Below are 57,671 nucleotides of genomic sequence, written 5' to 3'. Positions count from 1 at the left end.
TCGACGTCGTCGCGGGTGCTGTAGAGGTGGAAGGCGAGGCGGACCCGGCCGGCGCGCGTGCTGGCGGCGATCCCGGCCGCGAGCAGCGGTTCCGGCGGCACGTCCAGGGACACGATGGCGGACCCGGCGGGCGGCAGGCCCAGTCCGGCGCGCAGCGCGTCGGCGAGCCCGGTGGTGTGGGCGTGCACGGCGGCGCGGTCGAGCGAGGCGAACCAGGGCAGCGCGGCGGCGGCGCCGACGTGGGCGTGCCAGACCGGGGACAGGTCGAGGCGGCGGGCGTCGGCGGCCAGGCGCAGCGGCAGGTCGTAGACGGTGGTCCACGGGTCGTCGCCCGCGTACCAGTTGGCGACCAGCGGCGCGGTCCTGGCCAGCGCGGCCTCGGAGCAGGCGAGCCAGGCGGTGCCGCGCGGGCTGAGCAGCCACTTGTAGCCGGTGCCGACCACCCAGTCGGCCCAGTCCAGCTCCAGCGGCAGCCACCCGGCGGCCTGGGTGGCGTCGAGCAGGACCGGGACGCCGGTGGCGCGCAGCGCGGCGAGGTCGGCGAGGCGGCCGTCGGCGGACTGGGCGACGCTGACGGCGACCAGGTCGTGGTCGGCGGCGCGGTCGGCGAGCTCGTCGAGCGGGACCTCGGTGACGGTGTGGCCGCGCGCGGCGAACGGGAAGGTGAGGCTGGTGAAGTCGCCCTTCGCGACCAGGACGCGGGCGCCCTCGGGCAGGCTCGCGGCGACCAGCGCGACGAGCTGGGAGACGGTGGCGCCGATGGCGACGCGGTCGGCGGGCGCCCCGACGATCCGGCCGAAGGCGGCGCGCGCGACGGCGACGGGCTCGTCGAACACCGGCGGCGCGTCGGCGCCGCGCGCCCACCGGGCCACGGCGTCGGCGACCGCGCGGGCGGTGGTGGTCGACGGGACGCCGACGCTGGCGGTGTTGAGGTAGCCGGGTGGGACGTCGAAGGTCTCGCCGAACGCGGTCCGCATGGGGCCATCAGACCCCACGCCCCGCCGGTCGTCCACCCCGCGAACGGCCGGGCGGCGCCCCGCGCGGTCCGGCGCACCGCTGCCGTCCCGCGCCACGTCCGCACGGCTCAGCGCGCCCCTGCCAGCCCGCGCCACCCCCGCACGGCCCAGCGGGGACGCCCGTCCCCGCGCCACCGCCGCCCGGCCAGGCGCGCCCCGGCCCGGCTCAGCGCAGGGTCACCACGTTCCCGGTGACGAGCTTGGCCTCGTCCGAGCACAGGAACGCGACGACGTCGGCGACCTCGTGCGGCTCGGCGACCCTGGTGGAGGCGCGGACGGCGTCGTTGACCCAGCCGGTGTCGGTGGCGGGCGGCTTGACGCAGTTGGCGGTGACGCCGTGCGGGGCCAGCTCGGCGGCGGCGGCCATCGTGTAGTTGTCCAGGGCCGCCTTGGCCGCGCCGTAGGTGACCTCGCTGGGGAACCCGCCCGGCCCGCCGGAGGTGAGGCCGACGATCCGGCCCCAGTCCGCGCCGCGCGCCAGGTGCCTGCGGGCAAACTCGGCGATCAGCAGCGCGCTGGCTCGGGCGTCCACGGCGAACTGGGCGTCGAAGGTCTCGGCGGAGACGGGGGCCGTCGTGCGGCCGAACTGGTCCAGCCCGGCGGCCAGGAACGTGTCCTGCACCCACGAGGAGGCGTTGTTGACCAGCACGTCGACCGGGCCCAGCTCGCGCTCGGCGGTGTCGAACAGGCGGGCGGGGGCCTGCGGGTCGGCGAGGTCGGCCTCGACGGCGAGCACCCGGCCGCCCGCCGCCTCGATCGCGCGGACCACGGCGGTGGCGTCGGCCCCCCGGTCGGCGGCGTACCGGTCGGGGAGGCTGGGGTCGGGGAGCGGGGTGAACCTGAAGTAGGCGGCGAGGACCTGGACGCCCCGCGCGGCGAGCGCGGTGGCGACGGCGGCCCCGATGCCCTGGTTGGCCCCGGTGACGATCGCGGTGTGCGGCACGGCGTCGATCATTCGGTCGCGGGGACGGCGGTGTCGACCGGTTTTTGCGTACCCTCTCCCGGTGCTCAGCGAGGAGATCGAGATCAGGACGGGTTCCGACGAGGTCGTGTTCGACCTGACCGCGCACTGCGAGCGGTTCCTGGCGAAGACGTCCGGGGACGGGCTGCTGCACGTGTGGGTCCCGCACGCCACGGCCGGGCTCGCGGTGCTGGAGACGGGCGCGGGCAGCGACACCGACCTGCTGGCGGCGCTGCGCGACCTGCTGCCCGCCGACGGCCGGTGGCGGCACCGGCACGGCACGCCGGGGCACGGCCGCGACCACGTGCTGCCCGCGCTGGTCCCGCCGCACGCGACGGTCCCGGTGCTCGGCGGGGTGATGGCGCTGGGCACCTGGCAGTCGGTGTGCCTGGTGGACACGAACGTGGACAACCCGGTGCGCAAGGTGCGGTTCAGCTTTTTGGCCGGGTGAACCTCAGACACGACCGAGTGAGGCGCTGGGCACCCTCCGTCGTGGACGGAAGTGAGCTGCGGCACGTCCAACCTCGATCGCTTTTCCATCACCTGAGCGGATTCCGACTGGTGGAGGCGGTACCGTGCGAGCCGTGACTTACCCAGGTGACGGGCAGTCCGGCTGGGGTGGCCAGGCAGGTCAGCCCCACCAGGGCGGGTGGGGGCAGGACGGCGCCAGCGGCTCCACCCCGCAGCCGGGACACCCCCAGCAGCCGTATCAGGATCACTCCTTCGGGGCTCCCCAGCCGGGTTACGGGGACCAGCAGGCCTACCCCCAACCGGGGTACGGCGACCAGCAGGGCTACCCGCAGCCCGGCTACGGCGACCAGCAGGGCTTCCCCCAGCAGGGCTTCGGCTCGTACGGCGGGCTCGGCGTGTTCTCCGGCGGCGAGGAGCCGCCGAAGCGGAACCGGGGCAAGGTCTGGCTCGCGGTGGGCGCGGTGGCCCTCCTGCTCGTGGGCGGCGGAGCCACGGCGTACGTGCTCACCAGCGGCTCCGAGGACGACAAGACCACCGTGGCCGCGCCCAGCAGCGAAACCCCGCCCAGCAGCTCGGCCGCGTCCTCGCCCGCGCCGACCTCGCCCAGCGCGGAGGCCGCGAGCTGCACGGCGGTGACCTCCGGCTGGAACTGCCTGCCGGTCACCGACCTGGCCTACAGCTACGACGTGCCGAAGTCGTGGGCCCCGCAGAAGGGCAGCTCGCCGGTCACGAACCTGGACGCGCGGCTGACCGGGCTGTCCATGTTCGGCGTCTACACCTGCGAGGGCAACTCCTACAACCGGGGCAACGCGGGCGGCACGCTGATCTCGAACACCGACCTGGCGGGCGTCGCGAAGGACGTGGCCGACAAGGTCGCCCGGTACTTCTACAGCAGCGCCCCGGAGCTCGACGTGAAGCTCACCGACCCGAAGGAGGTGACCGTCCCGAACGTCGGCGGCGGGCAGCCCATCCCGGCGGTGCAGGTCGACGCGACCGTCACGGCGGGCGGCGGCAACGCCTGCATCGCGTCCAAGGGCATGGTGCGCGTGCTCGCGGCCAGGGGCGAGCGGGCCACGCACGTGTTCATGGCCAACGGCGACCTCGCGGGCGGCCCGGCCACCGCCCCCGCCTCCCCCACCGAGGGCGACCTCCAGGCGATGATCGACTCGGTGCGCCCGCTGGCGGTGGGCGGGTGAGCTACTCGGGCCTCGGCTACTACCAGCAGCAACCGCCCCCCAAGCCCAAGCGCACGGGGCTGTGGATCGCCCTGTCCGTGCTCGGCGTGCTGGTCGTGGCGGGCGGCGTGGTGACGGCCGTGCTGATCGGCTCCGGCTCGGACGCCTCGGCGGGCGGGCCCGCGACGGCGACCTCGACGTCGGCGCAGCCGGAGTGGACGTCCGTGCGCGGCTCGGGGCTGACCTACCAGGTGCCGCCCTCCTGGGAGGAGAGCGGCGACGGCCTCGCGGGCAGCACCCGGCTGACCGGGGTGTGGGTGTCCCGGCCGTTCGAGTGCCAGGACAAGCAGATGGTGCAGGCGATCGTGTCGTCCGCGCAGGTCAACGCGGCGACGCTGACCGTGCTCAGCCAGCTCGGCAAGACCGTGGCGAACAACGGGTACACCGTGGACGGCACCCCGCCGAGCGTGGGCGAGCCGGTGGTGACCGAGGTGGACGGCCGGACGAAGGTGGTGCTGTCGGTCGAGCCGAGGGGCGTGAGCGCCTGCTACGCGCCGAAGGCGGAGATCACCCTGGTGGCTGCGGAGCTGCCGGGCGGGAAGCACGGCGTGCTGGTGCTGAACGTCGCGCAGGGCGGGCCGCACGTGGCCCAGGGGCCCAGCGAAGCGGAGGCGGACCGGATCGTGGGGAGCGTGCGCGTCTCGTGAAGACCCTCGTGCTGTGGGACATCGACCTGACCCTGATCGACGCCTCCGGGCTCGGTCACGCCTGGTACGGGACCGCGCTGCGGACGGTGTCCGGCCTGGAGCTGGTGCACCGGCCCTCGTACGCGGGGCGCACCGAGCGGGCGATCAGCAGGCAGCTGCTGCTCGCGCACGACCTGGAGGCCACCGACGAGCTGATCTCCCGGCTGCACGCCGAGCTGATCGCGGTGGCGCGCCTGGAGCACGGGCTGCTGGCCGAGCGCGGCCGGGCGCTGCCGGGGGCAGGCGCGGTGCTGGAGGCGCTGGCCGGTGAGCCCGGCGTGGTGCAGTCGCTGGTGACCGGGAACCTGGTGGAGATCGCCCGGTACAAGCTGGCGGCGTTCGAGCTGGAGCGGCACCTGGACTTCGCGATCGGCGGGTTCGGCGAGCTGTCCGACGACCGGCCCGACCTGGTGCGCGAGGCGGTGCGGCTGGCGACGGCCAAGCACGGCGTGGCGCCGGAGTCGGTGGTGGTCGTCGGGGACACCCCGCACGACGTGGACGCGGCGCTGCACCACGGGTACCGGGCGGTCGCGGTGGCGACCGGGCGCAGCGACGTGGCGGAGCTGGAGGCGTCCGGGGCGCACGCGGTGCTGGTGGACCTGTCGGACACCGCCGACGTGGTGGACGTGCTGCTCGGCAGGCGCTGAGGTCTCCCCTGGACGACGAGAGGGCCGGTGCTCGGGTGAGCACCGGCCCTCTTCGCGTCCGCGGAGGGGTCAGCCGCGCGCGACGGCCAGCACGTGCTGCACGGCCTCGTCGACCGGCACCTCGACGCGCTCGCCGGAGCGGCGGTCCTTGACCTCGACCAGGCCGTTCGCCAGGCCCCGGCCGACCACGAGGATCGTGGGCACGCCCACCAGCTCGGCGTCGGCGAACTTCACGCCGGGGCTGGCCTTGCGGTCGTCCAGCAGCACGCTCAGACCCGCCGAGGACAGCTCGCCCGCGAGCTTCTCGCCGCCCTCCAGGAGGGTGGCGTCCTTGCCCGCGACGACCACGTGCACGTCGGCGGGGGCGACGTTGCGCGGCCAGATGAGGCCCCGGTCGTCGTGGCTCTGCTCGGCGATCGCGGCGACCAGGCGGGACACGCCGATGCCGTAGGAGCCCATGGTGATGCGCACGGGCTTGCCGTCCGGGCCGAGGGCGTCGAGCGAGAACGCGTCGGCGTACTTGCGGCCGAGCTGGAAGATGTGGCCGATCTCGATGCCGCGCGCGGCCACCAGGAGGCCCTTGCCGTCGGGCGACGGGTCGCCCTCGCGGACCTCGGCGACGTCGATCGTGCCGTCCGGGGTGAAGTCGCGACCGCAGATCAGGTCGACCACGTGGTGCTCGTGCTGGTCGGCGCCGGTCACCCAGGCGGTGCCCTCGACGACGCGCGGGTCGACCAGGTAGCGGACCTCGTTCGCGAGCAGCGCGCCGGGACCGATGTAGCCCTTGACCAGGAAGGGGTGGGCCTTGAAGTCGGCCTCGTCCAGCATGGCGACCTCGGCGGGCTCGACGGCCGCCTCCAGGCGCTTGAGGTCGACCTCGCGGTCGCCGGGGAGGCCGATCGCCAGCAGCTCCCAGTCGGAGCCGGGGACGCGGGTCTTGACCAGCACGTTCTTCAGCGTGTCGGCGGCGGTGAACTCGCGGCCGAGACCCGCGTTGTTGAAGAACTCGACCAGGGTGTCGATGGTCGGGGTCGCGGGGGTGCTGTGCACCTGCGCCTCGGGACGGCCCTCGATCGGCTGAACCGGGGGGGCGGGGGTGGTGACGGCCTCGACGTTGGCCGCGTAGTCGGACTCGGTGCTGCGGACGAAGGTGTCCTCGCCGGTCGGGGCGACCGCCAGGAACTCCTCGGAGGCCGAGCCGCCCATCGCGCCGGAGGTCGCGGACACGATGACGTAGTCCATGCCGAGCCGGTCGAAGATCTTGATGTAGGCGGCGCGGTGGCGCTGGTACGCCTCGGCCAGGCCCTCGTCGGTGAGGTCGAAGGAGTACGAGTCCTTCATGACGAACTCGCGACCGCGCAGGATGCCCGCGCGGGGGCGCGCCTCGTCGCGGTACTTGGTCTGGATCTGGTAGAGCGCGACCGGGTAGTCCTTGTACGAGCTGTACTCGCCCTTCACGGTGAGCGCGAACAGCTCCTCGTGGGTCGGGCCGAGCAGGTAGTCGGCGCCCTTGCGGTCCTTCAGGCGGAAGATGTTGGGGCCGTACTCGGTCCACCGGTTGGTGGCCTCGTAGGGCTCCTTCGGCAGCAGCGCGGGGAACTGGATCTCCTGCGCGCCGATCGCGTCCATCTCCTCGCGGACGACCCGCTCGATGTTGCGCAGCACCCTCAGGCCCAGCGGCAGCCACGAGTAGCCGCCCGGCGCGACGCGCCGCACGTAGCCCGCGCGGACCAGCAGCTTGTGGCTCGGGACTTCGGCGTCGGCCGGGTCCTCGCGCAGCGTGCGCAGGAACAGCGACGACATCCTCGTGATCACGGTTGGGACTCCTCGTGGGGCTGGTGGTCCTGAAAAGCCTAGTGAACGGGGTGGCGGGGGTTCCAGCCGGTTACCCCGGCGCGGGGTGGTCGGGGGGTGGCGGCGGTTGCTGTTGGTTACCCGAACGGGTGGTCCTGGCGGTTGGTGGGCGGTGGGGGTTCGGCGGGGGGCCGGAATTGTCGGGGGGCGTGGTTAGCGTGCCGGGCGTGGGGTTGAGCTACGGGATGACGACGGTGGACACGACCGATCCTCGGGGGTTGGCGGGGTTCTGGGCCGCCGCGCTGGAGACGGACGCGGTGCAGGAGCACGGGGAGGACGGGGATCTGGTGATGCTGTCCACCGAGGGCGGGGTGCGGTTGGGGTTCCAGCGGGTGGCCGAGCCGACTCCGGGGAAGAACCGGGTGCACCTGGACTTCGGGGCGGTGGATCTTTCGGCGGAGGTCGAGCGGTTGACCGGGTTGGGGGCGGTGCTGGTGGCGGAGCGCTCGATGCCGGGGGTGGAGTGGGTGGTGCTGGCGGATCCGGCGGGGAACCAGTTCTGCGTGACGGGGCGGGGGTGAGTCGGGGGATGTGAGCGGTGGGGTGGGAGGCCGGGCCGGGGTCGGACGGTCCAAGAGGCGGGCCGGGGTCGGGCGGTCCGGGGCGAGTCAGAGGTGGACGGTCGGGGGCGAGTCGGGGGTGGTGTTGGCGACGGGATGGCGGGAGGTGGTTGGCCGGTAGGTGGTGGCCGGTCGCGGCGGTGGTTGTCGGCGGTGGTCGCTGATCGGTGCTCGGCGGTCGGTGCTCGGAGGTCGGCGGCGGCGGTCGATGACGGCTGTCAGCGTTCGGGGGCCGAGCGGCGTTGCGGCTGAGACGTGGCCGGGGTGTCGTCGGAACGGGGTCGTGGTGCCTTCAGGACACGGTCAGGGCACGGTCGGGGTGTCGCTGGCTCGTGCCCGGAGCGGGGAGTGGTCGGGGTAACTGCGGGAGTGGCGGGTTCGGGTGGTTCCGGTGGGTAGGCTCGCCGGTCGTGCTCGTGCTGCTGCCTCCGTCGGAGACCAAGGCGACCGGTGGATCCGGTGCTCCCCTCGACCTGGACGCGCTGTCCCACCGGGAGCTGAACCCGGTGCGCGACAAGCTCGTCACCGCGCTGGTCGACCTGGCCGCCGACGTGCCCGCGTCGCTGGCGGCGCTCGGCCTGTCCGAGCGGCAGGCCGGGGAGGTCGAGCGGAACGCCGAGTTGCGCGCGTCGGCCACGACGCCCGCGCTGCGGCGGTACACCGGCGTGCTCTACGACGCGCTGGACGTGCCGTCGCTGACGAAGGCCGAGCGCGACCGCGCGTACGCCAGGATCGGCGTGGTGTCGGCACTGTTCGGCCTGGTCGGGGGTGGTGACGCGATCCCGGCGTACCGCCTGTCCGGCGGCAGCGCGCTGCCCGCGACCGGTCCGCTCGGCGCGCTGTGGCGCCCCGCGCTGGGCCCGGTGCTGGCGGAGGCCGACGAGTTCGTCGTGGACCTCCGCTCGGGCCCGTACGCGTCCCTCGCGAAGGCGCCCGCCGCGGTGGTGGTGCGGGTGGTGAGCGAGGACGGCTCGGGGCGGCGCAAGGCGGTGAGCCACTTCAACAAGGCGCACAAGGGGCTGCTCGCGCGCGCCCTGGTCCGCTCGCGCGCCGAACCGTCGACGGTGGCCGGGCTGGTGAAGGTCGCGGCTGGCGCCGGGCTGGTGCTGGAGGAGACCGGGGCGAAGACCCTGGACCTGGTGATCACCGGCAACCCGGCGGACAAGCCTGCGGCCTGACAGCGAAACCTCCGGCGCCCAGACGCCCCGGAACCCACCCTCAGGCACCCCGAAACCCAGGAGCCCAGGAGCCCCAGAACTCAGGGGCCAGCAGCAGACCCGACCCAGGTGAATCTGACAGGCGCACGACAGGCCACGCCGCCGGGCCGGGGCTTTATCGCGCTGGGTCTCGCCAGGCCAGGAGGCTGGTCTCGCCGGGCCGGGAGGCTGGTCTCACCTGGTTGGGAGGCGGGTCTCACCTGGTTGGTCCGAGCGAGCGGAGCCAAGTCGGGGCGTCGGCCCTGCCGGGCCTTTCCGCGAGGCCGCGTTCTCCAGCACGGTGCTCCCCCACCGCTATTCCGGGGTCCGCAGCCCACGTCCGGTGGTGTCCAGCCTGCTCCGCGTGGTGTTCGGTGGGTTCCGGCGGTGTTCGGCGGTGTTCGGCGGGCAGGTCGCGCACCGACCCCGTTCGGTCGCCGCCGCTCGGGTGAACGGAGTTGCACGCTTCACGTGGAATGCCCGGATTCTGGGAACGGCGGGGGTGTCCGGGCCGACATCCGTCAGGGAAGAAGTCGATCCGGGGGGTGTGCGTTGACCGGTGCTGATCCGGTGTGGCCGAGCACGAGTCTGCTGGGGAGGGTGCGCGAACCCGCGCGGGGCGACCTGCTCGCGCTGGGGACGCGGGTGCCGTACGGGCCGGACAAGGAGGTGATCGTCCAGGACGCGCGCGACACGCACGTGCTGCTGCTGCTCAGCGGCATGGTGAAGGTGCAGGCCGTGGACGAGGACGGTGAGCACGCGCTGCTGGACATCCGGATCGCGGGCGACGTCGTCGGCGAGATGGCGGCGTTGAGCGGGAAGCCCCGGTCGGCCACGGTGCGCACCTGCGGGGAGGTCGTGGCTCGCGCCATCACCCGCGCCGACTTCCAGGCGCTGCTGCTGCGCCGTCCCGAGGTGGCGATGGAGCTGGTGCTGGTGGTGGGCGAGCGGTTGCGCTGGTCGATCGACCGCCGCCGCGACTTCCTGTCCTGCCCGGCGCCCGTGCGGGTGGCCCGCGTGCTCGTGGAGCTGGTGCAGACCTACGGCAGGCAGGACAAGGACGCGTGGCGGCTGGGCATCCCGCTGACCAAGGTCGAGCTGGCCTCGATCGCGGGCATGAAACCGCGCACGGCGGAGAAGGCGTTCAGCGACCTGCGGCACGCGGGCGTGGTCGTCAGCAACCTGCGCCGCGACGTCCTGGTTCCCGATCTGCGGGCGCTGCGCCGCTACGCCGGATCCTGAGAAACCGCGCGTTCGGGTGGAATCCCGCGCTTCGGCGAAACGAACCGGCCGTGCGGCGCGACCTGCACGCCGGGGGATGACAACGGTTGCAGCGAGTTGCGGATACGACGCATTAGGGGTGGATGGTGCTGATGTCATGGTCACCGAGCACGACCCAGCCGGAGCAACCGGTGTGGCCGCACGACAGCTTGCTGTCGCGGCTGCGCGACCAGGCGCGCGACGAGCTGCTGGCGATGGGCACGGTGGTGCGGTACGCGCCGAACCGCGACGTCATCGTCCAGGACGCCCGCGACACGCACGCGCTGCTGCTGCTCGACGGCGTGGTGAAGGTGCAGACCACCGACGAGACCGGCGACACGGCGCTGCTGGCGATCAAGGCGGCCGGTGACTTCGTCGGCGAGATGGCGGCGCTGGACCGGAAGCCGAGGTCGGCGAGCGTGATCACGTGCGGCGAGGTGACCGCGCGGATGATCAGCAGCAGCGAGCTGATGGGCTTCCTGCACCGCCGCAACGAGGTCTTCGTCGAGATGATCGGCATGGTGAACGAGCGGCTGCGGTGGGCGATCGAGCGCAGGCGGGACTTCCTGGCTCGGGCGGCGGACGAGCGGTTGGCGAAGGTGCTGGCGGAGCTGGTGCGCACGCACGGCCGCGAGGAGCCGGGCGGGTGGACGCTCGGGTTCCCGCTGACCAAGGTGGAGCTCGCGTCGATCGCGGGCATGAAACCGCGCACGGCGGAGAAGGCGTTCAGCGACCTGCGCAAGGCCGGGGTCGTGGTGAGCCACCTGCGCCGGGACGTGCTGGTGCCGGACCTGGACGCGCTGCGCGCCTACGCCCAGCGCCCACCGCGCTGAGCATCCGCCCCGCTGAGCGCCCACCCAGCTGAGCGCCCACCCCGCTGAGCACCCGCCGCGCCCGACGCCCGATGGCCTGAAGTGGAGGCGCGCGGGACGGGGAGTGGCGGATCGAGGGTTGGAGCGGGACAGGGCTGGAGCGGGGACGCGGCGCGGGCACACCGGTGCGGGAGCGGGTGCGGGAGCGGGTGCGGGTGCGGGAGCGCTGGTCAGGGGCTGCGCGGGCTCCGGTGGCGAGGGACGGTCGGAAAAGCGGTTGCCCCGCCGGGTGCGGGCGGGGCATGGTGGGCGCGCACAGCGACTCGCGGGCCGGAGAGCCCGGAGCGGATTCGGGGAGGAGGTGCCGACATGGCCACGACACCTGTCCTGGACGCGGCACCGGCCCGTCCGCCCACCCCGGCGCTCCGCAGGGCCTGACGCGATCGCGCGGCCCGCCGCCGGGGTGATCCACCCACTTCCCGCTGGGAGCCCCGCTGTGCGCGAGCACGCGATCACCACGAACGCACTGCACGAACTCAAGATCAACTTCAATCACGGCGGTCGCGTCGACGACGACGCCGTTGACGTGCCCGGTGTCGACGCGCCCGGTGTCGACGCCGACGCCGATGCCGACCGCGACGACACCGACGACACCGACGACACCGACGACGATGACTACGGCGACGCAGGTCACGACGAGGGTGGCTACACCGACGCCGGCCACGGCGAGGACGACGACACCGACGACGACCCGCACAGCCGCTGGTCCGACTACGAGCTGGACGACTACGGCCCCCGCGAGGTCAAGACGCGGGTCAGGGTCGTGCGGGACGACGACGAGAACGTCCGGCGCGGCAGGCTCACCGAGGAGGCCAAGAAGCGCCTCGCCGAGACCAGGCAGCGCACCGGGCCCGAGGACGGCGACCGGTGGTCCACCTGGGGCGACGCCGACCAGGGCCCCGCTCCGCACCCCGCCTGGCTGGTCACCGACCTCGGGGCGGTCGACCGGGAGCTCGGGCTGATCAAGTCCGGCAAGGAGGCGGACGTCTCGCTGCTGGAGCGCGCCACGCCGGAGCGGTCCTGCCTGCTGGCCGCGAAGCGGTACCGGGACAACGACCACCGGCTGTTCCACCGGGACGCGGGCTACCTGGAGGGCCGCAAGGAGCGGCGGACCAGGGAGGCCCGCGCGATGTCCCGGCGCAGCGCGTTCGGGCGGAACCTGATCGCCGAGCGGTGGGCGGTGGCCGAGTTCGCGGCGCTCGGCGCGCTGTGGCAGCGCGGCGTGCCGGTGCCCTACCCGGTGCAGCGCGACGGCACCGAGGTGCTGATGGAGTTCATCGGCGACGGCGTCCAGGCCGCGCCCCGGCTCGCCCAGACCAGGCCCGAGCCGGACGCGCTGGTGGACCTGTGGCGCCAGCTCGTGTCGGCGCTGCTGGGCATGGCCGCCTCCGGGTACGCGCACGGCGACCTGTCGCCGTTCAACCTGGTGGTGCACGAGGACCGGCTCGTGGTGATCGACCTGCCGCAGCTCGTCGACCTGATGGCCAACCCGCGCGGGGCCGAGTTCCTGGCCCGCGACGTGCGGGTGGTGACCGACTGGTTCACCGCGCGCGGTCTGCCGGACGGGATGGCCGACGCGGCGGAGCTGACCGCCGAGCTGCTCCGGGAAGCCGGGCTGGGGTGAGCGCCGGTGGGCGAGGGGGCGCGCGCCCCCTCGCCCACCGGGTACAGCGCACGTGCGGTGAGAACACCGTCCGCCGCACCGCGACCACGCGCGGTGGGAGCGCGATTTCGTTGTGTCACCAATGCTTTCCCCCGTTCGACGCCGCTCGGTGACCGCGCCCGCACCGCGCGCGGCGACGGTGCGCGACGACCGCGTCCACCCGGCGTCACCGCGCGTTCGCGCCGCCGCGAGCACCGGCTGCCGTCCGTGACCGCCGCGCGAGCGCGCCCCGTGACGAACGCGGGGTCAGGGCCGCGCGCGGGCCGTTAGACCCAGGACCCTCCCCCGTCTCGACCGGCCGTTCCGGAGCTGAATCCTCTTGTGCCACAGCGGTTTCCGCGTTCCGCCGACCGGGCGCGCGACCACGCGCGCGAGCGGGCGCGCCACCACCCGGTGGAACCCGGCCACGTCCGGGTGCCGCGCGAGCCGCCCGCTCAGGTCGCGCGGACCGCCGCCGAACCAGTCGACGTCCCCCCTCGGCCCCCGACCCCCTCCCGCCACCAATCCACCCGACGTCCACGCAGGTCACAGCCTCGCGGCCGAAACTAGGCCGAGTGGCCGCGACCCAATGGATGATGATCAGCTAGACTGGTCAACGCACCGCACGAGGGCGCCACCTTTCAGCGCCCCGAGGTCACCATGCAGGACCACCGGTGCTCCACCCAACCGTCGGCGCTACGCAGCGCCGGGCCCGTCCGCGCGATCGCGCCTGCCCACGAGTGCAGAGCAATCCCCGTGACGTGCCGTGTCCCGGAGGTATGTTTTGCCACCCGTGTCCCAGAGCCGTTCCGAGCGCCCGCAGTCCTCTCGCAGGCCCCGCAGGCGCTCCGGCCAGGGCAACCGCCGTCCCCAGCAGGTGGACGCGCCCAACGCTTACACCGTTCCCGACCACGTCGAGAGCACCCTCCCCGAGGGCCCGCTCCCGTCGTTCAGCGAGCTCGGCCTCGCCGACGAGCTGGTCCGCGCGCTCGCCGCAGCCGGGATCAACGAGCCCTTCCCCATCCAGGCCGCCACGCTCCCCGACTCGCTCGCGGGCCGCGACCTGCTCGGCCGGGGCCAGACCGGCTCCGGCAAGACCCTCGCGTTCGGCCTGGCGCTGCTGTCCAGGCTGGCCGGTGGCCGCGCCAAGCCGCTCATGCCGCGCGCGCTGGTGCTGGTCCCGACCCGCGAGCTGGCCATGCAGGTCGAGGAGGCGCTGTCGCCCTTCGCCCGCGCGCTCGGCCTGTGGTGCCGCACCGTCGTGGGCGGCACGTCCTTCCCGCGCCAGATCGACGCGCTGCGCAGGGGCGTCGACCTGCTGATCGCCACGCCGGGTCGGCTCTCCGACCACGTGCGCCAGGGCACCGCGGACCTCTCCGAGGTCATGTTCACCGCCCTGGACGAGGCCGACCAGATGGCCGACATGGGCTTCATGCCGCAGGTGCGGGCCATCCTGGACCTGACCCCCGAGAACGGGCAGCGGCTGCTGTTCTCCGCGACGCTCGACGGCGACGTGGACAAGCTGGTCCGCCAGTACCTGCACGACCCGGTCGTGCACTCGGTCGCGCCGCCCACCGGCAGCGTCACCACGATGGAGCACCACCTGCTGTTCGTGTCCGCCGAGGACAAGCAGTCGGTGGTGACCGAGGTGGCCGCGCGCGAGGGCCGCACGATCATGTTCGTGCGCACCAAGCACCACGTGGACCGGCTGGCCAAGAAGCTGCGGTCGATGGGCGTGCACGCGGGCGCCCTGCACGGCGGCAAGGCGCAGAGCGCGCGCACCCGCGTGCTCGGCCAGTTCCGCGAGGGCACGACCCCGGTCCTGATCGCCACGGACGTCGCCGCGCGCGGCATCCACGTGGACGACGTCAGCCTGGTCGTGCACGTGGACCCGCCCGCCGACCCGAAGGACTACCTGCACCGCGCCGGTCGCACCGCGCGCGCCGGGCAGTCCGGCACGGTCGTCACGCTGGTCACGCACGACCAGCGGCGCGCCGTCCAGGGCCTGACCACCCGCGCGGGCATCCGCCCGGAGTCGACCAAGGTCCGTCCCGGCGACGACGAGCTGATCCGCATCACCGGCGCCCGCGAGCCCAGCGGCGTGCCCGTGGTGGAGCCCGAGGTGCAGCCGCGCGGTCGGCGCGGTGGCGCGGGCGGCGGTGGCGCCCGTCGTGGCGGCAGCGGCGGCTTCTTCCGCGGCGGGCGCGAGGGCGGTGGCCGCGAGGGTGGCGGCCGTGACCGCGACCGCGCGGGCGGCCGTCCCCGCCGCAGCGCGGCCCCGCAGCACTGATGATCGACGGTTGGCGCTGACCTGCGGTTGGCGCTGACGCGGAACGCGAAGAGCCCCGGTCCCCTGGTGGGACCGGGGCTCTTGCTTTGCGGGGGGGAGAGAGAAGGAATGGATGAGGTCAGGCGCGGGGCGGATGGGGGGAGCCGGGGGGCGGGCGGCGCTAGTGAGACAAGGCCAGGGCCAGCGCTGGACCGGGCGGCTGGGCGGCTGGGCGGCTGGGCGGCTGGGCGGCTGGGCGGCTGGGCGAGCTTGACCAGGCGGACCGGGGCGGGGTGAAACGTGCCCGGCAGGCTGGGCAGGGCCGGACAGTCCGGACAGGGCCGGGCTGGGCCGGGGACAGGCAGCCTACTGGCGGCGGCAACGAGCGGCTGGCGGCCAGCAAGCACGGACGGCGGGCTGGGGGCTGGGGGCTGGGGGCTGGGGGCAACGACTAGCGGACGGCGGCCAACAGCCTGCGAGCGGCGGATGGCGGGCAATCGCGGGCAGGCGGCAGGCTGCGGGTGGCCTGAGCTGTCAGCAGCGCAGCTCGGCCCGAAGCCTGCGGTCCCTGGATGGACCGGTGCGCGAGGCACGCGGAGTGGCCTGCGTTCCGGTGTCGCAGCGTGATCCAGGTGCGCGACGTCCGCCGGGAGGTGGTGTCCGAGCGTGACGCCCCCGCCCGGAGCCCGGTGGCCGAGCGTGACGTGACCGGTGGGGTGCGTGGTGGCGGTGCGTGACGTCGTGCCCCGGCTGGGCGCGGGAAGCCCTCGGGTGGGTCGGGCTTCCCGCGCGGCAGGCTCACGCCTGCTCGGGCAGTTCCTCCGCCAGGCCGGCGACCGGGCCGACGACGATGATCGCCGGGGGACGGACGTGGTGCGCCGCAACGGCTTCCGCCAGACCGTCCAAAGTGGACTTGACGATCCGCTGGGCGTCGGTGCTGCCGTTCTCGATGACGGTCACCGGGGTGTCGCCGGGGCGGCCCTCGCGCAGGGCCTCGGCGAACGCTGCGGCGCGCTCCACGCCCATCAGGATCACCACGGTGCCGCGCAGCCTCGCCAGCGCGCCCCAGTCCACCAGCGAGCGCTCGTCGTCCGGCGCGACGTGGCCGGACACCACCACGACCTCGTGCGCCACCCCCCGGTGCGTCACCGGGACGCCCGCGAGGGCGGGCACGCCGAACGCGCTGGTCACGCCCGGCACGACGGTGACCGGCACGCCCGCCTCGGCGCAGGCGATCAGCTCCTCGAAGCCGCGCCCGAACACGTACGGGTCGCCGCCCTTCAGGCGCACCACGAACTTCCCGGCCTTGGCGTTGTCCACCAGCGTCCGGTTGATGAACTCCTGCGCGGCGGCCCGCCCGTACGGGATCTTCGCGGCGTCGACCACCTCCACGTGCGGCGGCAGCTCGTCCAGCAGCCACACCGGGCCGAGCCGGTCCGCGACGACCACGTCGGCCCTGGCCAGCAGGCGCCTGCCGCGCACGGTGATCAGGTCGGGGTCGCCGGGGCCGCCGCCGACCAGGGCCACGCCCGCGGGCTGGTCGTGCTGGTCGGCGAGGGTGCCGTCGCGCAGCGCGGACAGCACGCCGTCGCGCACGCGCGCCGAGCGGTTGTGGTCGCCGCTGGCCAGGACGCCGACGAGCAGGCCGTCGTGGTTGCCGGAGGCGGGGGTGACGGCGGTGCCGAGCGCGCCGACGTCGGCGCGCACGCAGAACACGCGGCGGGCCTCGGCGTCGGCGGTGATCCGGGCGTTCACCTCGGGGTCGGAGGTGCAGGCGAGCACGTACCACGCGCCGTCCAGGTCGCCGTCGGCGTAGCGCCGGGCGTGCCAGGTGACCGCCCCGGAGTCGACCACGCCCTGGACGGTGGGGGTGACCTCGGGCGAGACGAGTTCGACGCGGGCGCCGGACGAGACCAGGCGCGGCAGCCTGCGCTGGGCGACGGACCCGCCGCCCACCACGACCACGCGCTTGCCCGCCAGGTCCAGGCCCACCAGGTAGTGCTGTTCTCCGTGCATGGCGAGAAGCATCCCCGGCCGACGGGCCCTCGCCCAAGACGGGTGTCCCACATCACGGGAAGGAGGTGCCGGCCGGTGAGCGGAGCGCGGGAGGGGGCGCGGCGACAGGGCGCAAGGGCCGCGCGGGGCGGGCGGAAGGGCACCGGGCGCGGCGGGGACAACGGACCGGGACGGGGGCGCCTGCACACACGCGCGCGCGGGAACGACGACGAAGACGGCGGGCACGGGGAACGCGCGGACCGACCGAGGGCTGACCGGTCCGCGCGCCCGCCCGCGCCCAGGTGACCGGAGGACGTCGGTCACCGGGCGTGGGGCGCGCCCGCGAGCGCGCCCCCGGCGGTCATCCGATCTGCGCGCTCAGCACGCTGTAGTAGGCCGCGACCCTGGCGTACACGCCGGGGTAGTTCGGCAGCGCGCACCCGTTGCCCCACGAGGTCGCGCCGATCAGCTTGCCACCGGCGACGAGCGGGCCGCCCGAGTCGCCCTGGCAGGTGTCCTTGCCACCGGCCGGGACGCCCGCGCACACCATCGAGGTGTTGCTGTACTGCGAGTACGCCGTCCTGCAGGTCGCGTCCGAGGTGACCGGGACGGTGACCTTCAGCAGGTAGCGGGACGTGGAGCAGCCGGAGCAGGTGGCGCCCCAGCCGTACGCGACGGCGTTGGTGCCCGCCGCGTACAGGGCCGTGTCGGACGGGGTGGCCAGCGGCAGGTAGGTGCCGGTGACGCTGGTGCCCAGGGTCAGCACGGCCACGTCGTAGCCGCTGGTCGCGGTGCGGTAGCTGGGGTGCGACCAGATGCTGGAGACGGTGGCCACCGTGCCCGCCGTGCTCTGCTTGTCCTCGCGGCCGATCACCACGCGGGTGCTGGACGCCGAGCGGCCGGCGACGCAGTGCGCGGCGGTGACGACCTTGTTGGCCTTCACCAGGGTGCCGCCGCAGAACTGGGAGCCGGAGGACGACGCCAGGTACACCGTCCAGGGGGCCTCGCTGATCGAGGCCCTGGTGCCGCCCACGATGAACGGGGTGACGTCGGAGGCCGAGGACACCGGGGTGGTCATCAGTCCGATCGCGGCGGCAGCCACGCCCAGTCCGATGAACTTCGCCAGGCGACGCAGGGTTTTCGCCATCGGAGTTCCTTTCCGTGCAGGAGTGAGCACTCACTGCAACGCACCCGGTGGCCTCCCGGCAACCTCCTTCAGCGGGACTGAGGGGGCTTCACAATTGACCAGTGACTCCCGTCACACGAACGACATCCGCGTGTACCGGCCCCGTGACAACCGGTCCGGCGTCCTGCGCCACGAGCGCGACCGCCACGCCCTGCTCGGCCAACCGGACCGCGCCCTCCGCGCGCACCGAGGTGCCCGGCCGCAGCAGGTGCCTGACCTGGTCGACGCACTCCGGCGGCCCGACCACCACGGACGCGCGGCGCAGCTCGGCCTCGGCGCGCGGGGTGCGGTCGTCCGCGCCGCCGGGACCGAGGCCGATGAGCGCCAGCCTGCCCCTGGGCAGGATGCGGGCGGCGGCGACGGTGGCCCGCGCGCCCTTGACCTTCTCGGCGGCGATCTCCACCCGACCACCGGCGGACAGCTCGGACGCGCCGCGCAGCGCGGCGGCCTCGGCGACGCTGGGAATCCCGATGGCCAGCTCGACCGGGTTCGGCACCGGGATGACGGCCAGCTCCTCGCCGGGGTAGCCGAGCAGGGGCGTGGTGGTGGAGCCGTGCCAGAAGCCCCAGTCCTCGACCGCGTCGACGATGCCCGGCTCCTCGGTCTTGCGGTCGAGCGTGGCGAACGCCCGCACCGCCCGCAGGTCGAGGCGCCCGTCGGCGGCGAGCTTGGCGAGCGCGCCGGAGACGTCGGTGGAGGTGGCGCCGCTGCTCGCGCCGATGCCGATCACGAGCGTCCTGGGGATCACCCGGACCACGTGGTCGCCCAGCTCGGACTTGGGCACCCGGTCGTCCAGCAGCACCGTCCACGCGGCCTCGTGACCGGCGGGCAGGACGTTGTCCGGCAGCGCGGGCAGCGGGAAGCCGAGCGGGTTGGCGAGCGCGACCGGCTCGCCCGCGCGCATGGCCTCGCCGCACGCCGCCGCGTCGCCCTCGGCGGTGGCGTCGAGCAGTTCGAGCAGCTCGTCCAGCGGGGACGCGGTGGGCGGGGCGGTGGTGACGGCGGTGCGGCCGAGCACGTCGGCGACCCGCTGGGCCAGCGCGTCCGCGCCGCCGAGCAGGGCGAGGGCGAACGCGCCGTCGACGCACACCACGCCGGGGTCGGAGCGCTCGTCGCGCAGCAGCGGGGCCACCAGGCGGATCGTCGTCTCGCTGCCCTCGAAGAACACCGCGCTGCCGAGCACCGGCCACATGCGGCGCAGCGCGGGCGCGGTGGGGCCGTCGGGGACGACGGCGTCCGGGCCGAGGAAGGCCGCGAGCTCCTTGGCCTGCGTCCTGCCGCGCTCGGTCGACGCGAACAAGCCGATCACGCTGCCTCCTTGCCGGGGTGGAGGTGCCATCCTCCCCGGCCGGGTGGGACGGGTGGGGGCGGGGTGCGGTGGGCCCTGGCAGAACGGGGGTGGAGCGGGGTGGGCAGGAACGGGGTGGGCGGGGTGCGGTGGGGCGCTGACAGAGCGGGGGCGGAGTGGGATGGGTAGGGACGAGGCAGGCGAGGCCACAGGGGGCGGGTGAGGGCCGAGGGGGCGCGGCCCCAGGGGCGGGTGACGGACGGGGGCGGGTGCGCGGGCAGGGGGCCACCGGGCGGGGTCGGCAGGAGAGGGCGGGGGTGGCAGGAGAGGGCGGGGGTGGCAGGAGAGGGCGGGGGTGGCAGGAGAGGGCGGGGGTGGCAGGAGAGGGCGGGGTCGGCAGGAGAGGGCGGGGGGTGAGGCGGGCGGGCGCGCGAGGCGGGTGAAACGGGCGGCCAGACCACACAACCCGACCGCGCCCCGACCGCTCCGCTCAGTCGGCCCGCTCGGCCCACAGCACGGTCACCGGGTCCACCGCGCGCAGGTGGTCGTCCGCCAGCCTGGCGGCGGACAGCTGGGTGCCCGACACCGCGTACCCGGCGTCCCGCAGGACGTCGTGGGACGGCAGGACGCCGTCGAGCCGGGTGGTCGCCACGACGACGCGGCGCGCGCCAAGGCCCGCGCAGGTCCGCACCGCGCCCGCTCCCCCGCCGCCGACGAAGATCGCGTCGGGGCGCGGCAGGTCCGGCGGGGCGAGTTCCACGTCGGACTCGACCACGCGCACGTCCACGTGGTGCGCCGAGGCGTTCGCGATGATCCGGACGCACTGCACCGGGTCGCGCTCGACGGCGACCACGGCCGCGCCGAGGCGCGCGCACTCCACGGCCACCGCGCCCGGCCCCGAGGCCACGTCCCACACCAGGGTTCCCGGCCTGGGGCCGAGCTTGGCCAGTGCGAGCGCGCGGACCTCGGCGGTGGCGACCAGGCCGTCGCCCCGGTGCGAGAAGTCGTCGTCGGGGAGCGCCCAGTGCCGGGCGTCCGGGAGCAGCGGCTGCTCGGCCAGGCACAGCACCGGGAGCGGCTCGGGCCAGGAGCGGGCCTGGGCCTGCGCCGGGTCCAGGGTGGACGGGCCGGACGCGCCGGGCACGACCAGGGTGCGCCGCCAGCCCGCGAGTCCCCCGGCGAGCGCCGCCGGGTCCGCGTTCGCGACCAGCACCGAGGAGCGGGCAAGGCACACGTTGCGGGCGTGCGCGAGGCCGTGCTCGGCGGCGTCCACCACCGTGACGGCGGACCAGGTGCGGCCGGTGTCGGTCAGGAAGCGGTGCAGCGCCGGGACGTCCACGGGATCAGCCTGTGCGCTTCGGCTTCTTCCCGCGCGCCGGGGCGGGCTTGCGCGGGGTGGTGCTGGCCTGGACGGAGACGGTCCTCTTGCGCGCCGCCGCGACCGGGGGCTTCTTCCGCGCCTCGGGGGCGCCCTGCTCGGGTGAGCCCGCCTGCCCCGGCAGCGAGTCCACGGCGGGCGCCGGGACGGCGGGCGAGGCCGCGTCGACCGGCTCGGGCTCGGCGGGCTCCGCCAGCGACCGCGCTATGGGCAGCTCCGCGCCGTCCGCGCCGGACTCCTCGCGCGCCCTGGCCCACCGGGAGCGCGCGGTCTCCTGCAGGTCGTGCACGGCCGACCAGGCGGCCTCCGAGCGGGACTCGGCGCCCGTCGCGCGCGTCGACCGCCACTTCGAGGCGCGGGGCTGGCGGACCGGCTCGTCGCCGATCGGCGTGCCCCGGCGCACCGGGGCCTTGAGCGCGTCGCCGACCAGGAACAGCGTGCTGCGGTAGAGCTTGTGCTCCTTGACCGCCGACTCCAGCTCGCCCAGCGTGGTGCGCACGAGCACCGCGTCCGGCAGCGACACCTTGTAGGCGATCACCACCGGCGTCGTGTCGGCGTACCCGCCCGCGCGCAGCTGCTCGGCGACCCGGTCGGCGCGGGCGGCGGGCGCGGACAGGGCGAGCGTGGTGCCGTGGGCGGACAGCTCGCGGACGTGCTCGGCGCTCTCCGGGCTGGCCAGCACGAGCGACTGCGCGACCTCGGAGGTGGTCAGCTCCCGGCCGACCGACGCGGCGGCGGCGGACACCTGGGTCACGCCGGGCACGACCTCGATCTCCAGCCCCAGCCGCAGGCACGCGTCGTGCTGCTCGCGCAGGCCGCCCCACGTGGCGGGGTCGCCCGCGTGCAGCCGGACGACGGACTGGCCGCTCGCGGCGGCCCTGCGGTAGACCTCGACGACCTCGGACTCGGTGACGCGGGAGAAGTCCACCAGCTCCGCGCCGGGGCGGGCGTGCTCGCGCACGCACTCGACCTCGACCACGCTCGGGGCCCACACGACGACGTCGGCCTCGGCCAGTCGCCTGGCCCCTCGGAGGGTGATCAGATCGGCGGCACCGGGGCCGGCACCCACGAAGGCGACCCGACCTGTCATCTGAGAACTCCCCACGACGTGCTCGGTTTGAACGGCCCGACCGTATCGCGCAAGGCGCTCTCCCCATCGAGCGCCCTGATCCCGGCACGGAGCGCGACGGTCGGCGTGGACGCGCGGTGAGCGCGGCCCCGGATGCCGCGCCCCTGGGCCGTCCGGGTGAGGGGTGGTGGTCAGCCCGGTGGGCGCTGCCAGGCCGCGCAGGCGGCGGTGAAGCGGTGCGCCGACTCGGAGATCGCGGCCGGGTGGGTGTGCAGGTAGGACGCGTGGACGTTGCCGAGGACGAAGCCCTCGGCCGCCGGGCGGCCGTCGTGCCCGCGCCAGCGCCACGCCGGGTCGGCGCCGTGCGGGGTGCTCAGCGCGGTGCGGTGGAACTCGTGGCCGGTGACGCGCGCGCCGACCGGCAGCAGCACCGAGTCGACCGGGGCGACCGCGTCCCGGTAGCCCAGCACGAGGCGCGGGGTCATCGCGGCCTCGGAGTCGACCACCCCGCACATCGGGGCGCCGTCGAGGGACTTGGCCAGGTAGAGCAGGCCGCCGCACTCGGCGTGCACGGGCGCGCCCGCGCGGGCCAGCGCGGTGATGGTGGCGCGCAGCGGTTCGTTCGCGGACAGCTCGGCCGCGTGCTGCTCGGGGAAACCGCCGGGCAGCAGCAGACCCGCGGTGTCCGGGGGCAGGGTCTCGTCGCGCAGCGGGTCGAAGACGACGACGTCGGCGCCCGCCGCGCGCAGCAGCTCGGGGTGCTCGGCGTAGCCGAAGGTGAACGCGGGACCGCCCGCGACCGCGATCACCGGTCGGGGGCCGCCGGACACCGTTGCGGCGCTTGAGGTTCCGACGGCCGCCGCGATCTCGGCGGCCGGGTCCCACGCCCGCGCGGCGACCGGGTTGGCGGTGCCCGCCAGCGCGCGGATCGCGGCGAGGTCCACGTGCGCGCCGACCGCGTCGGCCACCGCCTCGACCGCCGCGACCGCCTCGTGGCCGTGCTCGGCGGCGGTGACCAGGCCGAGGTGGCGGGACGGCAGCGCGAACCGCTCGTCCCTGGGCAGCACGCCGAGCACGTCCAGGCCGACGTCCGCGCAGGCGCTCCGCAGCACCTGCTCGTGCCGGGGCGAGCCGACCTGGTTGAGGATCACGCCGCCGAGCCGCACGCCGGGGTCGTAGCCCCGGAAGCCGTGCAGCAGCGCGGCGAGGCTGCGGCTCTGGCCGCGCGCGTCCACGACGAACAGCACGGGCGCGCCGAGCAGCTTGGCGACGTGCGCGGTGGAGCCGACGCCGTCGGTGTCGATCCGCCCGTCGAACAGGCCCATGACGCCCTCGACCACGGCCAGGTCCGCGCCGCGCGCGCCGTGCGCGAACAGCTCGGGCACCCGGTGCTCGCCGACCATGACCGGGTCCAGGTTGCGGCCGGGGCGGCCGGTGGCGAGCGAGTGGTAGCCGGGGTCGATGTAGTCGGGGCCGACCTTGAACGGGGCCACCGCGTCGCCCGCGCGGCGCAGCGCCGCCATGAGCCCGGTGGCCACGGTGGTCTTGCCGCTGCCCGAGGCCGGAGCTGCGACGACCAGCGCGCTCACCACTCGATCCCCCGCTGGCCCTTCTGACCCGCGTCCATCGGGTGCTTGACCTTGGTCATCTCCACGACCAGGTCGGCGGCGTCCACGAGGGCCTGCGGCGCGTCCCGCCCGGTGATGACGACGTGCTGGTGGCCGGGGCGGTTGGCCAGCACCTCCACCACCTCGTCGACGTCGATCCAGCCCCACTTGAGCGGGTAGGTGAACTCGTCCAGCACGTACAGGCCGTGCCGCTGGTCGGCGATGCGGCGGGCGATCTCGCGCCAGCCCTCCAGCGCGGCGGCGGCGTGGTCCTCCTCGGTGCCCGCCTTGCGGGACCAGGACCAGCCCTCGCCCATCTTGTGCCACTGCACCGGGCCGCCCTGTCCGGTGCTCTCGTGCAGCTCGCCGAGCGCGCGGAACGCGGCCTCCTCGCCGACCTTCCACTTGGCGGACTTCACGAACTGGAACACGCCGATGTCCCAGCCCTGGTTCCAGCCGCGCAGGGCGAGGCCGAAGGCGGCGGTGGACTTGCCCTTCATCGGGCCGGTGTGGACGACGAGGAGGGGGCGGTTGCGGCGCTGGCGGGTGGTGAGGCCGTCCGTCGGCACGGAGGTGGGCTGGCCCTGCGGCATGGCGTGGCTCCAGGTGTGGTGGGGAGGGGGACGCCTGCGACGCGCGGGCGCGGGTGGTCACCGCGCGCGACGGCGGCAGCCACAGGCGGAAAGCCTTGGCGGGGAAGGGTTTCAGGCCGCGCGGGCGGCCCGGACGACCCCGGCGACCTGGTCGGCGGACAGCTCCTCCAGGCGCAGGCACGCGCCGTCGAGCGCGGCGGCCACGCGGGCGGCCATGCCGAGGCGGATGTGGCCGCTCTCGCAGTCCACCACCACCGACGCGACGCGGTCGGCGGCCAGCAGCCCGGCCGCGCGCAGGGCGTCGCGGACCGGGTCGCCGCCCGCGCCGGTGGCGGTGGCGCGGCCGTCGGTCAGCAGGACCAGCAGCGGGCGGCGGCGCGGGTCGCGGATCTTCTCGGACTGGAGCACGCGGCGGGCGCGCAGCAGGCCGTCCGCCAGCGGGGTCCGGCCGCCGGTGCGCAGGGCGCGCAGCCGGGCCGCCGCGGCGTCCACGGACGTGGTCGGCGGCAGCGCGGTCTCCGCCTCGGAACCCCGGAAGGTGATGACGCCGACCTTGTCGCGGCGCTGGTAGGCGTCGCGCAGCAGGGAGATCACCGCGCCGGACACGGCGGACATGCGCTGGCGCGCGGCCATCGAGCCGGAGGCGTCCACGACGAACAGCACCAGGTTGCCCTCGGTGCCCTCGCGGACCGCCTTGCGCAGGTCCTCGCCGCGCAGCAGCAGGCCGGGGCCGGTGCGGCCCCTGGTGGACTGGTGCGGCGCGGCGGCGGTGAGGGTGGCCACCAGGTGCAGGCCGGAGCCCTCGGTGGTGGAGGGGCGCACCGCCCGGCCGCTGCGGGAGCGGGCGCGGGAGCGCTTGCCGGACGCGCCCTCGCCGACGCCGGGGACCTGGAGCAGGCGGGTGCGGAACGCCGGGGACGGGGTGTGCGCTCTGGTTCCGCCGGAGCCGCCCGGCTTGCCGTCCTGCGGGGACGGTTCGGGCTGCTCGCCGCCCTGCTCCTGCGGGCCCTGCGGCTGGTCGGGGCCCTGACCGTCGTCGGGACCGCCGTCGCCGCCGCCGTCCGGGCCGTCGTCGTCGGGACCGTCCGGGTCGTCGTCGGGCTCGTCCTGCGCGTGCTCGGCGCCCTGCCGCATGGCGTCGGAGAGCTGCTCCTCCTCCATGCCGGGCTCGTCGAACGGGTCGCGGCGCTTGCGGTGCGGCAGGGCGAGGCGCACGGCGGCCTCCACGTCCTGCTCCGCCACGGCGTCGGCCCCGCGCCAGGCGGCGTGCGCGGTGGCGGCGCGGGCCACGACCAGGTCGGCGCGCATCCCGTCCACCTCGAACGCGGCGCAGATCGCGGCGATCCGGCGCAGCTCGGCGTCCGGCAGGACCACCGACGGCAGCGCGGCGCGGGCCTGCGCGATGCGGTCCGCGAGCGCGGCGTCCTCGGCCTCCCAGGCCTTCGCGAACCCGGCGGGGTCGGCCTCGTAGGCGAGGCGGCGGCGGATCACCTCGGCGCGGGTGGGCACGTCGCGGGCCGCCTTCACCGCCACGGTCAGGCCGAAGCGGTCGAGCAGCTGCGGGCGCAGCTCGCCCTCCTCCGGGTTCATCGTGCCCACCAGCAGGAACGACGCCGGGTGCGACACCGAGACGCCCTCGCGCTCGACGTGGGCCCGGCCCATGGCCGCCGCGTCGAGCAGCAGGTCGACGAGGTGGTCCTGCAGGAGGTTGACCTCGTCGACGTAGAGCACGCCCCGGTGGGCGGCGGCCAGCAGGCCCGGCTGGTAGGCGCGGACGCCCTCGGTGAGGGCGCGCTCCAGGTCGAGCGAGCCGATCAGGCGGTCCTCGGTGGCGCCCACCGGCAGCTCGACCAGGCGGGCCGGGCGGTGCTCGGCGGCCACGTCGGCGGCGTGCGGGCCGTCCGGGCAGTCGGCGTCGACGCCGGGCTCGCAGCCGAAGCGGCAGCCGGGGACGACGGCCAGGTCCGGCAGCAGCGCGGCGAGCGCGCGGACCACCGTCGACTTGGCCGTGCCCTTCTCACCCCGCACCAGGACCCCGCCCACGCCGGGGTGCACGGCGTTCAGGAGCAGGGCCAGGCGGAGGTCGTCGTGGCCTACTACGGCGGAAAAGGGGAAGCGCGCGCCCATGCGGCGGTGTCCTTCCTCGGGTGTCCACGCCCGTGTCCGGTCCAAGCGATCGGGGGTCGAGTTCCTGACTCCCGGTTCCAAGGCCGGTCACAGTGGCGGGACCGCGCCGGATTCGCACCGGCTTCCTCGCGCACCCCTCGCTACAGCCTGGGCATCGTCGCATCCCGCGCGGGCTGGGCCAAGCGCGCGGACTCCGGTGTGGGTGATCTCGCAGCGCGGCCCGTCACCTGGCCGCACCCGTCACCCGGCGCGCGGCCCTCGCACCCGACCGGCCGCTACGCCGTCGGCAGCGGCAGCGGGAAGGTCACGCCGGTCAGCTCCTCGGAGGCCGTCCACAGCCTGCGCGCCAGGTCCGCGTCCTGCGCGGCCTTCGAGCGGCTGACGAGCTTCGGCGCGCCCCTGCCGAGCAGCCCGCCGGGGCCGGAGAACGAGTTGCCGGGGACGTCCGCGAGCGCCGCGTGCAGGGTCGGCAGCGCTCCGCCCTCGTCGCTCTGGCCGACCGCGCGCACGCCCGCGTTGACGATCCGGTCCAGCGGGCCGTTCTCGCCATGGGGGCGGAACAGGTTGGTGGCGGCGAGTCCGGGGTGGGCGGTGGTGGCCAGCACCGGGGAGCCCGCGGCGGTGAGCCTGCGCTGGAGCTCGGCGCTGAACAGCAGGTTCGCCAGCTTGGACTGGCCGTAGGCGGCCATGGCCTTGTAGGGCTTGCGCTCCCAGTTCAGGTCCGCGAAGTCGATCTTCCCGGCCCGGTGCGCGCCCGAGGAGACGGTGACCACGCGCCCGGTGATCCGGGGCAGCAGCAGGTTGGTCAGCGCGAAGTGGCCGAGGTGGTTGGTGCCGAACTGGGACTCGAAGCCGTCGGCGGTGCGGTTCAGCGGCGGGATCATGATGCCCGCGTTGTTGACCAGCAGGTCGACCTCGTCGCCGAAGCCCGAGGCGAACGCCCGGACGGAGGCCAGGTCGGCCAGGTCCAACTCGCGGACCTCGACGCTGCCGGGCATGGTCGAGGCGGCTTCCCGCCCCTTGTCGACGCGGCGCACGGCCAGCACGACTCGCGCCCCCCTGGCCGCGAGGACGCGGGCGGCGACGCGGCCGATGCCGCTGTTGGCCCCGGTGACGACGGCGGTGCGACCGGTCAGGTCGGGGAGGTTCGAGGCGGAAAATGTAGTCACAGACAACAATGTAGCCACCGACAACACTTTCGGCAACAGGCAGCCCGTTAACCTGGTCCCCGTGACCGTTGACGACCGCCCCTACCACCACGGGAAGCTGCGCGAGGCGCTGCTCGACGCCGCCGGGCGCAGCGTGCGGGAGCACGGCGTCGAGCAGCTCTCGCTGCGCGAGCTGGCCAGGGAGGTCGGGGTCAGCCACGCCGCGCCGCGCAGGCACTTCCCCGACCGGCAGGCCCTGCTCGACGCGCTCGCGATCTCCGGGTTCGAGCGGTTGGACGCCGAGCTGCGCACCGCCGTGGCGGGCGCGGGCGCGGACTACCGGGACCGGCTGGTCACCGCCACGCGCGCCTACTTCCGGTTCGCGGTGGACGACCCGGCGCTGCTGGAGCTGATGTACACCGGCAAGCACCGGCCGGGCGCGGACGCGGTCGTCGCCGCCGTCGAGGCGCCGCTGGGGCTGCTGGAGGAGCTGCTCGCCGAGGGGCAGGAGCGGGGCGAGCTGGACGCGGGCGACCCCGAGCGGATCGGGGTGCTGATGTTCGCGACCGTGCACGGGCTCGCCGCCATGGTGAAGGGGCAGATGGTCGCCAGGGAGGTCGCGGGCGTGCTGGTGGACGACGCGGTGACCCGGTTCCTCACCGGTGGCGGCCCTGGGCGGGCGGCGGTCGGCGACGGCGGCGCGCTGTGGACCTGCCCGCGCCCCTGAGGCTCAGCCGCGCTCGCCCAGCACCACCCTGATCTCCAGCGGCGCGCGGAACGAGAGCAGCCCCAGCACCGGTGGCTCCCCCGCGTCCGCGAGGCGCAGGCGCGGGAACCGGCGCGCGGTCTCCCGCAGCACCACCGCGGCCTCCATCCTGGCCAGCGGCGCGCCGAGGCAGAAGTGCGCGCCGTGCCCGAACGCCAGGTGCGCGCCCGCGTTGGGCCGCGCCGGGCACAGCCGCTCCGGGTCGGCGAACACCTCCGGGTCGGACCCGGTCGCGGCGAGCATCAGCAGCAGGTGCGCGCCCTCCGGCAGGTCCACCCCGGACAGCCGCACCGGCCGCGCGGTCACCCGCCGCCAGGTGGTGACCGGCGGGTCGCGGCGCAGCACCTCCTCGACGCAGCGCTCGGCGAACCCCGGCTCGGCCAGCCGCGCCCACAGGTCGCCGCGCGGCAGCAGGGCGTGGAACGCGGACGCGAGCAGCTGCGTCGTGGTCTCCTGCCCGGCCACCAGCAGGAAGAAGCACAGCGCGGTCGCCTCGCGCGGCGGCACGTCCTCCGCGCGCAGCGCCCCGAGCAGCCCGTCGCCGGTGGCGGTGGCGATCCGGGCGGCGATCCAGCGGTGGAACTCGCACGCCTCCCCGGCCAGCTCCGCCTGGCGCGGCGCGGGCACGTCGCCCCAGAACAGCTCCAGCGCCGCCCCGCTCCACGCCTTCAGCGCGGGCACGTCCACGTCGTCCAGCCCGAGCGCGGCCAGCAGCACCTCGGCGGGCAGGTCGCGGGCCAGCGCCGGGTGCAGGTCGACCTCGGGGCCGGTGAGCGCGTCCAACCGGGACGCCGCGCGCGCCACCGCGAACGGCTCCAGCGCGGCCACCCGCGACCGGGTCAGGTGGCGGGCGACCAGGCGGCGCAGCCGGGGGTGCGTGGCGGTGGCGTTGTTGGCCAGGGTCGGCGGGAGGGCGAAGCGGGCGCGGGCCAGGGACCGCAGCACGTCCGGCGGGATCGGGGTGACGGCGGTGAGCGCGTTGTCCGGGCGGTAGGTCCGCTGGTCCGCGAGCACCGCCCGCACGTCCCGGTGCCTGCTGACCAGCCACAACCCGGTGCGGTCGTCGCGGTGGACGGGCGGGCGGTCGCGCAGGTCGGCGCGCCGGGGCGCGAAGAGGTCCACGTTCCGGACCGTAGCGGCGGTGGTGCGAGACTCCTCCCGTGACGGAGCACACCGGGGAGTCGGTATTCGACTGGATCGACGCGCGGGCCGAGGCGAGGGCCAAGGCCGGGCTCACCCGGCGGGTGCGGCCCCGCGCGGCGACCGGCGGGGCGCTCGACCTCGCGGGCAACGACTACCTCGGGCTCGCCAGGGACAAGCGGGTCGTGGGCGCGGCGGCTGCGGCGTCGATGCGCTGGGGCGCGGGCTCGACCGGGTCGCGGCTGGTCACCGGCTCCACCGAGCTGCACACCGAGCTGGAGTACGAGCTGGCGAACTTCTGCGGCGCGCAGGCGGCGCTGGTGTTCTCCTCCGGGTACGCGGCGAACCTGGGCGCGCTGACCGCCCTGTCCGGGCCGGGCACGGCGATCGTGGCCGACCAGAACATCCACGCCTCGCTGATCGACGGCTGCAAGCTCTCGCGCGCGGACGTGGTGGTGGCCGGGCACCGCGACCTGCCGCAGGTGACGCGCGCGCTGTCCACGCGCGGCAAGCGGCGCGGGCTGGTGGTGACCGACTCGGTGTTCTCCGTGGACGGCGACACCGCGCCGCTGGGCGAGCTGGCGGCGGCGTGCCGGGAGCACGACGCGGGGCTGGTGGTGGACGACGCGCACGGGCTGGGCGTGGTCGGCGACGGCGGGCGCGGCGCGGTGCACGCGGCCGGGCTGGCGAAGTCGCCGGACGTGGTGACGACGGTGACGCTGTCGAAGGCGCTGGGCGCGCAGGGCGGCGCGGTGCTCGGGCCGGGGCGGGTGATCCGGCACCTGGTGGACACCGCGCGCACGTTCATCTTCGACACCGGTCTCGCGCCGGGCAGCGCGGCGGCGGCGCTGGCGGCGCTGAAGGCGCTCAAGGAGGAGCCGGGACGGCCGGAGCGGGTGCGCGAGGTCGCGCGTCAGCTGTCGGAGCGGTTGCGGGAGCGGGGGTTCCGGGCGAGCGAGCCGAGCGCGGCGGTGGTGTCGGTGCTCGCGCCGTCGCCGGAGGTCGCGGTGGCGTGGGCGGAGGCGTGCCGGGAGCGCGGCGTGCTGGTCGGCTGCTTCCGGCCGCCGTCGGTGCCGGACCAGGTGTCGCGGCTGCGGTTGACCGCGCGCGCCGACCTGTCCGAGGCGGACGTGGCGCGCGCGGTCGAGGTCATCGCGGAGACCGGCGCATCCGCAGGTGCGGGATCCCGTCCTCGATGAACTCCTCGCCCTCGGGGACGAACCCGAACGAGGCGTAGAAGTCCACGACGTAGGTCTGCCCGTCGAGCACGGCCTCGGCGTCGCCGATCTCGGCCAGCGCCGCGACCATCAGGCGGCGGCTGAAGCCCTTGCCGCGCGCGGCCCGCGCGGTGACGACCCGCCCGACCCGGAACCCGCCGCCGGGCTCCTCCAGCAACCGCAGGTAGGCCTGCGGCTCGCCGTCCTCCTCCAGCCACAGGTGCCGGGTGCCTGGTTCGAGGTCGCGGCCGTCCAGCTCGGGGTACGGGCAGTTCTGCTCGACGACGAAGACGTCGACGCGCAGCTTGAGCAGCGCGTAGAGCTGGGTCGCGGTGAGGTCGGCCGCCCACTGCCTGCGCAGGGTCGCCGGGTGGTGTTGCGTCACCCTGAATTGGTAGCACGGGAGCGGTCGTTCGGGCGGCGAACGGCGATCCCGGTCACGGCGGCGGGACGCGGGGCAGGGCGGGCACGCGCGGCGGGCGCGGGGCGGGGCAGGACGGCGCGGGGGCGACGGGGCACGGCACGCGGCTGGGTCGGGCTGCGCGGGCGCAGCACAGGGCGCGGCGGGGCGGCGCGGGCGCACGGCGGGGGCGGGGGGCGAGGCAGGACGCGGCGGGGCAAGGCAGGGCGGCGCAGGCACAGCGGGGCGGGGCAAGGCAGGGCGGCGCGGCATGGACACAGCGCGACGCCGGGCGCAGCGGCGCCCACCGGCCGCGACGGCTCCCCCGCGCCGCCGCGGCCGGTGGGGTCACAGGCGGTCGCGGTAGTGGCTCAGGCGGGTGTAGGCGCCGGGTTGGCCCGCGCGGGCGCAGCCCCGGCCGTACGAGACGACGCCGACGAGCAGGCCGTCGGACACCAGCGGGCCGCCGGAGTCGCCCGTGCAGGCGTCCCTGCCGCCGTCCGGGTAGCCCGCGCACAGCATCGCGTCGGCCCGGTAGCCGGCGAGCGCGGCGGCGCACTGGTGGTGGTCGCGGATCGGCACGTCGACCTGGCGCAGCACCGAGGACACCGGGCCGCTCTCGGCGGTGCGGCCCCAGCCGTAGACGGTGCCGGTGCGGCCCGCGACCGCGTCGCCGACCCGCACCGGCTCGAACGCGACCGGGCCGTCGAGCTGGAGCACGGCCACGTCGTCGCCCCTGCCCACGTCGGTGAACGCCGGGTGCCGCCAGATCCCGGACACCCCGACCCGCACCCCGCTCCTCGCCCGCAGGTCGTGCCGGTCGAGCACCACGGTGATCTGCCGGGGCGCCCGGTCCCGAGGTCCGAGCAGGCCGCGCTCCTGGGTGCAGTGGGCGGCGGTGACGACCCGGTCGGGGGCGATGAGCGCGCCACCGCAGAACTGGGAGCCGCGCGCGTCGAGCAGGGCGGCCACCCACGGGGCGCGCGCGGCGACCGAGCCCCCGACGACGGCGAGCGCGGCGGGCGCGGAGACGAGCTGGGAGGCGAGCTGGACCGCGACCAGGGCGAGGGCGGCGACTAAGCGGGCGCTGATGCGCATGGAGCACCTCTTTACGACGGGTAGCCGAGTGGCGACTCACCGTAGCCGCACCGCCAAGATCACATCAAGTCAGGATATTTTCCTGTTAAGATGCCGTAGTTCCGAAAAATCCACGGTCTGTGTCCTGCGTCACCGCTGTCTGTCCGGACCATGAGGGGGTACCTCCGTTGCAGTTCGACCTGACCACGCTGCCCGCGTTCCTGATCGCCTGCGCGGTCGTGGTGCTCACCCCCGGCGTGGACTCCTTCCTCCTGCTGCGCACCTCGATGCGCTCGGGCACCCGCGCGGGCCTGCTGGCGCTGGCGGGCATCCACACCGCCGCCGCCATCCAGGTCGCGGTCGTGATCTCGGGCCTCGGCGTGGTGATCGCGGGCTTCCCGCCCGCGCTGACCGCGCTGCGCTGGATCGGCGCGGCCTACCTGCTGTACCTGGCGCTGTCGATCACCCGCGACCTGGTGCGCAACCGGGGCCGGGTCCCCGAGGAGGGCGAGGTCGTCGCGGACCGGCCGTTCCGGCGCGGCTTCCTGACCAACATCACCAACCCGAAGATGCTGCTGTTCTCCCTGGCGTTCCTGCCGCAGTTCATCGGCTCCGGCGACCCCACCCCGCAGCTCGCGCTGCTCGCGGTGGTGTTCCTGGCGCTGGCCGCCGTGTGGGAGGGCACGATCGTGCTGGCCGCGTCGGCGGTCGGCGGCAGGCTGCGCAGGCCGGGCGTCACCACCGCGCTGGACGTGGTGTGCGCGGCGGTCTTCGCCACCATGTCGGTCGGCCTGGTCATCTGACCCCGGCCCCGCACGGCCGTCAGGTGTAGACGCCGACGCGGGTGTACACGCCGGGGTACTCCGGCCGGGCGCAGCCGACGCCCCAGGACACCAGCCCGGCGAGCCTGCCCGCGATGACGAACGGCCCGCCCGAGTCACCCTGGCAGGCGTCCTTGCCGCCGTTCGGCAGCCCGGCGCAGAACATCGACGACGACTGGTAGTAGCCGGGGTACGCGGCGGCGCACACCTCGTTGGTCTGGAGCGGCACGGACACCTTCCGCAGCACCGGCGAGCTGGACCCGCTCTCCGAGGTGCGGCCCCACCCGAACGCGGTGCCGGTGATGCCCGCCCGGTACAGCCCGGTCTCGGACGGCTTGGCCAGCGCGATCGGCTCGTACGGCATCGGCGTGGACGTCAGCAGGTACGCGATGTCCGCGCCGCTGGTGGCCGACCGGTAGGCGGAGTGGACGTACACCTGGGACACCGGGTGGACCGTGCCTCCGGGCCTGGTCACGTCCAGCCTGCCCGCCACCACCAGCACGTCGCGCCCGGTGAGCCCGTTGACGCAGTGCGCGGCGGTCACCACCTGGTACTGGCTGACGATCGCGCCGCCGCAGAACTGCCTGCCGACCGGGTCGGCCAGCGCCACCACCCACGGGTAGGCGTTCGGGGCGTCCACGACCACGCCGCCGACGATCCTCGGGTCGGCCCCGGCGGGCGGCGCCACCGCCACGCCGGTGAGCAGCAGTGCCAGCGCCATCGCCACGCGCATCAGAGTCCGCATACCGGCCAACCAAACCCGGCCGCCGCGACCGCACAACTCGGGCACACGGTCGGGTGATCGGGTGTGGTCGGCCGGTGCGGCGCTCAGCTCTTGAGCTGCTGCTCGATCAGCGAGCGGTAGGCGGTGATCCGCGAGTACACGCCGGGCTGGCCGGGCCGCGCGCAGCCCTCGCCCCACGAGGTGACGCCGACCAGCGCGCCGTTCGCGACCAGCGGCCCGCCGGAGTCGCCCTGGCAGGTGTCGATGCCGCCGCGCGGGTAGCCCGCGCAGACCATGGCGGCCGGGTCGAACCGGCTGTAGTCGGCGACGCACTCCTGGTCGGACATGATCGGCACGAGCGCGCCGAGCAGCACCTGGGAGGTGGCGCCGATCTCGGCGGTGCGGCCCCAGCCGAGCACCTTCGCGACCGTGCCGGGGGCGGGGTTCGCGGTGGCGAGCGGCAGCACGCGGTTCGCGACGGGCCTGGCCAGGGTGAGCACGGCGACGTCGCTGCCCTGCTCGGCCGACGAGTAGAACGGGTGCTTCCAGATCCGGGCGACCCGCAGCGTCTCACCCGTCTGGGTGCGCTTGTCCTCGCGGCCCGCGACGACGACCAGCCGCTCCGGGGCGGTGCCCGCGACGCAGTGCGCGGCGGTCACCACCTTGGTCGGCGCGACGAGCGTCCCGCCGCAGAACTGGCTCCCGGTCGTGCCCGCCAGGAACACGACCCACGGGTGCTCGGCGATGGACGCGCGCGTCCCGCCGACGACTCTGGGTTCCGCCGCCGCGGTCGCGACGCCCCCTCCGCACAACACCGCGAGAACGCTGAGCAAGACGGCAAGCCTCATCGCCCCTCCTCCGCATAGTGGGGAGCGCCCGAGTCTGAGCGCCCGCGAGGAGGTTAGCCCTGATAGCGCAGGTCGATGCGCCGAAAAGAGCACACGACCTGGTCGGACCAGCGGCTCGACCCGGCTGCCGCAACGAAGGCCTCGCCGGGTCGCGCCGCGTGCTGTCGATCAGCTCCCGGAGGGTGAGCCGAAGCCGGAGAAGCGGCCCCTGACCTTGCCCGCCGCGTCCGCGACGACCCCGCCGAGGTCGTTGACGACCTTCATCAGCGGGTCCTCGGAGTCGGCGGCGTCGGACTTGTAGGAGCGGGCCGCCTCCTTGAGGTCGTCGGTGAACGTGCTGGACGCGTGGTCGTCCTCGCGGCGCTGGTAGTCGCCGGACAGGATCGCCCGGTACTCCTCGCTCGCGGCCCAGCGCTGGAGCTCGGCGGCGCGCACCACGGCCATCGGGTGGGTCAGCGGCCAGGTGCGGATCAGCTTGAGGACGCTGTCGCGCACGTCCTCGACCTGCTCGTACTCCTTGGCCTGCTTGAGGAACTCGGCGGTGTCGACCTGGGTGAGGTCCATGCCGCCCGCGAGGGCGACGTGCACGCGCAGCGCGGCTGCCGGGTCCTGGGCGCACAGCAGGCCCGCCCGGTCGCAGCTCAGCTCGGTCTTGCGGTACCACTCGCACAGGGCGGCGATGACGGCGCGGATCGCCCAGTAGCCCGCGGGCATCCAGCCGAGGCTGTGCTGGAGCTGCATCAGCCGCATGAGGATCGTGCGGTAGAGGGCGTGGCCGGAGAGCACGTGGCCCATCTCGTGGCCGATGGCGAAGCGCAGCCCGTCGTGGTCGAGCAGGTCGACCAGGCCGGTGGTGAGCACGATGAACGGCTTGTCGATGCCCAGCGCCATCGCGTTCGGCTGCGGGTCGCGGGTGATGAACAGCTCGGGGACCGGGTCGAGGTCGAGGGTGGCCGCCGTCTCGTGCCGCAGCCGGTCGAGGGCCGGGTACTGCTTCGGGCCGACCCGGATGGAGGTCGCCAGGTAGCCGAGGCGCTCGCCGCGCTCGGTGAAGGCGCCCGCGACGGACTTGAGGACCGGGCCGATGCCGGGGACCGCGCGCAGGACCGCCAGCGCGCCCCGGTCGACCGGGTGCTCGTAGGCACGGGGGCTGATGCCGGGGAAGCGGACCCTGGTGGTCGACCGCTCGATCTCTTCGCTCATCCTCCCAGCGTGCCACGACCCACCTCCCCCTACTCCCCGTTCGGGGGAATCACGGGCACACTGACGGGGTGGAACCGGATGTGCTGGGCGACGGGTTCGAGGTCAGGACGCTGCCGCTGGGCTCGGAGGCGAGCGCGGCGCTGGTGCGCAGGCGCGCCGACGGGGCGGCCGAGCGCGGGGCCGTGCTGTACGTGCACGGGTTCGCGGACTACTTCTTCCAGCGGCACGTGGCCGAGCACTTCGCGGCGCTCGGGTACGACTTCTACGGGCTGGACCTGCGCGGGTACGGGCGGGCGCTGCGCCCCGGCGAGGTGGCGAACTACGTCGCGGACCTGTCGACGCACTTCGAGGAGCTCGACGCCGCCGTGCGGGTGGTGCGCGAGGAGGACGGGCACCGGGGGCTGGTGGTGGTCGGGCACTCCACGGGCGGGCTGACGACGAGCCTGTGGGCGCACGAGCGGCGCCGGGACGGGGCGCTGGACGCGCTGGTGCTCAACAGCCCGTGGCTGGACCTGGCCGAGCCGTGGGTGATGCGCACGGTCGGCACGGCGGCGGTGCGCGGGGTGGGGCGGATCGCGCCGAAGCTGGTGCTCAAGCCGGGGCTGGGGCCGGTGTACGGGCAGAGCATCCACCGGGACCACCACGGTGAGTGGGAGTTCGACACGGCGTGGAAGCCGATCGAGGCGTTCCCGGTCACCGCCGGGTGGTTGCGGGCGGTGCGGGTCGGGCACGCGCGGCTGCACCGGGGGCTGGACGTGCGGGTCCCGGTGCTGGTGCTGCACTCGGCGCGCAGCCACCTGAAGGCCAGGCGGTGGTCGGCGGAGGCCATGACGGCGGACGCGGTGCTGGACGTGGCGCACATGCGCCGGTGGGCCCCGAGGATCGGCCGGGACGTGTCGCTCGTCCAGGTGGACGGGGGCATGCACGACCTGTTCCTGTCGGCCGCTCCGGTGCGCGAGAGGGCACTGGCCGAGGTGGACGCGTTCCTGGAACGTATGGTCGGGCGGTGACCGTTCCCGACCCGAACCAGCTGCACCCGATGGCCGATCACCCGAGGGTGGTGCTGCTCAAGCCACTGGTCGACGCACCGAACATCGAGGTGGGCGACTACACGTACTACGACGACCCCGAGCGCGCGACCGAGTTCCAGACCCGCAACGTGCTGTACTCCTACGGACCGGAACGCCTGGTCATCGGCAAGTACTGCGCTCTGGGCACGGGCACGACGTTCATCATGGCGGGTGCGAACCACCTCACCAAGGGCCCGTCCACGTTCCCGTTCACGATCTTCGGCGGCGCCTGGGCGGAGAAGACCGCCGACATCATGGCCGCCGCGCCCAGCAAGGGCGACACGGTCGTGGGCAACGACGTGTGGTTCGGCTGCGGCGCCACCGTCATGCCGGGCGTGACCATCGGCGACGGCGCGATCATCGCGACCGGCGCCGTGGTGACCTCGAACGTCGCCCCGTACACCGTCGTCGGGGGCAACCCGGCGCAGGCCGTGAGGCAGCGCTACCCCGACGACAAGATCGAGCTGCTGCTGCGCGCGGCGTGGTGGGACTGGCCCGTCGAGCTGGTCACCGAGCACGTGCGCGAGATCATGGCGGGCAAGGTCAAGCAGCTCGCCGACATCGCCGAGGAGAACGGGCTGCTGGGGCCCAAGCCCCGCTAGCGGCAGGACGACTTCCCACCGGGGGCCGGGTTCCGATCGGAACCCGGCCCCCCGCCGGTCCAGGCGGCCGGGGCCGCCGGTCGTGGCCGCCCCCCGCGCGGGAGCGGCCACGGGGGTCACGCCGCCGCGGCCACCGCCTCGGGCTCCAGCGCCAGCTCCAGGACCTCGCGGACGTCCGCGACCAGGTGCACGGTCAGCGCGTCCCGCACGTCCTGCGGCACCTCCTCCAGGTCCGGCCCGTTGCGCGCGGGCAGCAGCACGGTCGTGATGCCCGCCCGGTGCGCGGCGAGCAGCTTCTGCTTCACCCCGCCGATGGGCAGCACCCGGCCGGTGAGGGACACCTCGCCGGTCATCGCCACGTCCGAGCGCACCGGCCGCCCCGACAGCAGCGACGCGAGCGCCGACACCATCGTGATGCCCGCCGACGGCCCGTCCTTGGGCACCGCGCCCGCCGGGACGTGCACGTGCACACCCCGCCCGTCGAGCGCCGAGGCCCGCTCGTCGTGCGCCCGCAGGTAGGACAGGGCGATCTGCGCGGACTCCTTCATCACCTCGCCGAGCTGCCCGGTGAGCACCACGCCGGACGCCCCGGTGCCGGGTTCGGCGAGCGCGGCCTCGATGAACAGCACGTCACCGCCCGCGCCGGTCACCGCCAGTCCGGTGGCCACGCCGGGCACGGCGGTGCGCTCGGCGGACTCGGGGGTGAACTTCGGCGACTTCAGGTAGCCCTCCAGGTCGCCGCCGTCGACGGTGACGGGCAGCTCGGCCCGGTCCAGCGCGACCCCGGCGGTCACCTTGCGCAGCACCCGCGCGAGCGAGCGCTCCAGCTGCCGGACCCCGGCCTCGCGGGTGTACTCGCCCGCGAGCCTGCGCAGCGCGGCCCCGGTGACCTCCACGTCGCCGGGCTCCAACCCGGCCCGCTCGACCTGCCTGGGCAGCAGGTGGTCGCGGGCGATGGTGACCTTCTCGTCCTCGGTGTACCCGTCGAGCCGCACCAGCTCCATGCGGTCGAGCAGCGGGCCTGGGATGGACTCCAGCACGTTCGCGGTGGCCAGGAACACCACGTCGGACAGGTCGAGCTCGACCTCCAGGTAGTGGTCCCGGAACGTGTGGTTCTGCGCCGGGTCCAGCACCTCCAGCAGCGCGGCGGTCGGGTCGCCCCGGTGGTCGGCGCCGACCTTGTCGATCTCGTCGAGCAGCACGACCGGGTTCATCGAGCCCGCCTCGGAGACGGCGCGGGCGATGCGGCCCGGCAGCGCGCCGACGTAGGTGCGCCGATGGCCCCGGATCTCCGCCTCGTCGCGCACGCCGCCGAGCGCGACGCGGACGAACTTGCGGCCCATCGCGCGGGCGACGGACTCGCCGAGCGAGGTCTTGCCGACGCCGGGCGGTCCGACGAGGGCGAGCACCGCGCCGCCGCCCCGGCCGCCGACCAGGCCCATGCCCCGGTCCGCGCGCCTGCGCCGCACCGCCAGGTACTCGGTGATGCGCTCCTTCACGTCGGCCAGGCCCGCGTGGTCGGCGTCGAGCACGGCCCGCGCGCCCGCGATGTCGTAGGCGTCCTCGGTGCGCTCGCCCCACGGCAGGTCGAGCACGGTGTCGAGCCAGGTGCGGATCCAGCCGACCTCGGGGGACTGCTCGGAGGTGCGCTCCAGCTTGTCGACCTCGCGCAGCGCCGCCTCCCGGACCTTCTCCGGCAGCTCGGCGGCCTCGACGCGGGCCCGGTAGTCCTGCTCCTCGGTGGCGGGCTTGCCGTCCAGCTCGGCCAGCTCCTTGCGGATGGCGGCGAGCTGCTGGCGCAGCAGGAACTCCCGCTGCTGCTTCTCCACGCCCTCCTTGACGTCCTTGGCGATGGTCTCGGCGACGTCCAGCTCGGCCAGGTGCGCCCGGCCCCACTCCAGCAGCCGTTCGAGGCGGTCGCCGACGTCGCCGGTCTCCAGCAGCCAGACCTTCTGGTCGTTCTCCAAGTACGGCGCGTACCCGGCGAGGTCGGCGAGCGCGGACGGGCCGTCGACCTGGCGGACGCTGTCCACGACCTGCCAGGCGCCGCGCTGCTGGAGGATCGTGGTCACCACCGCGCGGTAGTCGCGGGCCAGCGAGTGGGCGCGCTCGTCCGGCGGCGGCTCCTCGACGACGGTGGCCTCCACCCACAGCGCCGCGCCGGGCCCGGTGGTGCCGGTGCCGATGCGCACCCGCTCGGTCGCGCGCAGCACGGCGGCGCGCTCGCCGCCCGCGAGCCTGCCGACCTGCTCGACCGTGGCCAGCGCGCCGACCTTGGCGTACCGGCCGTCCAGGCGGGGAACCAGGAGCACCCGCGCGCCGTTCACCCCTCCGGCGGCCGAGGTGGCCGCCTCGACCGCGGCCCGCGCCTCGGCGCCCGCGTCCGAACCGGTCAGGCGCACCGGGACGACCATGCCCGGCAGCACGACGGTGTCGTCGAGGGGCAGGACCGGGAGCGCCAACGTGTCACCCATGCGAAGCCTCCAGAGTTGAGTCTGCCAGGCTCAACCGAGTTGAGTCCCCGGTTGTTTCCGAGTTCTGTTCGCCCAGAGCGAGACCGAGGAGTTCCGCGCTCGGGGGTTGTGCGCGGCGTCCGGGGTTCGACACGATCGGCGGTTCCACCCGGTCAAGAGGAGAAGGCTTTATGGAGCAGGCGAGCTGGGTCCCCGCGTCGGTGGACCTGGACCGACCGAGCACGGCCCGGATGTACGACTACTACCTGGGCGGGTCGCACAACTTCGCCGTGGACCGGGAGGCGGCCAAGGCGGTGGAGCAGGTCTTCCCCGGCATGTCCGGGGCGGCGCGCTCGCTGCGGACGTTCCTGCGGCGCTCGGTGCGCTACCTGCTGGACCAGGGGATCGACCAGTTCCTCGACCTGGGCTCGGGCATCCCGACCGTGGGCAACGTGCACGAGATCGCCCAGGCCGCGAACCCGGCCGCGCGCGTGGTCTACGTGGACGTCGAGCCCGTCGCGGTCGCGCACAGCACCGCGATCCTGTCGGCGAACCCGCTGGCCACCGCCATCCAGGCCGACCTGCGCGACCCGGCGTCCGTGCTGGAGAACGAGGACGTGCGGCGGCTGCTCGACTTCGACCGGCCGATCGGCGTGCTGATGGTCGCGGTGCTGCACTTCGTGCCGGACGACGACGACCCGCACGGCGCGATCGCGGCGTACCGGGACGCGCTGGTCCCCGGCAGCTTCCTGGCGATCTCGCACGCGACCGTCGAGGGCGTGCAGGTCGACGCCGAGCAGGACACCGCGCGCGTGCAGGACGTGTACAAGCGCACCGAGAGCCCGCTGATCTTCCGCAACCGGGCCGAGGTGGCCAAGCTGTTCGACGGCTTCGAGGTGGTCGAGCCGGGCGTGGTGCCGCTGTCGGAGTGGCGGCGCGACTCGGACGACGCCTACACCAGCGCGTACGTGGGCGTGGGCCGCAAGGTCTGAGGCCCGCCGGACCTGGACCGGCTGGGGCGTCCGGTGCGCGCCGGACGCCCCGCCCGGACCGGTCACCCGGTCAGGTCACCCAGTCAGATCGCCCCGTCTGGTCACTCGGCCGGGTTGAGCCGCAGGTCGGGGTTCACCGGCGGCGCCCCGTCGAACGGGCCGGGCACCAGGCCGCCGAGCTGGTCGAGGGTCAGCCGCACGTCGGCCGAGAACGGGTCGGCCCCGGCGGGCGGGTCGGCGAACCAGGACTTGAGCTCCTCCGGCACCTGGTAGTCCTCCGCCAGCTCCCGGTACTGCTCGCCGCGCTCGCGCGCCTGCCTGGCCAGCTCCTGGTACTCGCGCATGGCGATCCGCATCCGGATCCACCGGTACCGCGCGGTCCGCTCCCCGTGCTCCTGGGTGAACCGGGTGCGCAGCAGCTCGCCCGCCACCCGGCCGCGCTCGGCCAGCGCCCTGATCGTCTCCGGCCGCATGAACAGGTTCGTGCCGCCCTCGCCGCCGCGCAGCCGCACGTGCGCGATCCGCCCCCGGAAGCCCGGCAGCGCCGACTGCATCGCGTCCCGCCAGCCGAGCGCGGTGTCCAGGATCGCCTGCGCGAACCCGACCGCCCCGGTGACCGCCCGCCACGGCTTGCCGTCCTCGGAGGCGTCCTGCTCGGGCAGCCACACGTCCGGCGCGCCGGGCGCCGGGTAGCCCTGCAGGGTGAGCCCGAACGTGGGCCAGCGGGGCAGCAGGGTGTCGAAGAAGTGGATGGGGAAGTTGCTGGTGATGCCGCCGTCCGAGAACCAGTGCACCCTCGGCTCCGGTTCGGCGCGCACCAGCGGCACCGCCGAGATCAGGCCGGGCATCGGCATGCTCATCCGCACCGCGAGCGCCACCGGCAGGTCGGCGGGCAGCACGCGCAGCGCGGTGGCCGGGTGCAGCGGGCAGCGCGCGTCGCCCGCGCCCTCGTCGCCGAGCAGGTCGACCACCCGCGCGGGCAGCACCCCCGCGAGGCAGTCGGCGCAGAACAGCCACCGGTCGTCCGAGGTGAACGGCAGCCTGCACGGGCGCCCCTCGGACACGTCGGTGCTCATCAGCACCAGGTTCGTGGTCAGGTCGGAGAAGCGCAGCCCGCGCACGCCCGAGAGGTGGTCGAGGGAGTCGGCGAGCCAGTCGCTCAGCGGCGGGACGCCGGTGGACTTCGGCATCCCGCACCGGCGGTCCCACCAGCTCGACCGGTAACCGCCGGTGCCGGGCACCAGGCCGAAGCCGGTGGACACGGCCCGCTCACGCACGAACCGGCGCACGCCGCCCGCGTAGATCAGGACGACCGCGCTGGCCAGCCCGAAGCCGAGCACCAGCCACACCACCCCGGCGGTGGCCGCCGACGCCAGCACCGCCCAGTCGACGCGCAGCCGGGGGACGATCGGGTAGAGCGGGACGGCCGCGACCAGCAGCAGCCCGATCCGGGCGGGCAGGGGTCCGCGCCCGGCGGGCAGCGCCTTCGCCGCCACCCACGGCACCGCGATCACGGCCGCCACGACGACCGCCGCCAGCCCCCAGGTCGGGAAGCCGGGCCAGGCGACCGCGCCGAACCACAGGGTCGGCCCGGCCAGCCACACCAGCAGCGCCGCCGCGAGCGCGGCCTTGGCCCGCAGGCCGATCGCGCCCAGCAGCGCGAACACCAGGGACACCGCCGCGCTGCGCCCGGTGGTCTCCCGGCTCTGCATGGTCGCGGTGACCAGCCGGTAGAGCTTGCGGGTGGCCCTGGTCGGCTGGAACAGCTGGGCGAGCCGCTGCTGCCCGGCCGCGAACCAGGAGACCGTGTCGGCGAGCCGGTCGAACCCGCCGCTGTCGCGCCCCCGCTCGGCCGCCGCCGCGAACGAGGCCCCGATCGCCCCGGCCGAGGCCCCGCCGAGCGAGCGGAACCGGTAGTGCTTGGACAGCTCGACCACGGCCAGCGGGTAGACGATCCCGCTCGTGGCCCCGCCGCGCATGGTGAGGTCGCAGCACCTGTCGAAGTCCTCGTCGTCCCCGTCGTCGCCTGCCGCCATCACCGGATGGTCCCGCGCGGTGCGGGGGTGGCCGCTAGGGCTGATCCGGGGAGAGCGCACGGGTGGAGCAGTCGTGCGCCCTCCCCTGCGGGCGCCGCCCGATCAGCGCTGCTCGATCAGCACCGCCCGGTCAGTGCCGCTTGCTCGGCGGCGCGAGGAAGTCGTCCAGCAGCACCGGGGTCATCCCGTCCGCCTTCGCGCGCTCGCAGAACGCGGTGAAGTCGGCCACGAAGCTGTCCCGGAAGTGCATGAGCACGATGTCGCCCGCACGAAGCCTGTCCCCCACCTGGAACTGCACCACCCCGTCGTTGACCGCCGCCGTCCACAGCACCACCGCGCGCATCCCGCACGAGGCCGCCGCGCGCCGGGTGTTCAGGTCGTAGTTGCCGAACGGCGGGCGGAACAGGGTCGGCCGGGTCCCGAGGGTCGCCCCGAGGTAGTCGGCGTTGCCGCAGATCTCCTCCCGCTGCGCCTCGTACCCCATGCCGCGCAGGTTCGGGTGGTCCGTGGTGTGGGCGTGCACGTGCGCGCCCGCGCCCTGGAGCGCCTTGAAGTACGCCGGGTCCGGCCCCACGTGCGTGGTGTTGAGGAACAGCGACGGCTCGATGCCGGAGTCCCGGACGAGCTGGAGCGCCTTCGGGTGCCGGACGGCCCCGTCGTCGATGGTCAGGAACACGTAGGGCTTGTCGGTCCCGATGCCGCTGACCACCGGCGCCAGGTCGCCCTCCTGCGGCGGGGCCTCCTGCTGGGCCGTGCCGTACCGGTAGGGCTGCTGGAACAGCTTCGGCGGCGGCGCGGGCGTGGTGGTGGTCGTGGTCGTGGTAGTCGTGCTGCTCGGCTCGGGCACCGCTCGGGGAGCCTCGGGCGCCGACGAGCACGCCGCCAGCAGTCCCAGGGCAGCCGTCATCGCCACTGCCAACGCGCGCATGAGTGAATCCCCCCGGAGGAACGCTTTTCCTGCCGATGAGACGTGGCTGCCGCCATCCGGGTTGCCCGGCGACCGCCGATCGCCGGGGATAGGGTCGCTGGCACCAGTCAAGATCACCAGCGGAGGACCCGATGAGCCTCGACCGACCCGTCGCGCCGGACCCGTACGCGCTGCTCCCGACCGTTCCCGCGTTCCAGGTCACCTCGACCGACGTGGCCGACGGGCAGCCCCTGCCGCAGGCGCAGGTGTTCGAGGGCGGCAACACCTCGCCGCAGCTGTCCTGGAGCGGTTTCCCCGAGGGGACCAGGAGCTTCGTGGTGACCTGCTTCGACCCGGACGCCCCGACCCCGTCCGGCTTCTGGCACTGGGTCGCGGTGAACCTGCCGGTCTCGACCACCTCGCTGGACACCGGCGCGGGCGCGGGCGACGACTCGCTGCCCGGCGGCGCGTTCCACGTGCGCAGCGACTACGGCGCCCGCGCGTTCGGCGGCGCGGCCCCGCCCAAGGGCGACCACCCGCACCGCTACTTCTTCGTGGTGCACGCGGTCGACGTCGAGGCGCTGGACGTGGACGGCGACGCCTCGCCCGCCGTGGTCGGCTTCAACCTGGCGTTCCACACCCTGGCGCGGGCGATCATCACGCCGACCTACCAGCACTGAGCGGCGGGAACATCCGCCCGGACGAGAGGGTTGAGCAGGGCGTGAGGCACTTCGACCTGGTTGTCATCGGCACCGGCTCCGGCAACTCCATCGTGGACGAGGCGTTCGCCGCCTGGGACGTCGCGATCGTGGAGAAGGGCGTGTTCGGCGGGACCTGCCTGAACGTGGGCTGCATCCCGACGAAGATGTTCGTGCACACGGCCGACCTCGCGGCGGGTCCGGCGAGCGCGGCCCGCTTCGGCGTGGACGCCTCGCTCGACGGCGTGCGCTGGACCGAGGTGCGGGACCGGATCTTCGGCCGCATCGACCCGATCGCCGAGGGCGGCAGGCGGTGGCGCGAGACCGGCAGCGCGAACACCACCGTCTACAGCGGGACGGCCCGGTTCACCGGTCCGAAGACGCTCGACACCGGCACCGGCGAGACCATCACGGCCGACCGGTTCGTCATCGCGGCGGGCTCGCGCCCGGTCGTGCCGGACGTGCCGGGCCTGTCCGAGACCGGCTTCCACACCAGCGACACGGTGATGCGGCTGGACCGGCTGCCCCGGCGGATGGTGATCCTGGGCAGCGGGTTCGTGGCCACCGAGTTCGCGCACGTGTTCTCGTCGTTCGGCGTCGAGGTGACCCTGGTGGCCCGCTCCGGCGCGCTGCTGCGGGCCGAGGACGACGCGGTGTCGGCCCGGTTCACCGAGATCGCCTCGGCCAAGTGGGACGTGCGGCTGGACCGGCGCGCGGTGCGGGCCGAGCGGGTCGACGGGGTGGCGCGGCTGCACCTGGAGGGCCCGGACGGCCCCGAGGTCGTGGAGGCCGAGGAGCTGCTGGTCGCGGTCGGCCGCGAGCCGAACTCGGACCTGCTGGACGTCGCGGCGACCGGCGTGGCGCTGAACGACCGGGGCCGGGTGGCGGTCGACGAGTTCCAGCGCACCTCGGTGGAGGGGATCTACGCGCTGGGCGACATCAGCTCGGACTACCAGCTCAAGCACGTGGCCAACCACGAGGCCAAGGTGGTGCGGCACAACCTGCTGAACCCGGACGCGCCGATCGCCTCGGACCACCGGTTCGTGCCGTCGGCGGTGTTCTCGTCGCCGCAGATCGCCTCGGTCGGGCTGACCGAGCGGGACGCGGTGGCCAAGGGCGTGTCGTACGTGAGCGTCGAGCAGCCGTACGCGTCGATCGCCTACGGCTGGGCGATGGAGGACACCACCGGTTTCGTGAAGCTGCTGGCCGACCCGGTGACCGGGCAGCTGCTGGGGGCGCACGTGATCGGGCCGCAGGCGCCGACCGTGGTGCAGCCGCTGATCCAGGCGATGAGCTTCGGCCTGGACGCGCGGTCGATGGCCAAGGGGCAGTACTGGATCCACCCCGGAATGCCGGAGGTCGTGGAGAACGCGCTGCTCGCGCTGCCGCTCAAGGATTCGTAGGACCGGCGAGGCACGACGGGAGGCCCGGACCGCAGCGGTCCGGGCCTCCTGCCGTTCCGGGGTCAGATGGTGCGCGGCCGACCGGCGATGACGCCCAGCGCGACCAGCGCGACCAGGATCGCGGCGAGCACGTACATCGACACCGTCCACGCGCCGGTCACGTCGCGCAGCACGCCGAACGCGAACGGTCCGGCGGCCGAGATGAGGTAGCCGATGCTCTGCGCCATCGCGGACAGCCTCGCGGTGTCGGCGGCGGACTCGGTGCGCAGCGAGATGATCACCAGCGCGAGCGGGAACACGCACATGCCGGTGCCGATCAGCACCACCCACAGGCCGGGCGCGGCGGTGGGCGCGACGGCCAGGCCGAGGATGCCCGCGATGGACAGCGAGCCGAGCAGCACGACCAGCCAGGACTGCGAGCCCCAGCGGGTGGCCAGCGGCGGCACGATGAGGCTGACCGGGACGCCGAGCACCATGGTGATCGCGAGCAGCATCCCGGCGGTGGTCCGGTCGACGCCGGAGTCGGCCATGATCTGCGGCAGCCAGCCCATGACGGTGTAGGCGAGCAGCGACTGGAGGCCGAAGAAGACGGTGATCACCCAGGCCAGCGGGCTGCGCAGCACCGAGGTGCGGCGCTCCGGCGCGGGCTGGGCGCCTCGGGCGGGCGCGGCGACCGGGACGGCGGGGGCCGCGCCGTGGCGGGCGCTCGCGGACCACACCAGCAGGGCGGCCAGCGACAGCAGCGCCCAGGTGGCGGCGGCGAGCTGCCAGGAGCCGAGCGCGGTCTCCAGGGTCGGGGTCAGCGCGGCGCCCACGGCGGCCCCCGCGGCGAGCGCCGCCGTGTAGACGCCGGTCAGGAAGCCGACCTTGTCCGGGAACGACTCCTTCACCACGACCGGGATCAGCACGTTGCACACCGCGATGCCCGCGCAGGCGGTGAACGTGCCGCCGAGCAGCACGGCCGGGCCGTCCAGGACCCGCAGGACCAGGCCGAGGGTCAGCACGACCAGCGACGCGCCGACCGCGCGGGCCATGCCGAAGCGGCGGCCGAGCCACGGGGCGGCGAACGCGGCGACGCCGAAGCAGACGGTGGGCACGGCGGTCAGCAGGCTGGTCCACGCGGTGGTGGCGCCGAGCGAGGCGCGGACGTCGCCGAGCACGGAGGCCAGGCTCGTGACGGCGGGGCGCAGGTTCGCTGCGGCGAGCGCGACGCCGACCGCGAGGAGGGTGCTGCCGACCAGCGCGGCGCCCCGGTTCGGCCTCGGCGCGGACGCGGCGGCGGGCGCGCCTGCGAGAACGTCCACGGGGGCGTTCGCGAGCGCGACGGCGGAGGCCGGTGCGGCAGTCGTCGGATCAGCGGTGGTCTGATCAGCGGCTCCCGTGACCGGATGTGTTCCCACCGTCGCGTCGTCACCCGGATCGGTGGCAATGTGGACGGACACGGGGATTCGGTCTGGCGGGATTTGCTGGATCGACACTCGGTTACTATCGCAGACATAGGATGTTTGGATGAAAGGACGCCGCTGTGCCGTTGGCCACTACTCGACGAGCGGGCCTCGTCGACCAGGTGATCGACCAGATGAGGGGGGCGATCGCCAGCGGTGAATGGCCGGTCGGCCGGCGCATCCCCCCGGAGCCGGAGCTGGTGACGGCGCTGGGCGTGGGGCGCAACACCGTGCGCGAGGCGGTGCGGGCGCTGGCCCACGCCGGGTTGCTGGAGGTCCGCCAGGGCGACGGGACGTTCGTGCGCGCCACGAGCGAGCTGTCCGGGGCGGTGCGCAGGCTGTGCGGCAGCGAGCTGCGCGACGTGCTCCAGGTGCGGCGGACCCTGGAGGTCGAGGGGGCGCGGCTGGCCGCGACCCAGCGCACCGAGGAGGAGCTGGCCAGGCTGGAGGTCGCGCTCGCCGAGCGGGACGCCGCGCTGGTCGCGAAGGACTGGGAGCGGCTGGTCGAGCGGGACGCGCAGTTCCACGAGCTGCTGCTCCAGTGCTCGCACAACACCCTGCTGGCCGAGCTGTACCTGGGCCTGACCGAGGCGGTGCGGGCCAGCATCGACGCGACCGTGCGCACCGCGCCGGACGACGACGACCTGTCCCACGAGGGCCTGCTCCAGGCGATCCGCGACGCCGACCCGGCGCGGGCGGCGCTGGAGGCGGGCGGGTTCCTGGAGGAGCTGCTGGAGCGGCACGGGGAGTAGATCAAGTCCTCGAACGGGGGATCGCGCGACCGGGCGACAGGCGCGGCGCGCAGATCACCGTGACCCGAGCCCGCTCACCCCCGCTCGGGCAGCCACGCCGCCCAGGACTCCCGCAGCACCCGCGCCACGGCCCCGATCGCGGGCCGCCGGGCCGCCTGCGCGCGCCACACCGCGAACACCCGCCGGGTGGGCCGGGGCTCGAACGGGACCGCGCGCACGCCCTCCGGCAGCGCGCCCCTGCCCAGCCTGGGCAGCAGCGCCACCCCCACCCCGCGCTCCAGCAGCGCCAGCTGGGTCTCGTACTCGCCGACCCTGTGCGCCAGCAGCGGCTCGACGCCCTCCGCCCGGAACGCGTTGACCAGCCAGTCGTGGCAGATCGACCCCTCGGGCTGGCAGATCCACCGCTCCCCCGCCAGGTCCGCCACCCCGACCGCCTCCCGCCCGGCCAGCCGGTGCCCCGGCGGCAGCAGCACGTCCGCGTAGTCCTCGCCCAGCCGCGCCCGCGTCAGCGACTCGGGCACGGGCAGCGGCGCGTTCACCCAGTCGTGGGCCACGGCCAGGTCCAGCTCACCGCGCGCCACCGCGCCGATCGCCTCCGGCGGGTCCAGCTCGACCAGCCGCGCGTCCAGCTCGGGGTGCCGCACCGCCAGGTCCGCGAGCGCGGGTGGCAGCAGCCCGCGCGCGGCGGTGGCGAACGCGCCGATCCGCAGCTCCCCCACGACCTGCCCGCGCTGCCGCTCGAGCGCCACCTCGGCGCCCTCGACCAGGGCCAGCACCCGCTCGGCGGTGTCGGCGAGCAGCAGCGCGGCGTCGGTGAGCACGACCCCGCGCCCGCGCCGCTCCAGCAGCACCGCGCGGGTCTCCCGCTCCAGCTTGGTGATCTGCTGGGACACCGCCGACGGCGTGTACCCCAGCGCCGAGGCGGCGGCCCCGACCGAACCGTGCCGCGCCACCGCGTGCAGCGCCCGCAGGCGTCCCAGGTCGAGCATTCAGCAATGCTAAACCCTGCGTTTCAGAACTTAGCTCTGGTGCTAAACGATCGGGCGGGCTGAGACTGGCGGTCGTGAAACCAGCTCACTCCGCCGTCGCGGTGCTCGTCGCCGTGGTCTGGGGCGTCAACTTCGTCGTGATCAAGGTCGGCCTCGCCGAGTTCCCGCCGCTGCTGTTCTCCGCGCTCCGGTTCCTGCTCGCCGCCGTGCCCGCCGTGCTCTTCCTGGGCGGGCCGCGCGTGGCGTGGCGGTGGGTGTTCGGCGTGGGGCTGTCGCTGGGCGTGGTGAAGTTCGGCCTGCTGTTCACCGGGATGCACGCCGGGATGCCCGCAGGCCTGTCGTCGCTGGTGCTCCAGAGCCAGGTGGTGTTCACGCTGGTGCTGTCGGCGGTGGTGCTGCGCGAGCGCCCGCGCCCCGCGCAGGTGCTGGGCATGGCGGTGGCCACGACCGGGTTCGTGGTGATCGCGCTGGACTACCGGGTGTCGAGCCCGGTGTCGGCGCTGCTGCTGGTCGTGGGCGGCGCGGTCTCGTGGGGCGTGGCGAACGTGCTGACCCGCAAGGCCCAGCCGCCGGACTCGCTGCGGTTCATCGTGTGGGTGAGCGCCGTGGCCGTGCTGCCGCTGCTGGCGCTGTCGCTGCTGGTGGAGGGCCCGGAGGCGGACCTGGCGGCGCTGCGCGGGATGGACTGGGCGGGCGCCGGGTCGCTGCTGTTCGTGGCCTGGGTGTCGACGCTGCTCGGCTTCGCCCTGTGGGGCTTCCTGCTGCGCACCTACCCGGCGCCGCGCGTGGTGCCGTTCGCGCTGCTGGTGCCGGTGGCCGGGATGCTGTCCGGCTGGCTGCTGCTGGACGAGGAGGTCACCCCGGTCCGGCTCGGCGCGGCGGCGCTGGTGGTGGCGGGCATGGCGGCGGCCACGGTGACCCGCTCGCGCCGCCGCGCCGAACCGGTCGCGGAGGCCGTGCCGGTGTAGCCCCCGCTCACCCGATCGCGGGCGCCCCCGCGGGCGGCACGACGCGCAGCCCGCCCGGTGCGCCGCGCTCCAGCAGCGCCCGCACCGCGCCCGTGTCCAGGTGGTCCACCACCAGGTCCCCGAGCAGGTCCAGCTGCGCCTCGCGCCGCGCCGCGAAGTCCACGTCCGGGGCGACCTCGAACCCGTCCCGCCCGGACAGCCCGGCCACGTGCCGCAGGAACGCGCGCCGGAACCCGTTGTTCTCCAGCAGCCCGTGCCAGTGCGTGCCCAGCACCCGCCCGCGCGCCGCGCCCTCCACCTCGCCGCCGGGCAGCTCCACCAGCCCCGGCAGGTCGTCGGCGCGGCGCGCCACCCGGCCGTGGTGGATCTCGTACCCGGTCACCGGCTGCCCCAGCGCGACCCCGGACGGCCGGTGCAGCGCCTTCTCCGGCTCGAACACCACGTCCACGTCCAGCAGCCCGAGCCCCGGCACCGCGCCCGCGCCGGACTCCACCGGGTCGTCGATCGAGCGCGCCAGCATCTGGTACCCGCCGCACACCCCCAGCACCGGCCCGTCGTGCGCGGCGATCGCGTCGGCCAGCCCGGTGCGGCGCAGCCACGCCAGGTCGGACACGGTCGCCTTGGAACCGGGCAGCACCACCAGGTCCGCGTCGGCCAGCCGGGACGGCTCGGTCACGAACCGCACGGACACGCCCGGCTCGCAGGCCAGCGCCTCCACGTCGGTGGCGTTGGAGATCCGGGGCAGCCGCACCACGGCCACCCGCAGCCACTGCCGCCCCACCGGGGCCTGCGGCCTGCCGATCACCCCGTCGGCCGCGTAGGACAGCGAGTCCTCGGCGTCCAGCCACAGCTCCTCGCGCCACGGCAGCACCCCGTGCACCGGTCGCCCGGTCAGCTCGCGCAGCTGCCGCAGCCCCGGTTCGAGCAGCGCCGGGTCGCCCCGGAACTTGTTGACCACGAACCCGGCCACGAGCGCCTGGTCTGCCGGGTCGAGCAGCGCGAGCGTGCCGAACAGGTGCGCCAGCACCCCGCCCCGGTCGATGTCGCCGACCACCAGCACGGGCAGCCCGGCGGCGCGCGCCAGCCCCATGTTCGCGATGTCGGTGGCCCGCAGGTTGATCTCCGCCGGTGACCCGGCCCCCTCGCACACCACCGCCTCGTAGTCCGAGCGCAGCCCGGCCAGGGTGTCGAGCACGACGGTCATCAGCTCGGCCTTGCGCGCCCGGTAGGACATGGCGGACACCTCGCCCGCGACCTTCCCCAGCACCACCACCTGCGAGCTGCGGTCACCGCCGGGCTTGAGCAGCACCGGGTTGAACCGCACGCTCGGCTCCAGCCCGCACGCGGCGGCCTGCACCGCCTGCGCGCGGCCGATCTCGCCGCCGTCCGGGGTGACCGCGGAGTTGTTCGACATGTTCTGCGCCTTGAACGGCGCGACCCGCACGCCCTCCCGCGCCAACCACCGGCACAGGCCTGCCACGAGGACGCTCTTGCCCGCGTCCGACGTGGTCCCGGCCACCAGCACCGCACCAGTCACAGCCGCACCCCTCCACCGGCGCCCGAGGGCTGCCATCATCCTGGTCATGGTCGACACGCCCGCCACCGCGGTCCTGCTGCACAGCCCGTTCCTGGGACCCGCCAGCCTCGCCCCGCTCGCCGACGCGCTCGCCGCGCTCGGCAGGCCGGTGCTGCCGCTGGACGTGCGGGTGACGGTCAACGCCGCGCCCGTGCACCAGCGGATCATCGGCGTGCTCACCGACGCCGTCGAGGACTCCGGGGTGACCGGGGACCTGGTCCTGGTCGGTCACAGCGGCGCGGGCCCGCTGCTCCCCGCGTTCGCCGAAGCGCTGGAGGAAGCCCCCGTCACCGGTCTGGTCTACCTCGACTCCGACCTGCCCACCCCCGGCCGCAGCTGGCGCGACACCGCGCCCGCCGAGCTGTTCTCGGCGCTGAAGGCGGCCTCGCGCGCCGGGCTGCTCCAGCGCTGGGACCGCTGGTTCGGGCCCGACGAGATCGCGGGCCTGGTGTCGGACCCGGACCTGCTGGCCGAGATCACCGCCGAGGCCCCGGAGGTGCCGCTGGCGTTCCTCAAGGAGCCGCACCCGACGATCGAGTGGACCGGCCCGCAGGCGCTGCTGCGGCTGAGCCCCGCCTACGACGAGGCGTGCGCCCAGGCCGCCGCGCTGGGCTGGCCGGTGCGCGAGCTGGACCTGCACCACCTGGCCGCCGCCACCGACCCGGAGCCGGTGGCGCTGGCGCTGGCGGACCTGCTGGACCGGTTGGGCCGCTGACCGCCCGGTCGGGCCGCGCCCGGCGGCCCGACCGGGGCGCGGTCAGCAGGTGGTGAGGATCTCCGCGCCCTCGTCGGTGACGACGAGGGTGTGCTCGAACTGCGCGGTCCAGCTCTTGTCCTTGGTGGTGACGGTCCAGCCGTCGTCCCACATCTCGCCGTCGGCGCCGCCGAGGGTGATCATCGGCTCGATCGTGAAGGTCATGCCGGTCTCGATCACCGTGGGCACGTGCGGCGCGTCGTAGTGCAGCACGATCAGGCCGTTGTGGAACGTGCGGCCGATGCCGTGGCCGGTGAAGTCGCGCACCACGCCGTAGCCGAAGCGGTTGGCGTAGGCCTCGATGACCCGGCCGATCACGTTGAGCTGGCGGCCCGGCTTGACCGCCTTGATCGCGCGCATCGTGGCCTCGTGGGTGCGCTCGACCAGCAGCCGCACCTCCTCGGCCGCCTCGCCCGCGATGAAGGTGGCGTTGGTGTCGCCGTGCACTCCCCCGATGAACGCGGTGACGTCGATGTTGACGATGTCGCCGTCCTCGACCACGGTCGAGTCGGGGATGCCGTGGCAGATGACCTCGTTGAGCGAGGTGCAGCAGGACTTGGGGAAGCCCCGGTAGCCGAGCGTGGACGGGTAGGCGCCGTGGTCGCACAGGAACTCGTGGGCGATCGCGTCGAGCCGGTCGGTGGTGACGCCGGGCACGACGGCCTTGCCCGCCTCCTGCAGCGCCTGGGCGGCGAGCCTGCCCGCGACGCGCATGGCCTCGATCACCTCGGGCGTCTGCGCCCACGGGTCGGTGTTGCGCTGCGGGGCTGGGCGGTCGACGTACTCCGGCCGCTCGATGTGCTCGGGGACGGGGCGCCTGGGGGACTGCGTCCCAGGCTTCAGGACGGCGCGCACGGACATGCGCACCACACTACGACGCCGCCCGGAACGGCGGCGGGCGTGGTCCGGCGGCCCGGCCCCCGGACCGGGACCGTCACCCGATGGCCTTCAGGAACCGCCCGGTGGCGTCCACGGCGGGCGTGGAGGCGTTGGCGCCCAGCAGCAGGGTCGCGAACGCGACGTCGCCCCGGTAGCCGACGAACCAGCCGTGCGAGTTGACCCCGTCGCCGTACTGGGCGGTGCCGGTCTTGCCGCGCACGTCGCCGAGGCCGCGCAGCTGGGTCGCGGTGCCGGACTCGACCACCTCGCGCATCATCGCCCGCAGCGGCTCCAGCACGGCGGCGGACGGCGCGGGCGGCTGCCGGTCGGCCTTGGTGGCCTGCTCGCGCATCAGCGTCGGGGTGGGCACCGTGCCGCCCGCGGCGGTCGCGGCGACCAGGGCCATGCCGAACGGGCTCGCCACCACCTTGCCCTGCCCGAACCCGTCCTCGGCCCGCTCCACCACGTCGGACGCCTCGGGCGCCGAGCCGGTGATGGTGGTGATCGCCGGGATGTCGAAGTCCACGCCGAGGCCGAACGACGCGGCCTGCTCGGTGAGCGCGGCGGCGGGCAGCTCGGCGGCGAGCTGGGCGAAGGTGGTGTTGCAGGAGAACGCGAACGCGGACCGCAGCGGGATCGTGCCCTTGTCGAACTCCTTGTCGTTGGGCACGATCCGGCGGCCGTCGATGGTGGTCTTGCCGGGGCAGGGCAGCGGGGTGTCCGCGTTCGCCTTGCCCGCCGCCATGGCCGCCGCCGCCGTGACGATCTTGAAGGTGGAGCCGGGCGGGAACTGGCCGGTGAGCGCGATCGCGCCCTGCTCGTCGGCGGGGCCGTTCTGCGCCACGGCCAGCACCTCGCCGGTGCCGACCCGCAGCGCCACCAGCATCGCGGGCTGCGCGATCGGCTCCAGCGCGTCCTCGGCGGCGTCCTGCGTCCGGCGGCTGAGCGTGGTGGGCACGGCGTGCGCGGGCTCGGGCTGCTGGTCGAAGAGCGTCTCGACCTCCTGCCCGGAGGAGTTGGCGGTGTAGACCCGGAACCCGGCCTCGCCCGCGATGGTGTCCTCGACGGACTTGCGGATCGCGGGCAGCACCTGCGAGCCGTAGGCGCGGGACGGGGCGAGCAGGCTCACCTGGCTGGTGAAGCGGACGCCGGGCAGCTCGTAGATGGCGGGCTTGACCGACTGGTAGTCGGCGTCGCGCAGCGCGGCCACGAGGTACGACTGGCCCTCCGGGACGGCGGCGGCGCCGTCGGCGACGGTCTTCGCGGTGATCTTGTCGTCGAACCGGGACAGCGCGGCGGCCAGCGAGTTCGCGACCGCGTTCACGTCCCCGGCCTCCTTCGGGCTCAGCAGCACCGAGACCACCGTTTCGGGTGACATCAGCGGGGTGCCGTCCCGGTCGAGCACGGGGGCGAGCGCGGGCTTCACCTCGGTGAACCCGAGCGACTGCTGCGCGCCGAGCTTCGGGTGCACGACCGAGGGCGCCCAGTGCACCTTCCAGTCGTCGGCCTCGCGGCGCAGCTCGACCGAGGTCCGGTACTTCCACCGGTGCTCGTTGGGCAGCTGCCACTCCAGGGTGGCGGCGGCGGGCGCGGTGCTGCCGCTCTGGTCGCCGACCTCGTCCACGGACGTGGTCAGCCCGGTGGCCCCGAGCGCGCCGCGCACCTTGTCCAGCAGGTCCTTGGCGGACGCCGGGTCGTCGGTGAGCTTCGAGGCGCCCTCGGTGTCGCCGGAGGCCACCTTGGACAGGAAGTCGCCGAGCGCGTCGCCCGGCCCCGGCTTGGACGTGAAGAGCCCGCACCCGGAGAGCAGCAGCAGGACGCACACCGGACCGGCCAGCTTGGGCAGCAGCACCACCGCAGTATGCCCCCGGATCAGAAGAGCACGGTCGCGTACTGGCCCACCTGCGTGAAACCGATCTTGCGGTACGCGGCGCGGGCGGGGCTGTTGTAGCCGTTGACGTACAGGCTCGCGGTGCGCCCGAGGCCCCGGACGAGCCGGTCGGCCACGGCCGCCGTGCCCGCCGCGCCGACGCCGTGCCCGCGCCGGTCCGGCCGCACCCACACGCCCTGGATCTGGCCGACCTGCCGGGACATCGCCCCGATCTCGGCCTTGAACACGACCTCGCCGTTCTCGAACCGGGCGAACGCCCGCCCGGACGCGATCAGCTCGGCCACCCGCGCCCGGTAGCCCGCGCCGCCGTCCTCGGCGCACGGGTCGACGCCGACCTCCTCCACGAACATGGCGATCGCGGCGGGCAGGTAGCGCTCCAGCTCGGCGGGCCGCACCGGTCGCACCAGCGGGTCCGGGCGCACCGACGGCGCGCCGCCCATGGCGAGCAGCGGCTGGTCGGCGCGCACCTCGCGGGCCGGGCCCCAGTCGCGCTCCAGCTCCTCCCACAGGCCGATGACCTGCTCGGCGGGCCCGACCAGCGAGGAGCACGTGCGCCCCCGCCGCCTGGCCCGGTCGGCGAAGCCGCGCAGCGCGGCCTGGCCCCCGGACAGCGGGATCAGGTTCGGACCCGCGAAGCACAGGGCGTCCACGCGACCGCCGCGCAGCGCCCGGTGGTCGAACGACCAGACCTCACCGCCCAGCCGCCACGGGTCGAGCCCCACGGACTCCACCCGCGCGGCGACCATGCAGGACGCCACCGGGTCGGCGGCGAGCGCCGCCAGCACCCCGGTGAGCTCCCGGTCGTCGAGCACCCTCGCTCCGGCAAGCCTCAGCACACGGCCAAGCCTGCCAGACAACGAGCCGGAGCGGGGTGCCCGCCACCCGCTCAGCCGACCGTGACGACGGGCTCGCCCGAGCCCTCGGTCTCGCCGACCTCCTCGGCGATGCGCATCGCCTCTTCGATGAGGGTCTCCACGATCAGGTGCTCGGGCACGGTCTTGATGACCTTGCCCTTGACGAAGATCTGGCCCTTGCCGTTGCCGGAGGCCACGCCGAGGTCGGCCTCGCGGGCCTCGCCGGGGCCGTTGACGACGCAGCCCATGACGGCGACGCGCAGCGGCACCTCCATGCCCTCCAGACCGGCGGTGACCTGCTCGGCGAGGGTGTAGACGTCCACCTGGGCCCGACCGCAGGACGGGCAGGAGACGATCTCCAGCTTGCGGGGGCGCAGGTTCAGCGACTGGAGGATCTGGTTGCCGACCTTGACCTCCTCCACCGGCGGGGCGGACAGGGAGACCCGGATCGTGTCGCCGATGCCCTGGCGCAGCAGCGCGCCGAAGGCCACGGCGGACTTGATCGTGCCCTGGAAGGCGGGACCGGCCTCGGTGACGCCCAGGTGCAGCGGGTAGTCGCACTGCTCGGCGAGGATCTCGTAGGCGCGCACCATGACCACGGGGTCGTTGTGCTTGACGGAGATCTTCAGGTCGTGGAAGTCGTGCTCGGCGAAGAGCGAGGCCTCCCACAGCGCGGACTCGGCGAGGGCCTCGGGGGTGGCCTTGCCGTGCTTGGCCATCAGGCGCGGGTCGAGCGAGCCCGCGTTGACGCCGATCCGGATGGGGGTGTTGTGGTCGCGGGCCGCCGCGGCGATCTCCTTGACCTTGTCGTCGAACTTCTTGATGTTGCCGGGGTTGACCCGGACCGCCGCGCAGCCCGCCTCGATGGCGGCGAACACGTACTTCGGCTGGAAGTGGATGTCCGCGATCACCGGGATCTGGGACTTCTTCGCGATGGCCGCGAGCGCGTCGGCGTCGTCCTGCGAGGGGCAGGCGACCCGGACGATGTCGCAGCCGGACGCGGTCAGCTCCGCGATCTGCTGGAGGGTGCCGTTGATGTCGGCGGTGACCGTCGTGGTCATGGACTGCACCGACACCGGGGACTCGCTGCCGACGCCGACCGACCCGACCTTGAGCTGGCGGGTCTTGCGCCGCTCGGACAGGACGGGAGGCGGCAGCGCAGGCATACCGAGCATGACGCCGTCAGTCATGGGACAAGCACCTTTCGGGGAGGCACATCAGGGGAGCCGGATGGGGTTGACGATGTCCGCGGTGATCGTCAGCAGCGTGATCGCGCCGCCGACGAAGATGGCGAAGTAGGTCAGCGGCAGCAGCCGCAGGTAGTTCACCGGGGGGCCTGCGGGCTTGCCGCGCAGCTTGCGGACCCAGTCCCGCACCCGCTCGTACAGGTTGACGGCGATGTGGCCGCCGTCCAGCGGGAGCAGCGGCAGGAGGTTGAACACACCGATGAAGAAGTTCAGGCCGGCCAGCATGAGCCAGAAGAAGTGCCACAGGCCGGCGCTGACCGCGTCGCCGCCGAGGATGGACGCGCCGACCACGCTGACCGGGGCCTCCGGGTCGCGCTCGCCGCCGCCGATGGCCTTGATGACCATGGGGATCTTCTCGGGGAACTTCATCAGGCCGCGCCAGGTGTTGGCGAACATGTCGCCGGTGTACTTCGTCGCGCCGCCGACGGCGGTGAGCGCGTTGTACTCGTACAGCCTGGACTTGGCGACGCCGATGACGCCCACGGTGTCGACGTGGGTGGAGCCGTCGGCGCGGCGCAGCTCGCGCTCGACCTGCGGGATGTCGATGGTCAGCTTGACCTCGTCGTCACCGCGCAGGACGACGACCTCGGTGGGGCCGCTGCTCTTCTGGATGCGCTTCTGGACCTCGGTCCAGGTCGCCAGGCGGTCGCCGCCGACCGCGACGATCCGGTCGCCCTGCTGCACGCCCGCGCTGACGCCCGGCGTCGGGTCGCTCGGCGCGCAGGCCGGGTTCTCCTTCTTGGCCTCGGCGGCGGTGGCGGGCACGCACTGCGAGACCTTCGACACCACGGCCTCGTCCCGGATGTCCGGCAGGCCGATCGTGGCGGCCATCGCGTACAGCACGACGAAGCCGACGATGAAGTGCGTGATGGACCCGGCGGAGAGCACGACGACGCGCT

At 74.6% G+C, this 57,671-nt stretch carries 50 protein-coding genes and 1 riboswitch (2 of these 51 only partly in view); of the genes, 21 read left to right on the top strand and 29 right to left on the bottom strand.

Features of this window, described 5'->3' with window-relative positions:
* On the bottom strand, positions 1-977 hold the 5' portion of the coding sequence (locus LV78_RS10170) for an aminotransferase class V-fold PLP-dependent enzyme (RefSeq protein WP_253844607.1). The gene continues 25 nt to the left of window position 1, outside the view; only the first 977 of its 1,002 coding nucleotides appear in the window; it begins with the start codon at positions 975-977; the stop codon falls past the left edge of the window.
* Between the two features lie 205 nt (positions 978-1,182).
* Positions 1,183-1,971 (bottom strand): SDR family oxidoreductase, encoded by a 789-nt coding sequence (locus tag LV78_RS10165; protein WP_253844606.1) that lies wholly within the window; start codon positions 1,969-1,971, stop codon positions 1,183-1,185.
* A gap of 49 nt (positions 1,972-2,020) precedes the next feature.
* Between LV78_RS10165 and LV78_RS10160 the strand changes: the two genes are divergently transcribed.
* From LV78_RS10160 to LV78_RS10145, 4 genes are all read left to right on the top strand, one after another.
* A complete protein-coding gene (locus LV78_RS10160; protein WP_253844605.1) occupies positions 2,021-2,428 on the top strand; it encodes a YjbQ family protein in 408 nt (135 codons plus the stop codon).
* Between the two features lie 133 nt (positions 2,429-2,561).
* A complete protein-coding gene (locus LV78_RS10155; RefSeq protein ID WP_253844604.1) occupies positions 2,562-3,644 on the top strand; it encodes a DUF8017 domain-containing protein in 1,083 nt (360 codons plus the stop codon).
* A complete protein-coding gene (locus tag LV78_RS10150) occupies positions 3,641-4,330 on the top strand; it encodes a DUF8017 domain-containing protein (RefSeq protein ID WP_253844603.1) in 690 nt (229 codons plus the stop codon). The genes LV78_RS10155 and LV78_RS10150 overlap by 4 nt, the downstream gene beginning before the upstream one ends.
* On the top strand, positions 4,327-5,016 hold the full coding sequence (locus LV78_RS10145; RefSeq protein ID WP_253844602.1) for an HAD family hydrolase: 690 nt from the start codon (positions 4,327-4,329) through the stop codon (positions 5,014-5,016). Before LV78_RS10150 ends, LV78_RS10145 begins: the two co-directional genes overlap by 4 nt.
* 69 nt (positions 5,017-5,085) lie before the next feature.
* Here LV78_RS10145 and LV78_RS10140 read toward each other — a convergent pair whose 3' ends face one another.
* Positions 5,086-6,831, bottom strand: a complete 1,746-nt coding sequence (locus LV78_RS10140; RefSeq protein WP_253844601.1) for a proline--tRNA ligase — start codon at positions 6,829-6,831, stop codon at positions 5,086-5,088.
* 206 nt (positions 6,832-7,037) lie between these two features.
* On the opposite strand from LV78_RS10140, the gene LV78_RS10135 reads away from it, so the two are divergent.
* The 6 genes from LV78_RS10135 to LV78_RS10110 all read left to right on the top strand — a co-directional run bounded on the left by LV78_RS10135 (position 7,038) and on the right by LV78_RS10110 (position 14,690).
* A complete protein-coding gene (locus LV78_RS10135) occupies positions 7,038-7,391 on the top strand; it encodes a VOC family protein (RefSeq protein WP_253844600.1) in 354 nt (117 codons plus the stop codon).
* Between the two features lie 449 nt (positions 7,392-7,840).
* Positions 7,841-8,608: a peroxide stress protein YaaA gene (yaaA, locus tag LV78_RS10130; protein ID WP_253844599.1), complete on the top strand. Its 768-nt coding sequence runs from the start codon at positions 7,841-7,843 to the stop codon at positions 8,606-8,608.
* 618 nt (positions 8,609-9,226) lie between these two features.
* A complete protein-coding gene (locus LV78_RS10125; RefSeq protein WP_253844598.1) occupies positions 9,227-9,868 on the top strand; it encodes a Crp/Fnr family transcriptional regulator in 642 nt (213 codons plus the stop codon).
* Positions 9,869-9,999: 131 nt separating this feature from the next.
* Positions 10,000-10,719: a Crp/Fnr family transcriptional regulator gene (locus LV78_RS10120; protein ID WP_041838465.1), complete on the top strand. Its 720-nt coding sequence runs from the start codon at positions 10,000-10,002 to the stop codon at positions 10,717-10,719.
* 757 nt (positions 10,720-11,476) lie between these two features.
* Complete coding sequence (locus LV78_RS10115) at positions 11,477-12,382, top strand: serine protein kinase RIO (protein ID WP_253844927.1); 906 nt, start codon at positions 11,477-11,479, stop codon at positions 12,380-12,382.
* An 802-nt stretch (positions 12,383-13,184) separates the two neighbouring features.
* Complete coding sequence (locus LV78_RS10110; RefSeq protein WP_253844597.1) at positions 13,185-14,690, top strand: DEAD/DEAH box helicase; 1,506 nt, start codon at positions 13,185-13,187, stop codon at positions 14,688-14,690.
* 777 nt (positions 14,691-15,467) lie between these two features.
* Here the strand turns inward: LV78_RS10110 and cobA are convergent.
* From cobA to LV78_RS10065, 9 genes are all read right to left on the bottom strand, one after another.
* Entirely contained in the window at positions 15,468-16,685 is a 1,218-nt protein-coding gene (gene cobA, locus LV78_RS10105) for a uroporphyrinogen-III C-methyltransferase (RefSeq protein WP_253844596.1), read from the bottom strand.
* A 340-nt stretch (positions 16,686-17,025) separates the two neighbouring features.
* Positions 17,026-17,811, bottom strand: coding sequence for a S1 family peptidase (locus LV78_RS10100; RefSeq protein ID WP_253844595.1), 786 nt, complete (start codon positions 17,809-17,811; stop codon positions 17,026-17,028).
* A gap of 88 nt (positions 17,812-17,899) precedes the next feature.
* A complete protein-coding gene (locus LV78_RS10095) occupies positions 17,900-19,159 on the bottom strand; it encodes a cobalamin biosynthesis protein (protein ID WP_253844594.1) in 1,260 nt (419 codons plus the stop codon).
* Positions 19,160-19,628: 469 nt separating this feature from the next.
* Positions 19,629-20,477 (bottom strand): hypothetical protein, encoded by an 849-nt coding sequence (locus tag LV78_RS10090; protein WP_253844593.1) that lies wholly within the window; start codon positions 20,475-20,477, stop codon positions 19,629-19,631.
* Between the two features lie 4 nt (positions 20,478-20,481).
* Entirely contained in the window at positions 20,482-21,606 is a 1,125-nt protein-coding gene (locus tag LV78_RS10085; RefSeq protein ID WP_253844592.1) for a cobalt-precorrin-4/precorrin-4 C(11)-methyltransferase, read from the bottom strand.
* A 170-nt stretch (positions 21,607-21,776) separates the two neighbouring features.
* Entirely contained in the window at positions 21,777-23,174 is a 1,398-nt protein-coding gene (locus tag LV78_RS10080) for a cobyrinic acid a,c-diamide synthase CobB (RefSeq protein ID WP_372494841.1), read from the bottom strand.
* Positions 23,171-23,785, bottom strand: a complete 615-nt coding sequence (gene cobO / locus LV78_RS10075) for a cob(I)yrinic acid a,c-diamide adenosyltransferase (RefSeq protein WP_253844590.1) — start codon at positions 23,783-23,785, stop codon at positions 23,171-23,173. Before cobO ends, LV78_RS10080 begins: the two co-directional genes overlap by 4 nt.
* 111 nt (positions 23,786-23,896) lie before the next feature.
* A complete protein-coding gene (locus tag LV78_RS10070) occupies positions 23,897-25,912 on the bottom strand; it encodes a putative cobaltochelatase (RefSeq protein ID WP_253844589.1) in 2,016 nt (671 codons plus the stop codon).
* Between the two features lie 58 nt (positions 25,913-25,970).
* A riboswitch (cobalamin riboswitch) is annotated at positions 25,971-26,040 on the bottom strand.
* A 147-nt stretch (positions 26,041-26,187) separates the two neighbouring features.
* On the bottom strand, positions 26,188-27,081 hold the full coding sequence (locus tag LV78_RS10065) for an oxidoreductase (RefSeq protein ID WP_253844588.1): 894 nt from the start codon (positions 27,079-27,081) through the stop codon (positions 26,188-26,190).
* 61 nt (positions 27,082-27,142) lie between these two features.
* Between LV78_RS10065 and LV78_RS10060 the strand changes: the two genes are divergently transcribed.
* Entirely contained in the window at positions 27,143-27,787 is a 645-nt protein-coding gene (locus tag LV78_RS10060; protein ID WP_253844587.1) for a TetR/AcrR family transcriptional regulator, read from the top strand.
* A gap of 3 nt (positions 27,788-27,790) precedes the next feature.
* Here LV78_RS10060 and LV78_RS10055 read toward each other — a convergent pair whose 3' ends face one another.
* Complete coding sequence (locus LV78_RS10055) at positions 27,791-28,948, bottom strand: cytochrome P450 (protein WP_253844586.1); 1,158 nt, start codon at positions 28,946-28,948, stop codon at positions 27,791-27,793.
* 38 nt (positions 28,949-28,986) lie between these two features.
* On the opposite strand from LV78_RS10055, the gene LV78_RS10050 reads away from it, so the two are divergent.
* Entirely contained in the window at positions 28,987-30,165 is a 1,179-nt protein-coding gene (locus LV78_RS10050) for an 8-amino-7-oxononanoate synthase (protein ID WP_253844585.1), read from the top strand.
* On the opposite strand, the gene LV78_RS10045 is transcribed toward LV78_RS10050, so the two are convergent.
* Together LV78_RS10045 and LV78_RS10040 are read right to left on the bottom strand one after the other, a co-directional pair.
* A complete protein-coding gene (locus LV78_RS10045; protein WP_253844584.1) occupies positions 30,116-30,568 on the bottom strand; it encodes a GNAT family N-acetyltransferase in 453 nt (150 codons plus the stop codon). The two genes, LV78_RS10050 and LV78_RS10045, sit on opposite strands and share 50 nt — an antisense overlap.
* Before the next feature lie 363 nt (positions 30,569-30,931).
* Positions 30,932-31,681: a serine protease gene (locus LV78_RS10040; protein ID WP_253844583.1), complete on the bottom strand. Its 750-nt coding sequence runs from the start codon at positions 31,679-31,681 to the stop codon at positions 30,932-30,934.
* A 167-nt stretch (positions 31,682-31,848) separates the two neighbouring features.
* On the opposite strand from LV78_RS10040, the gene LV78_RS10035 reads away from it, so the two are divergent.
* A complete protein-coding gene (locus LV78_RS10035) occupies positions 31,849-32,463 on the top strand; it encodes a LysE family translocator (protein ID WP_253844582.1) in 615 nt (204 codons plus the stop codon).
* 19 nt (positions 32,464-32,482) lie between these two features.
* On the opposite strand, the gene LV78_RS10030 is transcribed toward LV78_RS10035, so the two are convergent.
* From LV78_RS10030 to LV78_RS10020, 3 genes are all read right to left on the bottom strand, one after another.
* Positions 32,483-33,226 carry a serine protease gene (locus tag LV78_RS10030; RefSeq protein ID WP_253844581.1) on the bottom strand — a complete coding sequence of 248 codons (744 nt, stop codon included), beginning with the start codon at positions 33,224-33,226 and terminating at the stop codon, positions 32,483-32,485.
* An 83-nt stretch (positions 33,227-33,309) separates the two neighbouring features.
* Positions 33,310-34,053, bottom strand: coding sequence for a S1 family peptidase (locus tag LV78_RS10025; RefSeq protein WP_253844580.1), 744 nt, complete (start codon positions 34,051-34,053; stop codon positions 33,310-33,312).
* Positions 34,054-34,221: 168 nt separating this feature from the next.
* Positions 34,222-35,256: a M48 family metallopeptidase gene (locus LV78_RS10020; protein WP_253844579.1), complete on the bottom strand. Its 1,035-nt coding sequence runs from the start codon at positions 35,254-35,256 to the stop codon at positions 34,222-34,224.
* Between the two features lie 68 nt (positions 35,257-35,324).
* On the opposite strand from LV78_RS10020, the gene LV78_RS10015 reads away from it, so the two are divergent.
* Positions 35,325-36,266, top strand: a complete 942-nt coding sequence (locus LV78_RS10015; RefSeq protein ID WP_253844578.1) for an alpha/beta hydrolase — start codon at positions 35,325-35,327, stop codon at positions 36,264-36,266.
* Positions 36,267-36,295: 29 nt separating this feature from the next.
* Positions 36,296-36,928, top strand: coding sequence for a CatB-related O-acetyltransferase (locus LV78_RS10010; protein WP_301306290.1), 633 nt, complete (start codon positions 36,296-36,298; stop codon positions 36,926-36,928).
* Between the two features lie 116 nt (positions 36,929-37,044).
* Here the strand turns inward: LV78_RS10010 and lon are convergent, their stop codons facing one another.
* Positions 37,045-39,402 (bottom strand): endopeptidase La, encoded by a 2,358-nt coding sequence (gene lon / locus LV78_RS10005; RefSeq protein ID WP_253844576.1) that lies wholly within the window; start codon positions 39,400-39,402, stop codon positions 37,045-37,047.
* Positions 39,403-39,572: 170 nt separating this feature from the next.
* Here lon and LV78_RS10000 point away from each other — a divergent pair, with 170 nt between their 5' ends.
* Positions 39,573-40,373, top strand: a complete 801-nt coding sequence (locus LV78_RS10000; protein WP_253844575.1) for an SAM-dependent methyltransferase — start codon at positions 39,573-39,575, stop codon at positions 40,371-40,373.
* 101 nt (positions 40,374-40,474) lie between these two features.
* Here the strand turns inward: LV78_RS10000 and LV78_RS09995 are convergent, their stop codons facing one another.
* Together LV78_RS09995 and LV78_RS09990 are read right to left on the bottom strand one after the other, a co-directional pair.
* Positions 40,475-42,409: a patatin-like phospholipase domain-containing protein gene (locus LV78_RS09995; RefSeq protein WP_253844574.1), complete on the bottom strand. Its 1,935-nt coding sequence runs from the start codon at positions 42,407-42,409 to the stop codon at positions 40,475-40,477.
* Between the two features lie 130 nt (positions 42,410-42,539).
* A complete protein-coding gene (locus LV78_RS09990; RefSeq protein ID WP_253844573.1) occupies positions 42,540-43,337 on the bottom strand; it encodes a polysaccharide deacetylase family protein in 798 nt (265 codons plus the stop codon).
* A 131-nt stretch (positions 43,338-43,468) separates the two neighbouring features.
* On the opposite strand from LV78_RS09990, the gene LV78_RS09985 reads away from it, so the two are divergent.
* Together LV78_RS09985 and LV78_RS09980 are read left to right on the top strand one after the other, a co-directional pair.
* Positions 43,469-43,996 carry a YbhB/YbcL family Raf kinase inhibitor-like protein gene (locus tag LV78_RS09985; protein WP_253844572.1) on the top strand — a complete coding sequence of 176 codons (528 nt, stop codon included), beginning with the start codon at positions 43,469-43,471 and terminating at the stop codon, positions 43,994-43,996.
* Positions 43,997-44,037: 41 nt separating this feature from the next.
* Entirely contained in the window at positions 44,038-45,417 is a 1,380-nt protein-coding gene (locus LV78_RS09980) for a mycothione reductase (RefSeq protein WP_253844571.1), read from the top strand.
* Positions 45,418-45,479: 62 nt separating this feature from the next.
* On the opposite strand, the gene LV78_RS09975 is transcribed toward LV78_RS09980, so the two are convergent.
* On the bottom strand, positions 45,480-46,859 hold the full coding sequence (locus tag LV78_RS09975) for an MFS transporter (protein WP_372494838.1): 1,380 nt from the start codon (positions 46,857-46,859) through the stop codon (positions 45,480-45,482).
* An 83-nt stretch (positions 46,860-46,942) separates the two neighbouring features.
* Here LV78_RS09975 and LV78_RS09970 point away from each other — a divergent pair, with 83 nt between their 5' ends.
* On the top strand, positions 46,943-47,614 hold the full coding sequence (locus LV78_RS09970; protein ID WP_253844569.1) for a FadR/GntR family transcriptional regulator: 672 nt from the start codon (positions 46,943-46,945) through the stop codon (positions 47,612-47,614).
* A gap of 74 nt (positions 47,615-47,688) precedes the next feature.
* Here LV78_RS09970 and LV78_RS09965 read toward each other — a convergent pair whose 3' ends face one another.
* Positions 47,689-48,603 carry a LysR family transcriptional regulator gene (locus LV78_RS09965; RefSeq protein WP_253844568.1) on the bottom strand — a complete coding sequence of 305 codons (915 nt, stop codon included), beginning with the start codon at positions 48,601-48,603 and terminating at the stop codon, positions 47,689-47,691.
* Between the two features lie 74 nt (positions 48,604-48,677).
* On the opposite strand from LV78_RS09965, the gene LV78_RS09960 reads away from it, so the two are divergent.
* The gene (locus LV78_RS09960; RefSeq protein WP_253844567.1) at positions 48,678-49,571 is read left to right on the top strand and encodes an EamA family transporter; all 894 of its coding nucleotides are present in this window, start codon (positions 48,678-48,680) and stop codon (positions 49,569-49,571) included.
* A 7-nt stretch (positions 49,572-49,578) separates the two neighbouring features.
* Here the strand turns inward: LV78_RS09960 and LV78_RS09955 are convergent, their stop codons facing one another.
* Positions 49,579-51,144, bottom strand: coding sequence for a cobyric acid synthase (locus LV78_RS09955; RefSeq protein WP_253844925.1), 1,566 nt, complete (start codon positions 51,142-51,144; stop codon positions 49,579-49,581).
* A gap of 10 nt (positions 51,145-51,154) precedes the next feature.
* Here LV78_RS09955 and LV78_RS09950 point away from each other — a divergent pair, with 10 nt between their 5' ends.
* Entirely contained in the window at positions 51,155-51,862 is a 708-nt protein-coding gene (locus LV78_RS09950; RefSeq protein WP_253844566.1) for a hypothetical protein, read from the top strand.
* Positions 51,863-51,904: 42 nt separating this feature from the next.
* Here the strand turns inward: LV78_RS09950 and map are convergent, their stop codons facing one another.
* From map to LV78_RS09925, 5 genes are all read right to left on the bottom strand, one after another.
* Complete coding sequence (gene map / locus LV78_RS09945; protein ID WP_253844565.1) at positions 51,905-52,762, bottom strand: type I methionyl aminopeptidase; 858 nt, start codon at positions 52,760-52,762, stop codon at positions 51,905-51,907.
* 73 nt (positions 52,763-52,835) lie between these two features.
* Positions 52,836-54,632 carry a penicillin-binding transpeptidase domain-containing protein gene (locus LV78_RS09940; RefSeq protein ID WP_308208694.1) on the bottom strand — a complete coding sequence of 599 codons (1,797 nt, stop codon included), beginning with the start codon at positions 54,630-54,632 and terminating at the stop codon, positions 52,836-52,838.
* A 20-nt stretch (positions 54,633-54,652) separates the two neighbouring features.
* Positions 54,653-55,507, bottom strand: a complete 855-nt coding sequence (locus tag LV78_RS09935) for a GNAT family N-acetyltransferase (RefSeq protein WP_253844563.1) — start codon at positions 55,505-55,507, stop codon at positions 54,653-54,655.
* A gap of 50 nt (positions 55,508-55,557) precedes the next feature.
* Positions 55,558-56,691 (bottom strand): flavodoxin-dependent (E)-4-hydroxy-3-methylbut-2-enyl-diphosphate synthase, encoded by a 1,134-nt coding sequence (gene ispG / locus LV78_RS09930; protein WP_372494858.1) that lies wholly within the window; start codon positions 56,689-56,691, stop codon positions 55,558-55,560.
* A 51-nt stretch (positions 56,692-56,742) separates the two neighbouring features.
* A protein-coding gene (locus LV78_RS09925; RefSeq protein ID WP_253844561.1) for a M50 family metallopeptidase crosses the window boundary here: on the bottom strand, positions 56,743-57,671 show its 3' portion. Its footprint extends 283 nt past the window's final position; 929 of the gene's 1,212 nt are visible here — the last part of the coding sequence; the start codon falls outside the window, past its right edge; its stop codon occupies positions 56,743-56,745.

This window comes from Actinosynnema pretiosum, assembly GCF_024171695.1.
GTDB classification, from domain to species: Bacteria; Actinomycetota; Actinomycetes; order Mycobacteriales; family Pseudonocardiaceae; genus Actinosynnema; species Actinosynnema pretiosum.
This window is presented reverse-complemented; position numbering and strand designations above follow the sequence as displayed.

Coding starts and splice junctions, on each gene's coding strand:
- LV78_RS10165 (WP_253844606.1), bottom strand. CDS start 1,971: ATGATCGACGCCGTGCCGCACACCGCGATCGTCACCGGGGCCAACCAG.
- LV78_RS10120 (WP_041838465.1), top strand. CDS start 10,000: ATGTCATGGTCACCGAGCACGACCCAGCCGGAGCAACCGGTGTGGCCG.
- cobA (WP_253844596.1), bottom strand. CDS start 16,685: ATGCACGGAGAACAGCACTACCTGGTGGGCCTGGACCTGGCGGGCAAG.
- LV78_RS10100 (WP_253844595.1), bottom strand. CDS start 17,811: ATGGCGAAAACCCTGCGTCGCCTGGCGAAGTTCATCGGACTGGGCGTG.
- LV78_RS10085 (WP_253844592.1), bottom strand. CDS start 21,606: ATGACAGGTCGGGTCGCCTTCGTGGGTGCCGGCCCCGGTGCCGCCGAT.
- cobO (WP_253844590.1), bottom strand. CDS start 23,785: ATGCCGCAGGGCCAGCCCACCTCCGTGCCGACGGACGGCCTCACCACC.
- LV78_RS10070 (WP_253844589.1), bottom strand. CDS start 25,912: ATGGGCGCGCGCTTCCCCTTTTCCGCCGTAGTAGGCCACGACGACCTC.
- LV78_RS10040 (WP_253844583.1), bottom strand. CDS start 31,681: ATGCGCATCAGCGCCCGCTTAGTCGCCGCCCTCGCCCTGGTCGCGGTC.
- LV78_RS10030 (WP_253844581.1), bottom strand. CDS start 33,226: ATGCGGACTCTGATGCGCGTGGCGATGGCGCTGGCACTGCTGCTCACC.
- LV78_RS10025 (WP_253844580.1), bottom strand. CDS start 34,053: ATGAGGCTTGCCGTCTTGCTCAGCGTTCTCGCGGTGTTGTGCGGAGGG.
- LV78_RS10020 (WP_253844579.1), bottom strand. CDS start 35,256: ATGAGCGAAGAGATCGAGCGGTCGACCACCAGGGTCCGCTTCCCCGGC.
- LV78_RS10010 (WP_301306290.1), top strand. CDS start 36,296: ATGGCCGATCACCCGAGGGTGGTGCTGCTCAAGCCACTGGTCGACGCA.
- lon (WP_253844576.1), bottom strand. CDS start 39,402: ATGGGTGACACGTTGGCGCTCCCGGTCCTGCCCCTCGACGACACCGTC.
- LV78_RS10000 (WP_253844575.1), top strand. CDS start 39,573: ATGGAGCAGGCGAGCTGGGTCCCCGCGTCGGTGGACCTGGACCGACCG.
- LV78_RS09995 (WP_253844574.1), bottom strand. CDS start 42,409: ATGGCGGCAGGCGACGACGGGGACGACGAGGACTTCGACAGGTGCTGC.
- LV78_RS09990 (WP_253844573.1), bottom strand. CDS start 43,337: ATGCGCGCGTTGGCAGTGGCGATGACGGCTGCCCTGGGACTGCTGGCG.
- LV78_RS09985 (WP_253844572.1), top strand. CDS start 43,469: ATGAGCCTCGACCGACCCGTCGCGCCGGACCCGTACGCGCTGCTCCCG.
- LV78_RS09965 (WP_253844568.1), bottom strand. CDS start 48,603: ATGCTCGACCTGGGACGCCTGCGGGCGCTGCACGCGGTGGCGCGGCAC.
- LV78_RS09955 (WP_253844925.1), bottom strand. CDS start 51,144: ATGGCAGCCCTCGGGCGCCGGTGGAGGGGTGCGGCTGTGACTGGTGCG.
- LV78_RS09950 (WP_253844566.1), top strand. CDS start 51,155: ATGGTCGACACGCCCGCCACCGCGGTCCTGCTGCACAGCCCGTTCCTG.
- map (WP_253844565.1), bottom strand. CDS start 52,762: ATGTCCGTGCGCGCCGTCCTGAAGCCTGGGACGCAGTCCCCCAGGCGC.
- ispG (WP_372494858.1), bottom strand. CDS start 56,691: ATGCCTGCGCTGCCGCCTCCCGTCCTGTCCGAGCGGCGCAAGACCCGC.